The sequence below is a fragment of the Dyella acidiphila genome, from assembly GCF_014863405.1.
GTDB classification, from domain to species: Bacteria; Pseudomonadota; Gammaproteobacteria; order Xanthomonadales; family Rhodanobacteraceae; genus Dyella_B; species Dyella_B acidiphila.
Genome location: NZ_JACZZA010000016.1, coordinates 1 through 56,759 on the forward strand (window position 1 = coordinate 1; position 56,759 = coordinate 56,759).

At 64.3% G+C, this 56,759-nt stretch carries 51 protein-coding genes (1 of these 51 running past the window's edge); 26 read left to right on the forward strand and 25 right to left on the reverse strand.

The window, feature by feature from the left end:
• Positions 1–224 precede the first annotated feature (224 nt).
• The 4 genes from IGX34_RS20025 to IGX34_RS20040 all read right to left on the reverse strand — a co-directional run bounded on the left by IGX34_RS20025 (position 225) and on the right by IGX34_RS20040 (position 4,182).
• A complete protein-coding gene (locus tag IGX34_RS20025) occupies positions 225–533 on the reverse strand; it encodes an XAC0095 family protein (protein WP_192557525.1) in 309 nt (102 codons plus the stop codon).
• Between the two features lie 486 nt (positions 534–1,019).
• Entirely contained in the window at positions 1,020–2,345 is a 1,326-nt protein-coding gene (locus IGX34_RS20030) for a metal-dependent hydrolase family protein (RefSeq protein WP_225737648.1), read from the reverse strand.
• A gap of 71 nt (positions 2,346–2,416) precedes the next feature.
• The gene (locus IGX34_RS20035) at positions 2,417–3,115 is read right to left on the reverse strand and encodes an antibiotic biosynthesis monooxygenase family protein (protein WP_192557526.1); all 699 of its coding nucleotides are present in this window, start codon (positions 3,113–3,115) and stop codon (positions 2,417–2,419) included.
• 65 nt (positions 3,116–3,180) lie between these two features.
• On the reverse strand, positions 3,181–4,182 hold the full coding sequence (locus tag IGX34_RS20040; protein ID WP_192557527.1) for an alpha/beta hydrolase: 1,002 nt from the start codon (positions 4,180–4,182) through the stop codon (positions 3,181–3,183).
• A 164-nt stretch (positions 4,183–4,346) separates the two neighbouring features.
• On the opposite strand from IGX34_RS20040, the gene IGX34_RS20045 reads away from it, so the two are divergent.
• Complete coding sequence (locus IGX34_RS20045) at positions 4,347–4,757, forward strand: DUF302 domain-containing protein (protein ID WP_192557528.1); 411 nt, start codon at positions 4,347–4,349, stop codon at positions 4,755–4,757.
• A gap of 75 nt (positions 4,758–4,832) precedes the next feature.
• Here the strand turns inward: IGX34_RS20045 and IGX34_RS20050 are convergent, their stop codons facing one another.
• The 3 genes from IGX34_RS20050 to IGX34_RS20060 form a co-directional block, all read right to left on the reverse strand.
• Positions 4,833–5,753 carry a serine hydrolase gene (locus tag IGX34_RS20050; protein WP_192557529.1) on the reverse strand — a complete coding sequence of 307 codons (921 nt, stop codon included), beginning with the start codon at positions 5,751–5,753 and terminating at the stop codon, positions 4,833–4,835.
• An 88-nt stretch (positions 5,754–5,841) separates the two neighbouring features.
• Positions 5,842–6,726 carry an AraC family transcriptional regulator gene (locus IGX34_RS20055; protein ID WP_192557530.1) on the reverse strand — a complete coding sequence of 295 codons (885 nt, stop codon included), beginning with the start codon at positions 6,724–6,726 and terminating at the stop codon, positions 5,842–5,844.
• 74 nt (positions 6,727–6,800) lie between these two features.
• Positions 6,801–7,310 carry a YbhB/YbcL family Raf kinase inhibitor-like protein gene (locus IGX34_RS20060; protein ID WP_338015520.1) on the reverse strand — a complete coding sequence of 170 codons (510 nt, stop codon included), beginning with the start codon at positions 7,308–7,310 and terminating at the stop codon, positions 6,801–6,803.
• A gap of 121 nt (positions 7,311–7,431) precedes the next feature.
• Here IGX34_RS20060 and IGX34_RS20065 point away from each other — a divergent pair, with 121 nt between their 5' ends.
• Positions 7,432–8,265, forward strand: coding sequence for a metal-dependent hydrolase (locus tag IGX34_RS20065; protein ID WP_192557531.1), 834 nt, complete (start codon positions 7,432–7,434; stop codon positions 8,263–8,265).
• A 64-nt stretch (positions 8,266–8,329) separates the two neighbouring features.
• Here the strand turns inward: IGX34_RS20065 and IGX34_RS20070 are convergent, their stop codons facing one another.
• The 5 genes from IGX34_RS20070 to IGX34_RS20090 form a co-directional block, all read right to left on the reverse strand.
• Positions 8,330–9,538 (reverse strand): M48 family metallopeptidase, encoded by a 1,209-nt coding sequence (locus IGX34_RS20070; protein ID WP_192557532.1) that lies wholly within the window; start codon positions 9,536–9,538, stop codon positions 8,330–8,332.
• Positions 9,539–9,650: 112 nt separating this feature from the next.
• Positions 9,651–10,205, reverse strand: a complete 555-nt coding sequence (locus IGX34_RS20075; protein ID WP_192557533.1) for a hypothetical protein — start codon at positions 10,203–10,205, stop codon at positions 9,651–9,653.
• Positions 10,206–10,513: 308 nt separating this feature from the next.
• The gene (locus IGX34_RS20080; protein WP_192557534.1) at positions 10,514–11,911 is read right to left on the reverse strand and encodes a PepSY-associated TM helix domain-containing protein; all 1,398 of its coding nucleotides are present in this window, start codon (positions 11,909–11,911) and stop codon (positions 10,514–10,516) included.
• Complete coding sequence (locus tag IGX34_RS20085) at positions 11,883–14,195, reverse strand: TonB-dependent receptor (protein ID WP_192557535.1); 2,313 nt, start codon at positions 14,193–14,195, stop codon at positions 11,883–11,885. Before IGX34_RS20085 ends, IGX34_RS20080 begins: the two co-directional genes overlap by 29 nt.
• A gap of 161 nt (positions 14,196–14,356) precedes the next feature.
• Positions 14,357–14,746: a DUF2946 family protein gene (locus IGX34_RS20090; protein WP_192557536.1), complete on the reverse strand. Its 390-nt coding sequence runs from the start codon at positions 14,744–14,746 to the stop codon at positions 14,357–14,359.
• Positions 14,747–15,108: 362 nt separating this feature from the next.
• Between IGX34_RS20090 and panE the strand changes: the two genes are divergently transcribed.
• The 6 genes from panE to IGX34_RS20120 all read left to right on the forward strand — a co-directional run bounded on the left by panE (position 15,109) and on the right by IGX34_RS20120 (position 24,188).
• Positions 15,109–16,044, forward strand: a complete 936-nt coding sequence (gene panE / locus IGX34_RS20095) for a 2-dehydropantoate 2-reductase (RefSeq protein WP_192557537.1) — start codon at positions 15,109–15,111, stop codon at positions 16,042–16,044.
• 5 nt (positions 16,045–16,049) lie between these two features.
• The gene (locus IGX34_RS20100; RefSeq protein WP_192557538.1) at positions 16,050–16,301 is read left to right on the forward strand and encodes a prevent-host-death protein; all 252 of its coding nucleotides are present in this window, start codon (positions 16,050–16,052) and stop codon (positions 16,299–16,301) included.
• 166 nt (positions 16,302–16,467) lie between these two features.
• Entirely contained in the window at positions 16,468–18,282 is a 1,815-nt protein-coding gene (locus IGX34_RS20105) for an FAD-binding oxidoreductase (RefSeq protein ID WP_192557539.1), read from the forward strand.
• A 185-nt stretch (positions 18,283–18,467) separates the two neighbouring features.
• A complete protein-coding gene (locus IGX34_RS20110; RefSeq protein WP_192557540.1) occupies positions 18,468–20,147 on the forward strand; it encodes a hypothetical protein in 1,680 nt (559 codons plus the stop codon).
• Between the two features lie 388 nt (positions 20,148–20,535).
• Complete coding sequence (locus IGX34_RS20115; RefSeq protein ID WP_192557541.1) at positions 20,536–21,360, forward strand: iron-containing redox enzyme family protein; 825 nt, start codon at positions 20,536–20,538, stop codon at positions 21,358–21,360.
• Between the two features lie 128 nt (positions 21,361–21,488).
• Positions 21,489–24,188: a putative bifunctional diguanylate cyclase/phosphodiesterase gene (locus IGX34_RS20120; protein ID WP_192557542.1), complete on the forward strand. Its 2,700-nt coding sequence runs from the start codon at positions 21,489–21,491 to the stop codon at positions 24,186–24,188.
• Between the two features lie 192 nt (positions 24,189–24,380).
• Here the strand turns inward: IGX34_RS20120 and msrA are convergent, their stop codons facing one another.
• From msrA to IGX34_RS20140, 4 genes are all read right to left on the reverse strand, one after another.
• A complete protein-coding gene (gene msrA, locus IGX34_RS20125; RefSeq protein WP_192557543.1) occupies positions 24,381–25,064 on the reverse strand; it encodes a peptide-methionine (S)-S-oxide reductase MsrA in 684 nt (227 codons plus the stop codon).
• A 67-nt stretch (positions 25,065–25,131) separates the two neighbouring features.
• Positions 25,132–25,347: an RNA-binding S4 domain-containing protein gene (locus tag IGX34_RS20130; protein ID WP_192557544.1), complete on the reverse strand. Its 216-nt coding sequence runs from the start codon at positions 25,345–25,347 to the stop codon at positions 25,132–25,134.
• Positions 25,348–25,349: 2 nt separating this feature from the next.
• Entirely contained in the window at positions 25,350–25,787 is a 438-nt protein-coding gene (locus tag IGX34_RS20135) for a barstar family protein (RefSeq protein WP_192557545.1), read from the reverse strand.
• Complete coding sequence (locus IGX34_RS20140; protein WP_192557546.1) at positions 25,784–26,212, reverse strand: ribonuclease domain-containing protein; 429 nt, start codon at positions 26,210–26,212, stop codon at positions 25,784–25,786. The genes IGX34_RS20135 and IGX34_RS20140 overlap by 4 nt, the downstream gene beginning before the upstream one ends.
• Before the next feature lie 197 nt (positions 26,213–26,409).
• Between IGX34_RS20140 and IGX34_RS20145 the strand changes: the two genes are divergently transcribed.
• Both IGX34_RS20145 and IGX34_RS20150 read left to right on the forward strand, forming a co-directional pair.
• Entirely contained in the window at positions 26,410–28,080 is a 1,671-nt protein-coding gene (locus tag IGX34_RS20145; protein WP_192557547.1) for a serine hydrolase, read from the forward strand.
• A gap of 150 nt (positions 28,081–28,230) precedes the next feature.
• Entirely contained in the window at positions 28,231–29,871 is a 1,641-nt protein-coding gene (locus IGX34_RS20150) for an alpha/beta hydrolase (RefSeq protein ID WP_192557548.1), read from the forward strand.
• Positions 29,872–29,916: 45 nt separating this feature from the next.
• Here IGX34_RS20150 and IGX34_RS20155 read toward each other — a convergent pair whose 3' ends face one another.
• Positions 29,917–30,102: a hypothetical protein gene (locus IGX34_RS20155; RefSeq protein WP_192557634.1), complete on the reverse strand. Its 186-nt coding sequence runs from the start codon at positions 30,100–30,102 to the stop codon at positions 29,917–29,919.
• Between IGX34_RS20155 and IGX34_RS20160 the strand changes: the two genes are divergently transcribed.
• Positions 30,101–30,562: a hypothetical protein gene (locus tag IGX34_RS20160; RefSeq protein WP_225737650.1), complete on the forward strand. Its 462-nt coding sequence runs from the start codon at positions 30,101–30,103 to the stop codon at positions 30,560–30,562. The two genes, IGX34_RS20155 and IGX34_RS20160, sit on opposite strands and share 2 nt — an antisense overlap.
• A gap of 60 nt (positions 30,563–30,622) precedes the next feature.
• Here the strand turns inward: IGX34_RS20160 and IGX34_RS20165 are convergent, their stop codons facing one another.
• The 3 genes from IGX34_RS20165 to IGX34_RS20175 form a co-directional block, all read right to left on the reverse strand.
• Complete coding sequence (locus tag IGX34_RS20165; protein WP_192557550.1) at positions 30,623–31,048, reverse strand: VOC family protein; 426 nt, start codon at positions 31,046–31,048, stop codon at positions 30,623–30,625.
• Between the two features lie 79 nt (positions 31,049–31,127).
• Complete coding sequence (locus IGX34_RS20170) at positions 31,128–31,940, reverse strand: DUF6597 domain-containing transcriptional factor (protein ID WP_192557551.1); 813 nt, start codon at positions 31,938–31,940, stop codon at positions 31,128–31,130.
• Positions 31,941–31,942: 2 nt separating this feature from the next.
• Entirely contained in the window at positions 31,943–34,381 is a 2,439-nt protein-coding gene (locus IGX34_RS20175; protein WP_192557552.1) for a DUF3772 domain-containing protein, read from the reverse strand.
• 240 nt (positions 34,382–34,621) lie between these two features.
• Here IGX34_RS20175 and IGX34_RS20180 point away from each other — a divergent pair, with 240 nt between their 5' ends.
• Complete coding sequence (locus tag IGX34_RS20180; RefSeq protein ID WP_192557628.1) at positions 34,622–36,463, forward strand: ATP-binding cassette domain-containing protein; 1,842 nt, start codon at positions 34,622–34,624, stop codon at positions 36,461–36,463.
• 331 nt (positions 36,464–36,794) lie between these two features.
• On the opposite strand, the gene IGX34_RS20185 is transcribed toward IGX34_RS20180, so the two are convergent.
• Positions 36,795–38,564 carry a chloride channel protein gene (locus IGX34_RS20185; RefSeq protein ID WP_192557629.1) on the reverse strand — a complete coding sequence of 590 codons (1,770 nt, stop codon included), beginning with the start codon at positions 38,562–38,564 and terminating at the stop codon, positions 36,795–36,797.
• Between the two features lie 226 nt (positions 38,565–38,790).
• On the opposite strand from IGX34_RS20185, the gene IGX34_RS20190 reads away from it, so the two are divergent.
• The 8 genes from IGX34_RS20190 (at position 38,791) to IGX34_RS20225 (ending at position 47,455) form a co-directional block, all read left to right on the forward strand.
• Positions 38,791–39,216, forward strand: a complete 426-nt coding sequence (locus tag IGX34_RS20190) for a MerR family DNA-binding protein (protein WP_192557553.1) — start codon at positions 38,791–38,793, stop codon at positions 39,214–39,216.
• Positions 39,213–41,729, forward strand: a complete 2,517-nt coding sequence (locus tag IGX34_RS20195) for a heavy metal translocating P-type ATPase (RefSeq protein ID WP_192557554.1) — start codon at positions 39,213–39,215, stop codon at positions 41,727–41,729. Before IGX34_RS20190 ends, IGX34_RS20195 begins: the two co-directional genes overlap by 4 nt.
• A gap of 98 nt (positions 41,730–41,827) precedes the next feature.
• A complete protein-coding gene (locus tag IGX34_RS20200) occupies positions 41,828–41,989 on the forward strand; it encodes a hypothetical protein (RefSeq protein ID WP_192557555.1) in 162 nt (53 codons plus the stop codon).
• Positions 41,990–42,015: 26 nt separating this feature from the next.
• Entirely contained in the window at positions 42,016–43,326 is a 1,311-nt protein-coding gene (folC, locus tag IGX34_RS20205) for a bifunctional tetrahydrofolate synthase/dihydrofolate synthase (RefSeq protein ID WP_192557556.1), read from the forward strand.
• An 85-nt stretch (positions 43,327–43,411) separates the two neighbouring features.
• Positions 43,412–44,383 carry an SPOR domain-containing protein gene (locus IGX34_RS20210; RefSeq protein ID WP_192557557.1) on the forward strand — a complete coding sequence of 324 codons (972 nt, stop codon included), beginning with the start codon at positions 43,412–43,414 and terminating at the stop codon, positions 44,381–44,383.
• A 26-nt stretch (positions 44,384–44,409) separates the two neighbouring features.
• Positions 44,410–45,009: a CvpA family protein gene (locus IGX34_RS20215; RefSeq protein WP_192557558.1), complete on the forward strand. Its 600-nt coding sequence runs from the start codon at positions 44,410–44,412 to the stop codon at positions 45,007–45,009.
• A 20-nt stretch (positions 45,010–45,029) separates the two neighbouring features.
• The gene (purF, locus tag IGX34_RS20220) at positions 45,030–46,505 is read left to right on the forward strand and encodes an amidophosphoribosyltransferase (RefSeq protein ID WP_192557559.1); all 1,476 of its coding nucleotides are present in this window, start codon (positions 45,030–45,032) and stop codon (positions 46,503–46,505) included.
• 140 nt (positions 46,506–46,645) lie between these two features.
• Positions 46,646–47,455: a ferritin-like domain-containing protein gene (locus IGX34_RS20225; RefSeq protein WP_192557560.1), complete on the forward strand. Its 810-nt coding sequence runs from the start codon at positions 46,646–46,648 to the stop codon at positions 47,453–47,455.
• A gap of 181 nt (positions 47,456–47,636) precedes the next feature.
• Here the strand turns inward: IGX34_RS20225 and IGX34_RS20230 are convergent, their stop codons facing one another.
• The 3 genes from IGX34_RS20230 to IGX34_RS20240 all read right to left on the reverse strand — a co-directional run bounded on the left by IGX34_RS20230 (position 47,637) and on the right by IGX34_RS20240 (position 50,071).
• Positions 47,637–48,413 carry a class I SAM-dependent methyltransferase gene (locus IGX34_RS20230; RefSeq protein ID WP_192557561.1) on the reverse strand — a complete coding sequence of 259 codons (777 nt, stop codon included), beginning with the start codon at positions 48,411–48,413 and terminating at the stop codon, positions 47,637–47,639.
• 123 nt (positions 48,414–48,536) lie between these two features.
• A complete protein-coding gene (locus IGX34_RS20235) occupies positions 48,537–49,511 on the reverse strand; it encodes a transporter family protein (RefSeq protein ID WP_192557562.1) in 975 nt (324 codons plus the stop codon).
• Entirely contained in the window at positions 49,511–50,071 is a 561-nt protein-coding gene (locus tag IGX34_RS20240) for a hypothetical protein (RefSeq protein WP_192557563.1), read from the reverse strand. The genes IGX34_RS20235 and IGX34_RS20240 overlap by 1 nt, the downstream gene beginning before the upstream one ends.
• Positions 50,072–50,185: 114 nt before the next feature.
• Between IGX34_RS20240 and pdxR the strand changes: the two genes are divergently transcribed.
• Both pdxR and IGX34_RS20250 read left to right on the forward strand, forming a co-directional pair.
• On the forward strand, positions 50,186–51,658 hold the full coding sequence (gene pdxR, locus IGX34_RS20245; RefSeq protein ID WP_192557564.1) for a MocR-like pyridoxine biosynthesis transcription factor PdxR: 1,473 nt from the start codon (positions 50,186–50,188) through the stop codon (positions 51,656–51,658).
• 139 nt (positions 51,659–51,797) lie between these two features.
• Positions 51,798–52,583 (forward strand): DUF5672 family protein, encoded by a 786-nt coding sequence (locus IGX34_RS20250; RefSeq protein WP_192557565.1) that lies wholly within the window; start codon positions 51,798–51,800, stop codon positions 52,581–52,583.
• Between the two features lie 88 nt (positions 52,584–52,671).
• Here the strand turns inward: IGX34_RS20250 and IGX34_RS20255 are convergent, their stop codons facing one another.
• Positions 52,672–53,061 (reverse strand): hypothetical protein, encoded by a 390-nt coding sequence (locus IGX34_RS20255; protein ID WP_192557566.1) that lies wholly within the window; start codon positions 53,059–53,061, stop codon positions 52,672–52,674.
• Positions 53,062–53,554: 493 nt separating this feature from the next.
• On the opposite strand from IGX34_RS20255, the gene IGX34_RS20260 reads away from it, so the two are divergent.
• The 4 genes in view from IGX34_RS20260 to IGX34_RS20275 are tightly spaced (at most 3 nt apart) and all read left to right on the forward strand, a layout consistent with a single transcriptional unit that may run on beyond the window.
• Positions 53,555–54,682 carry a tetratricopeptide repeat protein gene (locus tag IGX34_RS20260; protein ID WP_192557567.1) on the forward strand — a complete coding sequence of 376 codons (1,128 nt, stop codon included), beginning with the start codon at positions 53,555–53,557 and terminating at the stop codon, positions 54,680–54,682.
• 2 nt (positions 54,683–54,684) lie between these two features.
• Positions 54,685–54,948, forward strand: coding sequence for a flagellar biosynthetic protein FliQ (locus tag IGX34_RS20265; protein ID WP_192557568.1), 264 nt, complete (start codon positions 54,685–54,687; stop codon positions 54,946–54,948).
• Between the two features lie 3 nt (positions 54,949–54,951).
• On the forward strand, positions 54,952–55,716 hold the full coding sequence (locus tag IGX34_RS20270) for a flagellar biosynthetic protein FliR (protein WP_338015522.1): 765 nt from the start codon (positions 54,952–54,954) through the stop codon (positions 55,714–55,716).
• Positions 55,716–56,759 carry the 5' portion of an EscU/YscU/HrcU family type III secretion system export apparatus switch protein gene (locus IGX34_RS20275; RefSeq protein WP_192557570.1) on the forward strand. Its footprint extends 30 nt past the window's final position, so 1,044 of the gene's 1,074 nt are visible here — the first part of the coding sequence; the start codon lies at positions 55,716–55,718; its stop codon lies beyond the right edge, outside the window. Before IGX34_RS20270 ends, IGX34_RS20275 begins: the two co-directional genes overlap by 1 nt.

Sequence of the window (56,759 nt, forward strand, 5' to 3'; positions counted from 1 at the left end):
TCTTGCGGTGATGGTGGTTCGAAGCGTGGCTTCGATGTTGGTTTATGGCGAGGGTGGCCCCTCACCTCGGTCCTCTCCCCGGAGGGGAGAGGAGGAAGAGCGGTGGCTCGTACAGCGGGTATGTTCGCGGCGCGCTCTGCTCCCTCTCCCCTGCGGGGAGAGGGTTGGGGTGAGGGGGACACTCTTGCGGTGATGGTGGTTCGAAGCGTGGCTTCGATGTTGGTTTATGGCGAGGTTGGCCCCTCACCTCGATCCTCTCCCCGCAGGGGAGAGGAGGAAGAGCGGTGGTTCGTGCGGGTGGCGTGTTCTACGGCGTGCAGGGCATCTTCGAGTTGCACGGCGGCCATTTCGAAACACGTGCCCAACACGGAACGCCGAATTTCCAGCGGTTTGTCTTCCTCTTCTTTCGTCACTGCGTAAGTCATTTGCGCCAATAGACCCAAGTGATCGCGCAATTGCGCCAGCTTGCTATGGGCCTGTTCCGGTAGTGCCAGGCAAACCCCGGCTGCCGCTGCATGTCGTGCATCGTTCATTATCTTTGCTCCATGTTGGTAAACACGCCGCACCTTGCGCACGGCGTGCAGGGCTTACAGGAAAAATCCTGCGGTCAATGCCGGAAAGCTGCGCTTCCGGTTCGACACAACGCCCTTAGGGGCTCGACATTGTCTGAGTTGGACAACGGTGAAGCAGTGGGGACGGGCACTGCGGAGGCACGGAGACATGCACGTGCCGTATGATCGAATGTAACCATAACTAATTTCCTATGTGGTTGGTTGTGGCCAGCGGATTGTGTGGGGTGGTGCCCATGCAATCCGCGTCTCTTCACATCGTGTCGGGCGCGCTGCTTGCTCCAAACAATGGTGGCGCGCCCGACAACCCGACTTTCCCATCTACCCATCCCGATGTCTGTCAGTGAAAACTGGCAGAACGCATTTCTTGTATTTGACCTAAAGAAAACGGCCGCCCTGGATAAAGGCGGCCGTTGGTCTAAGCGATGCGGATGTCGTAGGCGAGTACGTTCAATGCGGCTGCTTGTAGATCGCGCCGCCCTTCATCACGAACGGTACCTGCTCGATGGCGCTGATATCTGCAGTGGGATCGCCTTGCACGGCGATGATGTCGGCATCGAGGCCTGCTTTGAGCTGCCCGAACTGATCTTGCTGGCGCAGGATTTTTGCATCGACCGCGGTTGCGGCAAGTAACGCGCGGGTGGGTGACATGCCGTCGCGCACCATCCATTCCAGCTCTTTGTAATTGGTGCCGTGGGTGAATACGCCTACGTCGCTGCCGGAGCCGATGGTGACGCCGCTTTGCAGGGCGAGCTTGAAGGCGTTGGCCGCTTGTTGCATGTCCTCGGTGTAGGGCAGGCCGGGTTTCCAGCCGTGGAAGTATTCGGCGTAGGCCGCTTCCGCTTCCAGCGTGGGCATGTAGGCCACGTTGTGCTGTTTCATCAGCTCGAATACTTCGCGCGTGCCGCCGTAGGCATGTTCGATGGTATCGACGCCAGCCAGCACGGAGCGGCGCATGCCTTCGGGTGTGGTGGAGTGCACGGCCACGGGCAGGCCCATGCCGTGGGCGGTGGCGACGGCGGCATTCAATTCTTCTTGAGTGAAGGTGGGTACGGCGCCTTTGCTCTTGCCGCAGTGATAGTCGGCATACAGCTTGATCCAGTCGGCGCCGTGGCCGGCCTGGTCGCGCACGGCGTCGATCATCTGCGCGGTGCCGCTTACGGGGATGCCGCCTTGCGGCAGATCCAGGTCGGTGCGGAAGCCCATCGGGCCGGGACCGTAGCAGTGCGCGGCGATGGTGGCGCGGGTGGCGACGAACATGTGTGGGCCGGGAATCAGGCCGTTATTGATGGCGTGCTGAATGTCGACATCGGCATAGCCTGCGCCTTCGGTGCCGAGGTCGCGCAGTACGGTGAAGCCGGCCATCAAGGTGTCGTGGGCGTGCTGCACGGCTTCGATGGTGCGGTAGGGCAGCGATTCTTTCAGCACCTGATCGTCCCACAGCGTTTCGTTGTACGGGTGCAGGAATACGTGCGAGTGCGCGTCGATCAGCCCAGGCAGCAAGGTGGTGCCGGGCAGTTCGATGGTCTGTGTGCCGGGTGGTGCGCTGACTTGCGAGGGCGGCCCCACGGCGGCGATCTTGTCGCCTTGCACCAGCACCACCCAGCCGGCATGGGCTTGTTCGCTGCGTGCGTCGAATACGCGGTCGGCTTTGAGCAGCCAGGGATGATCGGCCGGCTTGGGCACGCTTTGCGCGGATAGCTGCATGCTGCCACCCAGCGACAGCGCGCCCACAAGCCATGCGGCCGCAATGCGCCGGAGTCGATGCCTGGTCATGTCGTTTCCCCGTGGAGTTTGGCGTCAGGCTTTGTAGCACTGAACGCGCACAGGGGGAACGGCGGGCCTCGTTAGCGCGGCGGGTAGAACTGCGGCGCTTCGCGGCGGTCGTGCAGGCCGTAGTCGCGGATGACGCGGATGGCGTAGATCTGCGCGTGTACATCGTTGTGTCGCATGGCCTGTTCGGCGAAGGTGTTGGCTTCTTGCTGGCTGCGCCAGCCGGCGAGCAGGGCGATGCGTCCGGGTGTGCTGAGGTGATCGAAGATATCCGAGCCGATTGCGCCATCGTGGTCCGCTGCTGCAGCGCTGGCGAATTTCCATAGGGCAGAGCCAGGCGGCACGACGCCATCGATGATGGTGAGCGCGGCAGCTTGTCCGATCTGGGTTGGGTCCTGGCGCATCCAGCCTACCGGGCGATCCGCATACGGGCCGGCTACGCGTGTCACTTCGCCGACACGGATGTGGTAGTCGTCGAGCACGCCTTGCCGGCCGTCGCTTTGCGCTTGATGGTGTTTTTCCACGCTGCGCCAGCGCACCAGGGCTTTTTCGTCGTCCCACAGCGATAGGGACAGCAGATAGCCGGCACGCGTGCGGCTGCGGAAGCGTTCGTTTTCGAGAAAGCCGGGCATCTGGGTGAGGATTGGCCGCAGGCCCTGGGCGATGCGCAGATAATCCGCGCCGCGTGCGGGGTCCGGTTTCACTTCGAACACCACGGCGAACAGCGAGCGTGTGTTGCTGGTGGATGTGTTGGTAGCTGGGGAGGCAGGCATGGCGATAACCGAGGTACAGGCGAGTGCCATGCAGGCGATGGCGCGCAGACACGTGTGGGCAGGTTTCATGGCGATTGCGCTTCCACCGCGTGGATAAAGGCATCGACGCTGGCGTAGAGCGAGCCGCGGTTGCGTTCCAGATGCAGCACATGCGTGCCGTTGTCGATGCGCAGTCGCCAGCGCAGCGGGCTGTGCGTGAATCCGGCGAGGAAGTGCGTGGCGCCCTGGTCGTCCACCACGGTGTCGTAGTTGCCGTAGACCACGAACACGGGCACCTGCACGTCGCTGGCGCGATAGGGGTAGCTGCCGGCGGCAACGGTGTCGATATCCGCCAGTGGACCGGAAGGAATGCGCAGCGCGTCATCCTTGTCGCCGGGGACATGCGGCACCGATGCGGCGAAGGCGGCGGCCCAGTTCCGGTCGACGGCAGGTTCGAGCAGATAGGTGTTGCGCGGCAGTTCGTCCTTGAAGCGCAATTGCTCCAGCCGCTGTTGTGCGGTGATGCTCCACCAGGCGCTATGCGCCGAGTCATCGCCGGCCGCGGTTTTGACCGGCACGATCGGACCGAACAAGGTGAGCGAGGTCAATGCGGCAGGATGTTGTGCGGCAAACAGCGCGGCCGGCACGGTGCCCCAGGAATGCGCCACCACGTGGATATGCTGCATACCTTGCGTGTTGCGCAGATAGGCGGCAGCGAGGGCGATTTCGACGGCGGCTTCGCGTGCCTCGGCAACCGGTGCCGCCTGCTTGGCCGGGCCGAGCATGGCCGGTGGCCGGCTGGAGCCGCCGAAGCCGAGAAAATCCAGCCCGCAGGCCAGATAGCCGTGGCGTGCCGCATCGTGCAGCCAGGAATCGCCGGGGCTGAACTGGAAACCCGCCGCCAGCAGGGTGGGGAAGCTGGCGCCGTGCACGAACAGCACGGCGGCGCGTGGCGGCTGCGCGGGATGCACGCAATGCAGGGCGAGGTGTTCGGCCGGGGCCTGCGGCAGGGGCAACGCGATGGTGTCGATCGGCGGATACGCGGCAGGTGCCGCAAGCGCGAGGGTCATGGCCAGCGATGCCAGCATGTGGAAGGGTCCGTGGGGAGCTGGACCCAGCTTAGGTTCGGGTGGCGCCGGCTTGCTTCGGGCTGGAGCTAAGTATCGGGTGCTGCCTGCGTGCTAGCGCGCTGCGCACGGTCATCCATTTCGATGCATCATGCGCGTTCGTATCCATGCATAGGTGGCGCACCATGGTCAGTGAGCAGAGCACGCAGGAGTCGGCCGGGCTGGTTACGCTGCCTAGTCGGTGGTCGTACGCGGATACGCTGCAACGCCTGCTGGCCGCGCTGGCCGAGCACGGCATCAAGGTGTTCACGACGATCGACCAGCAGGCCGAGGCGCAGGTCGTCGGCCTGGCGATGCCGCCGACTGCGCTGATCCTGTTCGGCAATCCCAAGGCCGGTACGCCGGTGATGCTGGCCAATGCTGCGGCGGGTATCGATCTGCCCTTGAAGCTGCTGGTGACCGAAACGGAGCCGGGCCGGGTGGAGGTGATCATGAATACCGCGGCCTACGTGCTCCGGCGGCATGCCTTGCCGGATGCGTTGCTGGCCAATCTCGCGCCGGCCGAACGCCTGATCGCCGCGGTGCTTGCCGGTTGAGCAAGCACTACTGCATTACGGCTTGGCCGGATGCAGGGCGGTGGTGACGGTTTTCGCCAGATCAACATAAAGTTGCTAGCGCTGTTCTTCGCTGGCATTCGACGCGCTGAGAAACGCGGCCACGATCACCGTATGCCCGTCAGGCCAGCTGAAGATGCCGATATCGTTGTACGCGGCCGTGCGGCCATCGATGGTGGGCGACGTGCCGCACTTGTCGGCCAGCCGCACGGCCGGTGGCAGACCGGCGCGCATGCGATTGGGTACCGTCTGCGCGTACATCAGGTCGAGCAGATAGGTGGTGGAGGCCGGCGACAGCAGCTCGCGCTGCCAGAGTTTGCGCAACAGCAGGGCGGCGGCATCCGGCGTGCTGCGGTTGCCCGGGTCGGCGAGAAAGCGTTGGTAGCCGCGCTGATAGCGCTGATCCTGCTGGGCATCGGTTTCGTTGGCAGGCGCCTGCTCGCCGGGAGCCAGCGCTTCGAACAGGCGCGTATTGCCCGCTTCGTTGCGATCGACATGCAGGCCGTCGATGCCGTGCGCGCGCAAATAGCTTTCCACCACGCCGGGACCGCCGATAAACCGGATCAGGCTATCGACCGCGGTGTTATCGCTTTTGCTTACGGCAAAGGCCAATAGCTGGCGCACGGTGAAGTCCATGTGCTCGCCGCGGAACTGCTGGCGGATCACGCCGCTCCCCAAATCTGCGCGCGTTACGCGCACCGTTTGCTCGAAGCTGTTCTGGCCATGCGCGATGCGGTCGAGCACCGCAGCCGCGACCGGCACCTTGAACACGCTCATCATCGGATAGGCCTGGCCGGCGTTGATATGCCAGCTGGCGCCGCTCTGCAGGTCGAGCACGGTCATGCCGAAGCTGCCGGGCTGTGCGCGTTGCGCCAAGGCTTCCAGTTTTGCCTGTAGGGTTGCGGGCGCGGCTGCGGCTGTTGTTGGTGCCAGACCAATCAGGGCGAGCGCAAGCAGCGAGTTCATCAAATAGTTCATCGGTGTCGTCCCTGGCAATGGTGTGAAACGCAACACGCTGGCATGCCGAAGTGGCAAAACCATGGCGTCCGGCTGATCGGCCGGCGACTTATTTCAGCGGCAGGAAAATATCCACCTCTGCCTCATGCTCGGGCACATCCGGGAAGAAGCGCAGGCGTTGCAGGTAGAGCGGGAAGTCGCGCGGTTCTTCGCCGCTTTGCGGCAGCCATTCGGCATACAGATAGTGCACGGATTGCCGCAGGGTGTCGTCCGAACCGGTATGACGCAGCACGGCGCAGCGGCCGGCCGGGAGGGTCTTGCGCACGATGCCGCTGCTGTCGCCGGCAAGCGCGAGGTCGGTGGCTACGCACAGGTCGAAGCGATAGTCGGCCGGATCGGTTTCCTGCGGGTCGTCGTAGAGGATATTGAAGGTGGCGTTGCGCTGAGGCGGCAGCTGATGCTGCTTGCGCCAGGCGATGAATGCGCGGATCGAATCGCCGAGCCGTTCGGGATCGCCGCGGTGTTCCAGCACGGCGATGGGAATCGCTTCGACCTCGATCACCCGCACGTGGTGGGCTTGCGGCAGGTTCGGCATGTGCTGGGTCCTCAGCGCGGCGAGCGGTTGGTAAATGGCGTGCCAGGCCGGCCATTGCGGCTGCCGGCGGAAGTCGCTGGGTGTCTGGCCCAGGTTTTTCTTGAAGGCGCGGGCGAACGATTCGGCGTTGTCGTAGCCGCTGTCCAGCGCAATCTCGGTGACCGATTGCGTGGGGCGGAAAGCGAGTTGTTGCGAGGCGCGTTTCAAGCGGCTGAGCTGGATGTAGCGATAGACGCCGAGGCCGAACAGTTCGGAGAACTGGCGCTGGAAATGATGTTTCGAGAATGCGGTGAGCGTGCTGAGCCGGTCCAGGCTCAGGTCCTCGTCGAGGTGGGCGTCGATATAGGCGAGTACGTGCTGAAAACGTGCGCGATAGGCGTCGCTGGACCGGGCGTTCAAGGGTATGTCTCCGTGATCGACATCACCTTACGCATCCGCCGCGCCGTTCGCCTGACAGAAATTGCGCAGTATCCCTAGTTGCTGCGTCCGTACAGCCCGGTGAGCTGCCCTTGCGCCAGCACATGTCCTTGCATGGCGGCGTCCAGGCGCTGTTCGTCCTGTCCGGACGGCAGGGCGGGATCGATGTCCAGCGCGTAGACGCGGAACACGTAGTGATGCGGCGCGCCCGGCGGCGGGCACGGGCCGCCGTAGCCGGCATGCCCGAAGCCGTTGCTGCCTTCGGCCGCACGCGCGAGCCGCTTGCCCGCACCGGCGGCGGCTTCCGGCAGGGCGTGGATATCGGCCGGGATGTTGTAGGCAAGCCAGTGCGTGAACGGCTGCGGCGCGTCGGGATCGTCGACCACGATGGCGTAGCTTTTGGCGCCGGCGATGGTGGTCCATTGCAGGGCCGGCGATACGTCGGGCCCGTCGCAGCTCAGCCGTTGTGGCATGCGTTGGCCGTCTGCAAAGCTGTGGCTGGATACCTGCAATGTCTGCGGCTGCTGCGCCGGTGCCGGATCTGCCGCGGCCAGTGCCAGCAGCACGGCGCCTGCTATACAGCAAGTTCGCGTCATCGATGCCATGATCAGTCCCCAAGCGATCCGGAGTGCAAGCTTAGCGCCAAGCTCCCGCCGCCGTCGTCAGTCCAACCTGCCTGGTGTTGCCATGACCTATGACCCTCGCATCGTCCGGCGTGATCTGCATTTCGATATGCAGGCGGATATACCGCGCTACTGGCTCAACGGCGATGCGCACCAGACGCGCTATTTCGATGCCTTGTCGCTGATGTTTCCGGATGGCGAGCGCTTCTTTATCGACAGCGTGCGCGCGTTTCGTCCCGACATCGCCGGCGATATGCAACTGGATGCGGCGGTGGGCGGTTTTATCGGGCAGGAGGCAATGCATAGCCGCGAGCATCTGCTCTACAACGAACGCCTGCAGCGTCAGGGTGTGGATGCGCAGGGGCTGATGCAGATCGTGAAGGATGTGCAGGATCAGCGCGCACGCACGCTGTCTGCAGCGGGACAACTGGCCTTGACCATCTGCCTGGAACACTTCACGGCGATGCTGGCCGATCACCTGCTGCGCCATCCGGCCGGCATGCGCAAGGCCGATCCGCGCATGGCGGCGATCTGGCGCTGGCATGCACTGGAGGAAACCGAGCACAAGGCGGTGGCCTTCGATGTGTATCAGCGTGTGGGCGGCACGCCCTTCATACGCTGGCGTCGCCGCTGCCGCGCGATGTTGTGGGTGACGATGCTGTTTACCTATCGCACCTGGCAATTCATGTGGCGGCTGTCGAAAACGGACGGCACTCAAAAGGATTGGCGCGGCTGGCTGCGCCTGCTCGGCTTTCTGTTCGTGTCGCCGGCGCCGATCACGCGCATCGGCGGGCAATGGCTACGCTGGTTTTTGCCGGGCTTTCATCCGTGGAAGCACGACAACCGCGTGCTGATGGAAGCGGCGCGCGTGGATGTGGAGCAGCGGATGCAGGCGTGAGTGCCTGCGTGCAATGCACTGCCAACGTCATGCCGGCCTTCGCCGGCATGACGTCGAACGGGTCTTATGGCTGTACCCGGCACTCCGCCGGCAAATCCGTGGCTGGCAGATCGCTGACGCACGCCCACTTGACGGTGTTGTTGCTGATATAGGGCTTCAACTGCAGCACATGGCTGCGCAGGTTGGCCTTGGCAAACGTGATGGTCAGCATGCCGTTTTGTTCCAGCTCGATGCCGGCTACCTGCTGATCGCCGGGGAACGAGCTGAGATCGAGTTGCCCCAGTGTTGTGGGCCATTGCTGCTGGCTGATGCCATATTGCGCAACGGCCTGCCGGTAGGGCGCGCTGTCATTCATGGCGGCGTTGATGGCGGCCCGGTCCAGATAGTTCTGGTAGGCCGGAATGGCGATGGCTGCGAGAATCGCGATATAGGCAATCACCACCACGCCGCCGGCGATGCCAAGGCCCGGTACGCGCGGTAGCAGCAAGCTGATCAGATAGGCGAAGGGATTGCGCGAGCCCAGCTGCGGCGAGCGCTTGTCCGCCAGCGCGCGCAGCCATGCATGGCGCTTGCTCAGCCACGGATAGTCGCCGACCAGTTCGTGCAGCGACATCCAGAAACCGGGCTTTACCGCCGCGCTTTTGCTGTATTCCTCCAGATCCACCGTGCGCCAGCGGCGCTTGCCGGCGGCCAGTGCGACCAGGCCGTATTGCGCATCTTCCGGATGTTCGCAGACGGCCAGTCCGTGCCGGTCGCAGGTGTATTCGCGCGAACGCGAATAGGCGGCGCCGAGCAGCGGCAGAAACAGCGCCGGGGCCAGGATCTTCGACCAGGTCAGGTGGTGCCGGCGCAGATGGCCAAGCTCGTGCCCGATGTAGAAATCCAGCGCGCCGGGACGATCTTCCATGCTGTCCACCACATCCGACAGCAGCACCACGAAGTTGCGGCCGAGGAAGCGGGTGGCAAAGGCATTGAGCACACCATTGCCGTTGACCAAGTAGGCTTCCGGCACCTGCTCCATGCCCAGTTTGCGGGTGCAGCGATAGATCCGCTGGCACAGGTCCGGCATCTGCTTGGGCGTGATGCGAATGGCGTTGCCGCGCAGGTGCGCGATCAAGGCCGAATGCGCCACCAGCGCGAACAGCGCGATCACCAGGATGTAGATCAGCAACGTGCCGTAGGTGCACAGCAGCAGGGCTGCCCAGATGATGATGGAGAAGGCCAGCGCGATGGCGCGCAAAGTCACCTCGTTGCGATAAACGAGTTCGTTCATTTCCGTATTTCCCCTTGTCCGGCGCATCCCCCGATGCGCGCGGCCAGTCTAGAGCAGGGGAGGTCCGGCATACCAGCAGCCGGCGCGCACGCCGGCCACCGGTAGCGCAGGGTCAGTTGGCGTCGGCCAGGCTGACAGTGACGAAGGTGCGGTGATAGAAGCGGGCGAGCAGGGTGCTGTCGTCCACTTGCACGGAGCTGACGGCCATCGGCGGCGTATTCGGATACAGCTCCGGCGTGGCAAAACTCAGCAGCGGGTCGACGATTTGCAGATACGTGGTGTGGTTGCGAGTCATCACCGGAATATCGGCCACACCGCCGAGGCGCTGCACCCAGAACGACACATGGCCGTCCTCGGGTACTACAAAGTTCTGGTTGGTACTGGCCACGTTGCGCCAATACGGCGTCAGCGAAATCGTCTTGACCAGATGCATGGCCGGGCAATCGCTGTTGCACATGGCGATCTGCAGAATCATCACCGGCTGCGCATTGAAGGAACTGATCTTGATGACATCGCCCTTCTTCAGCGCCGTGGCGCTCTGGAACATCATCGGTTTGCCGGCAGTGTCGTTGAGCAGCACCGAGAAGGCGGCAGGGTCGGCAGCCTGGGCCACCGACGCGGTGGCGAGACTGCAGCAGGCGATGGCTAGCATGCGGGACAGGAACATGGCGGCGGCTCCTTGCTGGGCGTCCTTGCATCGCTGCCCGGAGGGGAATGAGGGCAGGTCACTGTGCGTGGCGTGGCCGACGATACGCCGATTTCGCTGTCATGTCAGTTAGCTGCGGAGGCCATTTTTTAACCTGCAATCGACTTGGTCAGGCCTTCGTTCCGTCTCTTTTTTGCTTGGCGAAGGACGCTGTTTTGCAGTGATGCGGCAATTTCCCTCACCGTCATTCCGGCCTTCGCCGGAATGACGATGGAGGGTGAGGCCGATTTGTTGGTTTTATCGAACGCACTGAGCAACAAAACAGCGAATCACACCGACTCGGCCAGGCCGAGAAAGCGGCGAGTTCGTGCGATTCGGCGCAGGAAAATGCGTTCGATCAACCACACCAGCAACATCGAACCGCCCAGCAACGGCAGGAACACGCCGAGCACGATCAGCAAGGCCACCAGCGCGCCCGGATAGCACGCCCCGACCAGTACGGGCGGGGCACCGAGCGTGCCGCTGGGACGGCGGCGCCACCACATCACCACCGCGCTGGTGCACAGGGTCATCAGGCCGAGCGCCGTGAACACCCCGAGGATTTGATTGAGCGGCGGAAACAGCGCGCCTTCGTGGATGGCGATGCCGTAGCCGATGATGCGATCGAGCAGCGGTTTTTGCGCGAAGCTGCTGCGTTGCAGGATGCTGCCGTCGTCGGCCAGCACCAGGCTGCTGCGGCGCGGGCGGTCATCGGCGTCGGAGCGTGCCGTCCAATGCGTGGCGTGTTGCGACGGCGGTGCGATCAGTACGGGCGGTGCAAGCTGTTGTCGGGTAACTGCCGGTATCAGCCGGTCGATGGTGCTGTAGTCGCTCGGCGTGCTGGCCGACATATCGCCCATATCCATGCCCGGCATGCTCATGCCCATGGCGGCATGCTCGTTGGCCGCCTGGGTGTTTTCGGCCTTGATCTGCGCGCGTTCCGAAGCGCTGCCGGTGGTCCAGTCCTGCGCGTTGGCGCCGGCCGCCCAGCTTTGCCGCACCGTGTGCAACATGCCGCCCCAGGATTTGCTCCACGGCAGGCCCGACAGCAGCAACAGCAGCGCAAACGAGGAGATCCACAGGCCGGCCACCGCATGCAGGTCGCGCCAGAAAATGCGTCGTCCTTGGCGCAGGCGCGGATACAGCGTGCCGGCAATGCGGCCGTTGCGCGGCCACCATAGATACAGGCCGGTGATCAGCATCAGGATGGTCCACGACGCCGCCAGTTCCACCAGCATCGAGCCGCCGCTGCCAAGCAGCAGTTCGCCGTGCAGGTAGAAGATCACTTTCATGAAGCGATCGTTCTCGCGCACCACGCCCAGCACTTGCAGGTTGGCGGGATTGACGAACACGCGCACCAGTTCGGCGCCGTGCCCGACCAGCACGCGTGCGGCCGCTTGCGGCGAGGCCGGTAGTACGTACGCGTTGAGCACAGAGCCCGGCACCGCACGCAAGGCCGCCGCCACTTGTGCCGAAGCCGGCTGCGCCGCTGCATGGGTGACCTGTGCATAGCGCCGTTCCAGCAGCGGCTCCAACTGCGGCTTGAACAAATAGATCAGGCCGGTAGTGGCCAGCCACAACACGAAGGGCAGGCAGAACAGCCCGGCATAGAAATGCCAGCGCCAGATCAGGCGGTACGCATCGCGCCGCAGCGGGCGCTCAGAGACGGAATTTAAGACTGGCGACATAAGTGCGCTGCGGGAAGGGGTGATACAGGAAATATTTTTCGTTGCTGAGATTGTCGATGCCGAACGACGCGGACAGCTGCTGATTGATCTGGTAGTTCACATGCGCGTCGAACACCAGGAAGCGGTCGAAGGCACCGAACACGTTCGAGGTGTTATCGGTGTTGTCCAGCGTGGAGTACTGCTTGCCGCTATAGCGCCCGGCCAGGGTGAACGCCCAGGCGGCGCTGGGGCGATACGTGGCTACAGCAGTGGCACGCCAGCGCGGCACGTAGGGCACATGCTTGCCATTGGCGGTGGTGCCGGTGCTGCTGGCAAAGCTGGGGTCGGCCAGGATGGTGGAATCGACGAAGGTGACGCTGCCGGAAAGCTCCAGCCCCTGGATCAGCACATTGTTCTGCTGCGCCGCCAGTTCGATCCCGCGATTGCGTACCTCGCCCACATTCATGGTGTAGGTGACCGGCACGGCGTAGTTGGGCAGGGTCGAGGTTTGCGAGATCAGCGCATTGCGCGTGTTTTCCTGGAATAGCGACAACCGCAGCGAGCCATCGTCGATCGCATGGTCCAGCGCGAGTTCGCCGCTGCGGTCGCGCTCCGGCTGCAGGTTCGGATTGGGCGAGGTAAACGTGGCTCCGGTGGAAACCAGCTGATACAGCTCGCCGACGGTCGGGAAGCGCAGCGACTTGGCGAGCGAACCGGTAAGTCGCCAAGTAGGTGCGATGTCCCAGCGCAAGGTGGCCTTGGGCGAAAAGCCGGAGGCTTGTTCATTTGGCTGATATACCGCGGTCTTGCCGCTGAAGTTGAAACCGTCGCTGGCTTTCCAGCGCTCGTAGCGAGCGCCGAAAGTCGCCAGCAAATCCGGTGTGAGCTGCCATGCATCCTGCAGCCACAGCGCGTCGGTGCGGGTCTTGCCGCTGCCGGCGGAGTACAGGCCGGTGAGGCTGTCCGGATCCTGCCAAAGCTTGCTGCTGTAGGTGGGATTGGCCAGCGTGTAGGTGTCGGCATGCACACCGCCGGTGATTTCATGCGCGCCGCCATAGCCTTGCGGCCGCCAGGTGCCTTGCAGGTCGGCGGTGGACCAGTTGGTGCCGGCATAGCTGGCCAGCAGTCCGTTCGGCGTAAAGCTCATGCCGCTGCCGACGCCATACGGCGACCACTGATCATCCTTGATGAACTGATAGTGCGTAACGATCAGCGAGCCGTCGAAGGCGCCGCAGGTATTGGTCTTCAGCGATGCCGCCTGCATCAGGTGATGCTCGACGATGCCGTAGGTATTGCTGGCGAAGCCCGCAGCCTTGCCGTAGGAGGGAGCACCGGCGGCCGTGCTCAGATAGGTCTGCGTGCGCGATTGCCCGTCATTGCTCCAATAGCCGACCCAGTAGCCGGCCTGCAGCCACGGGGTGAGGTCGTAGGCGAACTTGCCGTCCAGATTGAGCATGCGTGTATGCAGCAGGCCACCGGCGCCGAGCACGTTGGCGGTCTGGCCTACTTTGTTGAGCGCCGGCACGGTGCCGCTGGTGCCGGCGGGCATCGATCCGCTGGTGATAAAACTCAGCGGCTGGCTGAAGCTGTTGGCGCTGTTGGCGCCGACGAACCAGGAGAATTTTCCGCTGCGCCCGCTGGCGGTGACGCTGGTCTTGCTGGTGGCGTAGTTGCCGTGCGTGCCATACAGGCTGAAGGTCTGCAGCGCTTCGGTCTGCTCGATGGTTACCTCGGGCTTGTCCGGCGTGCGTGTGGTGATGCGCAGTACGCCGCCCATCGCATTGCCGGGATAGGCTGCGGAGTAGGGGCCGTACAGCATGTCGACACGGTCGATCTCGTCCGGCGCCAGCATGCCCCAGCGCGGTGCGCCGATGGTGTTGTTGTTGGCGATCAGCGCGGAGATCGGAATGTCGTCGACATACACCAGGCTGCGCGCGCTGGAATTCACACCCCAGTCGCGCGTGGCCAGCACTGGCTGCGTATCGCCTTCGTTGCGCTTGCGCACAAACAGGCTGGGCAGGTACTTCACCGCATCTTCCACATCCACCGCGTTCACGCTGTCGTTGATCTGCGCGGCAGTGATGCTGACCTGGGTGGCGGCAAAGGCCGGCGTACTGGCCGGCGGCTGGTTCATGGGCGCGGTGACGCTGACGGCGGTCAGCGTGGTGGTTTTCCTGGTCTTGTCAGGGGCGGTGTCACCGGACGAGGCCGGTGGATTCTGACCGCCCTGGGCCAGCGCGATGGACGATGCCAGCACGGCCAAAGGCAACGCGACAAGCGCGTTGGTGCGAAGAGTTGTGCGCATTGAAAAACGATTCCAGTCGACCGCCCTGTCGCTCCGCAAAGAGGACAGAAACAACGGGGATCAACGCTTCGACAGCGACCCTTGCCATGCACGAGCAGGCATAAGGGCAGCGCAAGGCCGCAGACGTTGACAGGGATAACGGCGCCGCGAAGGGCTCCGGATCAGCCGTTGCGCGTGGCTGGCGGTCCGCGCGGACGCGCACTCAGCAGTAGCGTGCTGAAGCTGTTGCGCGGCAGCGTGGTGGAGGGGGCAAGCGTGGGCAGCGCGAGCGGTGCGACCCATATGGCGACACTGCTGCCGACCGTCGGCGTATGTGTCAGCAAGACGCAATAGCCGCAATGCGCGGTGGGGTCGTCCGGATGTTCGGGCATGCCCGGGTGGCCATGGCCGGCATGGCCCATGTCCATGCTGCCCATGCTCATGTCCATCGCGCCCATCATCGGGGCGTCGCTGGCCATGCTGCGCGAGAGCACCGGCATCAACACGACCAGGGCCATGGCGACCAGCGCCATCCATGCCACGAAGCGGTGTTGTGCGGCGCGTTTCGACACGCGAGGGCCCTTGCAGTCGTACAAGCCTGGAGCAGGCTCCAGACATGATGACATCAAAGTACGAAAACGTCATGTGGCGCGCTGTCGCGCGTGTGCGTCATGCGGCTTTATCGCGGCCGTTCGGAGTATTCCGCAATGCGCTTGCAGCGCTGTCGAACCCCCATCAAAGACATGCCTGGGCACGCTGTGCGTGCCCAGGCATGGTCCCCGTCCCCGATGGCAACGCACCTTACACAGGCGTGCGTTGGATGCGCGCGTGTTTGCCGTGAAGGGCGGGTGAGGAAAAAGTTCATGGCTTGCCTCTCACGGTGCCGCGGCGGCGATAATCCAGCGCTGCAATCCAGCCAAAGGCAAGCGCGGTCATGAAGATTCTGATGGTGGGCGCAGGGGCAACCGGCGGTTATTTCGGCGGCCGCCTGCTGGAAAGCGGGCAGGACGTGACCTTCCTGGTCCGCCCGCAGCGCGCACAGACCCTGGCGCGCGATGGCCTGCGCATCCGCAGCCCGATGGGCGATGTGACGCTGCCGTCGCCGCCCACGGTGCAGGCCGATGCACTGGATCGGCATTTCGACTTGATCATCGTCAGCTGCAAGGCCTATCACCTGCCGCAGGTGATCGAGGACCTGGCGCCGGCCGTGGGGCCGGACACGGCGATCCTGCCGATCCTCAATGGCATGCGCCATCTGGACCTGCTCGACCAGCGTTTCGGTGCTGCCCGCGTACTGGGCGGCTCATGCTTTATCGGCGCCACCCTGGATGGTGAGGGCGTGATCCGCCATCTGAACAAGCCGCACGGGCTTACCTATGGCGAGCGCGACGGCTCGCGTTCGCCGCGGGTCGAGCGCATCGAGCAGGCCATGGCCGCGGCGCGCTTCGATCCGCGCCTGAGCACCAGCATCCTGCAGGACATGTGGGACAAATGGGTGTTCCTGGCCTCGCTGGCCGGCATCACCTGCCTGATGCGCGCGCCGGTCGGCGCCATCGTGGCGGCACCCGGCGGAACCCAGGCCGCCCTGGGTCTGCTGGAAGACTGCCACCAGGTCGCCGCAGCCTGCGGCCACCCGCCCAGCGAGGCCTCCCTGCAACGCGCGCGTACCACGCTGACAGAAGCCGGCTCCAGCGTCAGCGCCTCGATGATGCGCGACCTGGAGCAGGGCGCCCAGATCGAAGCCGACCATATCGTGGGCGACATGCTGCAACGGGGTGAGGCTGCCGGCTTGGAACTGCGGGTGTTGCGGGTGGCCTATGCGCATCTGAAGGCTTACGAGGCGCGGCGAGCGAGCGCAACGGGGGGCTGAGCACTATGTCTCGCGTTCCCCGGACAGGCAGCGCACTCAGCATTATCGAACTCGAGCGCGCCCCTGTTGCCGTGATTGAGGCTGCAGGCGGCAAATCGGTGGCTGTGCTTGATCAGTACAACGAGCCGGTTGCTTGCCTCGTTCCGGTGGCGGTCTACAGGCGCTTATTGGAACGCCTGGATGACCTCGGTCTAGCCGAACAGGTCTATGCGCGCGTTGATGAGCGCAAGGTCAGGATTTCCCTGGATGAGCTATAGCCGAACAGCAACACTGCAGATCGGGTCGGAACTAGCCCCGTAGATTCATCCCGCACCACCGCCATTCATCCCCAATTCGCATCCAGCCGTCCCCTCGAACTGGTCTAACCCTTTCGCACGACAGACAGTTGCGTCCATCAAGCCGACGCGAGTGGAGAGGGAAACGATGAACAGGCGCGAGTTGTTAAAGGCGGCACTGGCGATGCCCTTGCTGACCGGCGGCATGGCCGGGAACGTGGTGTCTGCCCTGGCGGGCAGCGGTGCCAAGCTGGCCGGCGGCGTTCGTACCAGGGTGCGGCCGGGCGATCCGGGCTGGCCCTCGCCGGCGCAGTGGGATGGGCTGAAGGTGGCGGTGGGCGGCCGGCTGCTGAAGCTGGAGTCGCCGTTTGCCGATCGCTCCAGTGCGGCCTACGCCGAGGCGATGAAGCATCTGCAGAACCCGTTCTTCATCGGCGACCAGCCGGCGCTGACCCAGACCAGCGGCTGGGCCAAGGCCTGGACCTCGCGGCCCAGCGCCTATGCGGTCGCGGCCGAAAGCGCGGCCGATGTGGCGGCGGCGGTGGCGTTCGCCCGCCAGCATCATCTGCGGCTGGTAGTGAAAGGCGGCGGCCACAGCTACCAGGGCACGTCGGATGCGCCCGATTCGCTGCTGGTGTGGACGCGGCATATGAACCGGGTGACCTTGCACGATGCCTTCGTGGCGCAGGGTGGCGCCGGCATCCAGGCGCCGCAGCCGGCGGTGTCGCTGCAGTCGGGCGCGATGTGGATCGATGCCTACGACGCGGTGACCACGCATGGCGGACGTTATGTGCAAGGCGGCGGCTGCGCCACGGTCGGTGTCGCCGGCCTGATCCAGAGCGGCGGCTTCGGCAGTTTTTCCAAGAACTTCGGCACCGCCTCGGCCGCCCTGCTGGAAGCGGAAGTGGTGACGGCCGACGGCGTAGTGCGCATCGCCAATGCCTATACCCATGCCGATCTGTTCTGGGGCTTGAAGGGCGGTGGCGGCGGCAGCCTGGGCGTGGTCACGCGGATCACCTTGCGCACGCGCGAATTGCCGACGTTCTTTGGTGCGGTGTTCGGTGAAATCAAAGCCTCATCCGACCAGGCGTATCGCGCACTGATCGCCAAGGCGATCGATTTTTACCAACGTGCACTGTGCAATCCGCACTGGGGCGAGCAGATGAAGTTCAGGCCGGACAATGGCCTGCAGTTGTCGATGGTGTTCCAGGGTTTGACCCAGGAACAAGCGAGTGCGGTGTGGGCGCCGTTCCTGGATTGGGTGCGTGCGCGCCAGGAGTACACATTCTCGCGGCCGGTGCAGATACTGGCGCTGCCTGCACAGCATTTCTGGGACGCGGATTTTTTCCGGCAGCATATGCCGAGCGCGATCGTGGAGGACGATCGCCCGAACGCGCCGCGCAAGCATATGTTGTGGGCGGGCGATCACGATCAGGTCGCCTGGTTTATCCACGCGTTCCAATCCGCATGGCTGCCGGCATCGCTGCTGCAGCCGCAGCGTCAGGCCGAGCTGACGGAAGCGATTTTCGCCAGCAGCCGCCATCACTCGATGGAATTTCATTTCAACAAGGGCCTGGCCGGTGCGCCGGCCGAGGCGATTGCCGCGGCGCGCGATACCGCGATGAATCCGCAAGTGCTCGATGCATTTGCGCTGGTCATTATCGCGGACGCGGGCGCCCCGGCCTTTCCCGGCATGTCGGCACCCGACATGGTGCAGGCGCGCAGCAATGCCGAGCATGTCGGCGCGGCGATGGACACGCTGCTGCAGCTTGCGCCGGGCGCCGGTGCCTATGTATCGGAGAGCGATTATTTCCAGCGCGATTGGCAAGCCGCCTTCTGGGGTGCGAATTATCCGCGGCTGGCGGCGGTGAAACGCAAATACGATCCGGACGGCTTGTTCTTCGTGCGTCACGGCGTGGGCAGCGAAGCATGGAGCGAAGACGGGTTTACGCGTCTGGCGTAAGCGGCGGGCGCATAGCATGCAAGGCTTAGCAAAGGCTTAGCTGGAGCGGTTTTTTAGCTGGGATAGTGATTATTTTCACGCGCGGATACGCGCGTGAAAACCTGTAAGAAAAGCTTCATTCATCGTGATTACCGTGGCCGGGTTGTGCCCTGTAGCTCCGTTCACACACTCACCCGGAGATCACAATGAAAAAGAATCTGTCTCGCCGTTTTCGCCGTCGGCATGTAGCGGTTGCGCTTGCCCTCACCACGCTTGCTGCCGGTGTTGCCGCTTACGCCGACGATTTCTCGCACGATCGCAACTTCCATTTCTGGCCAGGCAACCTGGTGGTCAGTCGCAGCGTGTACGACAACAACGCCAGCAATGTGCAGGTGGGCCAGGTGCTGCCGCCCAATTGCCCGAGCGCGAGCGGTGCCTGCGGCGGCGCCAGCGGTGCGCCGTATGACGGCACCTATCCGTATGTATGGAACGACGTGCTTTACGATGCATCCTTCGGCATCACCGCGCGCATTTATCTGGATCAGATCACGCCGGACGGCTGGCTGATCAACACGCTGGAAGTGCCCAATAGCGAGCGCCCGAGTGCGCGCGAAGGCGAGCTGGTGACGAGCTTCAGCTCCAAGTCGGAGCTGGGCCTGCATCTGTCGCTGGATGGACGCTATCTGTCGTTCATGGGCTACGTGGCGCCGGTCAACAAGATCGACGTTTCCAATTCCAATACGCCGCTGGCGATCGATCCGACCAATCCGGATGGGCAGTCGTTCTATCGCGGCGTGGCATTGGTGGATGGCGCCGGGCATTTCCGCTTCACCGAAACCAATACCTATAGCGGCAATAACGGCCGCTCGGCGATCTACAACAACGTAGATGGCGCGAATGTGTTCTACACCGCGGGCAACGCCGGCAATGGCAGCAATCCGCAGCCGGTCGGCGTGATCCAGGGCACCGGCGCGCAGTGGATCGTGCCTTCCGAACTGCCCGAAGCCCTGCAGAACCCCGGCGCCACCACGCCGCAGGCCAGCTTCTCGGTAACTGCGCTGGGCGACAAGGCCGACAAGATCGGCAAGGACGACAACTTCCGCGGCATGACGGTCTACAACAACGTCGTGTATTACACCAAGGGCAGCGGCAGCAACGGCGTCAACACGGTGTACTTCGTGGACACCACCGGCACGGCCTGTCCGAAAGGCGTGGGCGTTCCGGTTGCCGGTGCGCGCTTGCCGTCGGCGCCGCTGTCGTTCAACGCCGCCACGCTGCAACAGGATGGCTTGCCGACCAATATGTGCATCCTTGCCGGCTTGCCGGCGGTGCCGGCCAAGACGGCGACCACCGTGTCCTATCCGTTCGGCATCTGGTTCGCCGACGCCAACACGCTGTATGTGGCCGATGAAGGCGATGGCTATACGGGCGGCACCGACCTGTACACGCACGCCGCGGCGCAGACCACCGCCGGCCTGCAGAAGTGGGTGTTCAACGCGGCCAGCAAGAGTTGGAGCCTGGCCTATACGCTGCAGACCGGACTGAATCTCGGCCAGCCGTATACGGTGCGCAACTATCCGGCCGGCAGCAATCCCGCCACCCAGCTGCCCTGGTCGCCGGCAACCGATGGTTTGCGCCAGCTCACCGGGCGTGTCGACGAGGATGGCAAGGTGACCCTGTGGGCGGTGACGTCCACCATCAGCGGCGGCGGCGATACCGGCGCCGATCCGGACAAGCTGGTGGCGATCCGTGACGAGCTGTCCAACACCAGTGCGGCCAGGGCGGCCGATGAGCACTTCGTCACGCTGCGCACGGCGAAGTTCGGCGAGGTGCTGCGCGGGGTGTCGTTCACGCCGGGCACGGATACGCGTTCAAGCTGGCATTGATTGCTTTGGAAAACCGGCCCTCTCCGTAACCGGGGAGGGTCGGGGCGATGGCTGCATGGCCGAACGCGCGCAATGCTTTTCGAATAACGCCAACGTTTCCCCCCACCGTCATCCCGGCCTGCGCCGGGATGACGGTGGGAGGGCAAATGGGAGCGATTCCCGCAGCCCCGGCCGGCACCTTTGCGCAGCTTCCACATAGCTGAATTCCGCCTGTCGATCAGGCGCTTAAACCCGCACAGGGAGCACCCCCGCCACCAGGAAAAAGTGAAAGTCGCAACCCTTCTCCCGGGCGCCCACTATGGAGGGGCCGGGGCCATCCGAACGAGCTCCGGTGCCGGCTGCATCCGCAGCCGGGATGACCTGATTTACCCCTAAGTGGAGAAGACACATGCACGCACATTTCGAACGCACCGGCCCGCTCACCGAACTCACCAGCTATCCGACCTGGGCCCAGGACCTGGTAGAAGCCTGCGCGGCCACCAAGCAAAGCGTGATTGATCATGAGGTGTGGACGCTGATGCGCGAAGCGCGCCTGGATGCGGCGGGCACGCGCGATTTCATGGTCGGCGTATGGCCGGTGATCGAGCGTTTCCCCGGCTACATGGCGCTGAACCTGCTCAAGACCCGTTACGGCCGCAGCAAGGGCGAGAACATGGCCCGCCGCTGGCTGGTACGCAATATCCGGGTGGAGCAGAATCACGCCGAATACTGGCTCAACTGGGCCGAAGGGGCCGGCGTGGCCGAGGACGAAGTGCTGAATGGGGCCACCCCCTACGGCGCCGATGCCCTGGCCAGCTGGTGCGAGGAGATCAGCCGCAGCGGTCCGCTGGCGGCCGGCATGCTCGCCACCAACTACGCCGTGGAAGGGGCTACCGGAGAATGGTCGCAAAAGGTCTACGAAAGCGTGGCCTATGCCGAAAGCTTCCCCAAGGAGGTAAGGGCGCACAGCTTGCGTTGGCTCCAGCTTCACGCGGCCTATGACGATACTCACCCGTGGGAGGCTCTGGAGATCGTCTGCAGTCTGGTAGGTACTTCGCCCCGTGCGGACGAGGTGGCCTACCTGCAAGAATGCGTCAAACGGAGTTACGTAAGCATGAGGATCACCCTGGATCGGTGCCTGGATGTGCGTCGTGACCCTTGGCAGCTCGCTACCCCTGCGCTGGACGAACCCGCTTTCGACGGGCGCGCCGTGGCCAGCGAGGCGGCTGCTTAAGAAAAGGATGCGGTAGGGCGATACACATCAGCAGCATCTTCATGCAGAGTGGGGGCTGATTGCGGTTTCAAAGAGGCAAGATGCGTATCGCCCGGAATGTCCAGCAACGACCGCTGTTGCGGCGCCTTATGCCCCTGGCATACGGCCTGGCGGCGGTCGTTGGCCTGGTTTTATGCCTGACCTGGGGGGCGCTCCAGGTCCAGGTAACCTTGGCCGGCTTCTTGAACGGCGAAAGCCTGTGGTCGAAGGCCCAGAAACAGACCGTCATCGATCTGTACGCCTACGCCCATAGCGGCGATCCGGCCCGGCTGGCCAGCTTCAAGCGCAACTACGAGGTGGTCCGCACCGACCGCTGGGCGCGCGACCAGATCGCCACCGGCCACTACGACCACCACGCGGTGGGCGAGGCATTCCGGCGTGGCGGGGTGATTCCCGCGGCGATCCCGGGAATGGTCTTCATCCTCGATCATTTCTCCCAGGCGCCGTACATGGCGCAGGCGATTGCCGACTGGCGCTCGGTGGACGGCTCGATCGAAGAGCTCAACACCATTGCCGGCGAACTGCAGCAGGCCTACCAGAACGGCAAGCCGTCGGAAGACCTGCTGGCGGAGCAGGCGATCCGCATCGATCATCTCAATGACTATATCCAGCCGCGCAGCGACGAGTTTTCGCTGGATATCGCGCTGGGCGCCGCCTGGCTGGGCGGCGTGCTGTTCGTGGCGGTGCTGGTCAGTGCGCTGCTGGCGAGCCTGCTGTGGTTCCGCATGGCCAAGCGCATCATGGTCAGCATCCGCGGCACCGAAGAAAAATACCGGCTGCTGTTCGACAGCGCCGCCGACGCGATCGTGATGGTGGACGAAACGCATGGCCGGATCCTGGGCGTGAACCGTACCGCCAGCGTGTGGACCGGGCTCGATCCGCAGGAACTGGTCGGCAAGAACTTCCTGGGCCTGTTCGTGGAAGGCAGCATCCGTGCGGCCGGTTCGTCGACCATCGGCCTGCTGCGTGCGGAAAACGGCGTGGTGCGCACGGTGGAAACGCACAGCAGCCTCAGCACCTGGGGCAACTTGCCGGTGCGCCAGGCGATCATGCGCGACATCTCCGACCGGGTGGCGATGGAGCAGGAGCGCCGCATCGCCTCCGAGGCCATGGCCAGCGTAGCCGAGGGCATCATCATTGCCGATGCCGAGCGGCGCGTGACCACGGTCAACGCCGCCCATACGCGCATCACCGGCTACACCCTGCAATACCTGCAGCACCACCGCTTCGACGAATTGCGCCGCATGCCGGACGGCTCGCCGCTGCCGGCCTCGATCTGGGACATGGTGGCCGAAGGCGGCAACTGGGTGGGCGAGGTGCAGAGCTGGCGCTCGGACGGTTCCTCTTATCCGGAGCTGCTCAGCGTCAGCGCGATCCGCAACAGCGACGGCCGCGTGCAGCACTACGTGGCGGTGGTTACCGACATTACGCGCAGCAAGGCCGACCGCCAGCGGCTGGAATACATGGTGGCGCACGATCCGCTCACCGGCCTGGCCAACCGCAGCGAATTCCAGCGCCATTGCGCACATGCGATCGAGGCGGCGGCGCGCATGAACGGCGCGGCTGCGGTGTTGTTCGTCGACCTGGATGCGTTCAAGGCGGTCAACGACAGCTACAGCCATGCCATTGGCGACCGCCTGCTGGTGAAAGTGGCCCAGCGCATCCGCCGCGAACTGGGCGAGAACGATGTGGCCAGCCGCATCGGCGGCGACGAATTCACCGTGCTGCTGGGCGGCCTGCGCACGCGCGAGCAGGCGGCGCAGTTTGCCAGCCGCCTGTTGCAGAGCCTGTCCGAGCCGATGCTGATCGGCGACTACGAGATCGTGATGAGCGCCAGTATCGGTATTGCCGGCTATCCGCTGGACGGCAGCGATCCGGTGGTGTTGATCGCCAATGCCGACGCGGCGATGTATGCCGCGAAGACGCAGGAACGCAACACCTTCCGTTTCTATACGCCGCTGATGCACGCCGATGCGCGCATGCGCCTGATGCTGGGCGCGGACTTGCGCCAGGCGCTGATGCGCGATGAATTCCACCTGGTGTTCCAGCCCTGCGTGGAACTGCGCACCGGCCGCATCGTGGCGGTGGAGGCGCTGTTGCGCTGGCGTCATCCGGAGCGCGGCGAGCTGATGCCGGATGAATTCATTCCGCTGGCCGAAAGCCTCGGCCTGATCCGCCGTATCGATGCCTGGACCATGCGCGCGGCGTGTGCGCAGATCCGCCAGTGGGACCAGGCCAAGCTGCCCCCGATCCGGGTGGCGCTGAATGCCTCCGCCGCCACCTTCGGCCACCCCGGCTTTATCGAGAGCGTGAAGCAGGCCTTGCTGTCCAGCCAGATCTCGCCCAAGCGGCTGATGTTCGAAATTACCGAAAGCGCGATCCTGCGCCTGGGCGATGCCACCGAACAGACCATGCATGCGTTGCATGCGCTGGGCACCGGCATCGCCATCGACGACTTCGGCACCGGGTATTCGTCGCTGGCCTATCTGAAGATGTCGGGCATCGACTATCTGAAGATCGATCGTTCCTTCGTGATGGATCTGCCGGACAGTGCCAACGACGTCGCCATCGTGGAAGCGATGCTGGCGATTGCCCGCAGCCTGGGCATCTGCACGATCGCCGAAGGCATCGAAACGGCCGCGCAGCATGAATTCCTGATGCATGCCGGCTGCGTGGAAGGGCAGGGGTATTACTACGCGCGCGGTTTGCCGGCTTCGGAAATCGAGCGGATGCTGTCGCCGAATCCGCGGCATGAGACGTCGCGGTTGCGGCTGGTGCCGCCGAAGTAGTCATTGCGCCGGGATGTGTGCTTAACGGCCGTCATTCCCGCGAAAGCGGGAATCCATGTTGCCCTGGAGCATAAAGTCAAAATGGATTCCCGCTTTCGCGGGAATGACGGCAGTGGGGGCGGGGCGATAAGGCGACAGTGCGGTAAGGCGACAACGCGACGAGGCAGCAACACGCCGTCCGCAGCACAACACTTACAGATTCACCTCAACCACCTGCTGCTCCGGCTGATACACCGCCGGGTACAGCCGCTTCAGCCGCGCCACCTTCGGCGCATCGTTGATCACGATATACGCATCGTCCGGATGATTGCGCGCGTAGTCCTGGTGGTAGGACTCGGCCGGATAGAAGCCCCGCAGCGGCTGCACCAGCGTGACAATCGAGGCATCGAACACCTTGGCCGTATCGAGCTGGGCGATATATGCCTGGGCGACTTTCTGCTGCTGCGCATCGGCGTAGAAAATTTCGGAGCGATATTGCGTACCGGCGTCCGGACCTTGCCGGTTGAGCTGGGTGGGATCGTGCGCCACCGCGAAGTAGATCTTCAGCAGCTGGCCGTAGCTGATCACCGCCGGATCGAACACGATCTTCACCGACTCGGCGTGGCCGGTATTGCCCTCGCTGACATCGTCGTAGTGCGCCGTGTCGGCATCGCCGCCGCTGTAGCCGGCCCACACTTGGCGCACGCCGCGCACATGCTCGAATACTTCCTGCATGCCCCAGAAACAGCCGCCGGCCAGCACCGCGGTTTCGCTGCCGTGCGCGGCCGCCTTGGGGGCGTCGACACCCGGATCGGGGAGATTGGCGTTGCCTGCCACCGCGGTGCAGGCGGTGAGGCTGGCGAGGGCAAATGCATAGACCAGGCGGGACGGTTTCATGGAGCCTCCGTAAGCATGCTGATGCCTGCTATTCGCCGGGGTGCAAGCGGAAGTTACGGCCGCCGCATCAGCCGAGTACGCGAATCGCCACGTCGTCCAACTGCACGGTCTGGCCTGCGTGGATCTTGCAGGTTTTGCGCAGCTCCTGCTGGCCGTCCACATAGACCGCGCCGCTGGCCACAATCTGCTTGCCCTGGCCGCCGCTGTCACACAGGCCCACCAGTTTCAGCAACTGGTTGAGTTCGACGTAGTCGCCTTCAAGTTCGAAATCGATCTGTTCCATATCTAACGGTGTGTGGGCAGGGAAATGGGATGTTCGGGCAGGCTCAGGAAAGCGAAGAACGGACGGTTCTGGTCGATCGCGAAGCTGGCCGACTCGTGCAGGATGCCGAGCAGGGTGTCGAAATCTTTGGCGGCGGCCTGGCGCAGGTCGCTGGCATGGTCGAGCAGCAAGGCATGGCCGATGCCGTGCAGCCAGCCCAGGTCGCGCAGGCTGTCCACCAGCGCATCCCAGTTGTGGCCGAAGCCGGCAGGCAGCTTCAGCGCCATGGCCATGCGCCGCAGCAGGTCGCTTTTATCGTGGCAGCCGGCCAGGTCGGCGCGGCAGACATACAGATTGCCTTCTTCCGCCGCGGCGGCGAGCGCGTCGAAATCGGCCGCGTCGACGAAGTACACGCCGCCGTCGTGCGCCTGGGTAAGATCGAGTGCACCTTCCGCGCTCATCGATACACCTGGAACGCCTGGAAGCTGTGGTAGTGATCGCCGGTGTAATAGAACACCGCCGGCGGCGTGCCGCCGGTAATGATGCGGCGCGTGCCGCGATTGCCCGCATCCGGCGTATCGACCGTGTATTCGTGATAGAAGCCGTGCGGCTGCTGCGGCAGCAAGCCTTCGTAATTGCCGAATACGGCGCCGTCCTGGCTATACGGGAAGGGGCCGTGGTGCAGGATGCGCACCAGGGTGTCGCAGGCCTGCGGCGGCATGAACGCCGGCAGGTTCGCGTTGACGGCGGGGCAGTTGTCCTTGGGCAGGCTGACATTGCCCTGCGACACCATCGCCGGCGCACGGGCCGGATGGTTGTTCAAATAAACCAGTACGCCGATCAGGGCGAACAGCAATAGCAAGGGGATGAGGCGTGACCTCGACATCGCGAACTCCATGCGAGCGGCAACGCGCAGTGTAGTGCGTTCCGCGCTGCTATTCGCGCGGCGCATGCATGGCACGCGGCCGTCGGGGCAGCGCGTGGTTCTGGTGTTGCAGTGCGAGGTTGCATCCGTGACTTCCGGCGAGCTTGTCGCAAGGGCTGGGCAAGCTAGACTGCCGCTTTGCCCTGCCCGGAGTCCTCATGGCCCTCTCTTCTTTGTCCCTGCGTCTGGCCGGATGCGGCGCCCTGCTGGTGTTTGCGTCGGCGACGCCGGCCTGGTCGATGGCGGATGCTCCCGCGCCGGATGCGGCGACCGTGCAGCCGGCACCGGACGCGCTGCCGCCGATGCTGCAGGACTTCGATGCGTACATGGACAACGTATGCAAGACCTTCAAGGTGCCGGGCATTGCCGTGGCGATCGTGAAGGACGGCAAAGTAGTACTGGAAAAGGGTTATGGCCTGCGCGAAGCCGGCAAGCCCGATCCGGTCGACGCGCATACGCTGTTCGCAATTGCCTCCAATACCAAGGCCTTCACCGCCGCCGCGCTGCAGATGCTGGCCGAGCAGGGCAAGGTGGATATGGATGCGCGCGTGACGGACTATCTGCCGTGGTTCCAGATGTCCGATCCCTATGTGACGCATGAGATGCGCGTGCGCGACCTGCTGGCGCACCGCAGCGGCCTCAGCCTGGGCGCGGGCGATCTGCTGTACTGGCCGCCGACCAGCTACACCACCAAGGACGTGGTCGAGCGCCTGGCCAAGGTGCCGCTCGCCAATGGTTTCCGCAGCCACTACGCCTACGACAACATCCTGTTCGCAGTGGCCACGCTGGTGATCGAGAAAGTCTCCGGCCAGAGCTATGCCGATTACGTGCGCCAGCATATTTTCCAGCCGGTAGGCATGGACGAATCGCTGATCGACATGACCTATCTGAAGCCGGGCATGGACTACGCGATGGGCCATGCACTGTTCGATTTCAAGGATCTGAAGCCGGTGCCGCCGATGGCCTGGCTCAACGACCCGGGTGCCGGCGGCATCTATGCCAGCGTGCACGACCTGGCCAAATGGATGAACGTGCAGCTGGCCGGCGGCGTATTGCCCGGCAACGACGCCAGCGGCAAGCCGCGCCGCCTGTTCTCGCAGGACAGCCAGAACCAGATGTGGACGGTGCTGACCCCGATCCCGGTCAGCAAGCCGCCGATTCCGGAACTGCAGCCGCTGATGCCGAATTTCTCCGGCTATGGCGAGGGCTGGTTTCTCAGCGATTACCACGGCCAGAAACTGGTCTGGCATACCGGCGGCTGGCCGGGCATGGTCTCGCGCCTGACCCTGGTGCCTGGGCAGAACCTTGGTGTGGTGGTGCTGACCAACCAGGAATCCGGCGCCGCCTTCAATGCGGTGACCTACCGGGTGCTCGATGCCTACCTCAACGCCGCCAACAAGACTGACTGGACGGCGGTGTACGAGAAGGCCACGCAGCACGCGCATGGCGATGCCGACGACAGCTGGAAAAAGCATGAAGCCGAGCGCAATGCAGGCAGCAAGCCTTCGCTGCCGCTGGCCGGTTATGCCGGCACCTACCGCGACCCGTGGTACGGCGACATCGTGATCAGCGACGAAGGCGGCAAGCTGCGACTGCGCTTCAGCAAGACCAGGCAGTTGATCGGCACCATGGAGCCGTGGCAGCACGATGTGTTTATCGTGCGCTGGGACGACCGCGCCTTGAACGCCGATGCCTTCGTCAATTTCGCGCTCGACGACGATGGCCATGTGCGCGAGGTGCGCATGCAGCCGATTTCGCCGCTGACCGATTTCAGCTTCGACTTCCAGGATCTGCGCCTGGTGCCGCTGAAAGAGGCGAAGGCCGATTGAGATTGAACAGCCGGTCATGCGCGGGGCCGCCGTAATGTTTGGCCCCGTCACCCCGGCGCAGGCCGGGATGACGGGATGGGGCAGGTCGGCGGGTAGGGCATGACGGGTTCGATCGGACTGGACATTCACGCAAGTTCATAGGGGATATTCATGCGTCAACGTCAATTTGTCTTGGCTGCGTTGCTTGGCGCCGGCCTGCTGGCCGGCATGTGCGGATGGGCGCGACAGGATGTGCCGAGCGTTCCCACGCACCGCTTCTTCCACGTGCAGCTTGGCGCGCATGAAACGCAGCCAGTGTCGGGACGCCTGCTGCTGTTCGCCATGGATGCGACGGCGGCCAAGGCGCAATCCAAGGGCGGTCCGGTGACGGACATCGATGCCGACCCGTTCCATCCCAACGGAACGGCGATTGCCGCGGAGGATATCGATCGCCTGGTGCCGGGGCAGATGGTCGATATCGATGCCGACCGGCTGGCGTTCCCCAGCGCGTGGTCGAAACTGCCGCCCGGCGACTATGCCGTGCAGGCAGTGCTGGACGTGCATCACGATTACAACTATTCCGGGCGCAGCGCGGGCGATCTGGTCAGCAGCGTGGTGAACGTGCACCTGCCGTCCAGCGAGATTCCCAGCCTTAGCCTCGACCAGACGGTGCCGGCGCGGGATCCGTGGCAATTGCCGGCGTCCATGCCGCAGCAGCTGCGCGACGGCGCCGCCGCAGCGCGCGAACATTCGCAGCTGGTGGATTTTGTCAGCCCGTCGCTGTCGGCATTCTGGGGGCGTCCCATCCATATGCTGGGCCGGGTGCTGTTGCCGCCCGGCTACGATGCTGCAGGCGCCGCGCACTATCCCACCGTGTATTACACGCATGGTTTCACCGGCAACATCGATCGTTTTGCACGCGTCATGGCCTATGTCGAAAACGGCATGGCCAGCAAAGCGATGCCGCCGATGATCTGGGTGTTTCTGGATGAGTCCAGCGCCACCGGCACGCACGAGTTCGCCGACTCGGTCAATAACGGACCTTGGGGCCAGGCGCTTACCACCGAACTGATTCCGTATCTGGAAGCGCATTACAAAATGGACGGCGGTGCGAACGGCCGCTTCCTCAACGGCCATTCCTCCGGCGGCTGGGCCACGCTGTGGTTGCAGACGCGTTATCCCGCGGTGTTCGGCGGTACCTGGTCCACCTCGCCCGATCCCAGCGATTTCCACGACTTCACCGGACCGGATCTGTACGCGCCGCATGCCAACGTCTATCGCAAGCCGGACGGCACGCCGTGGCCGCTGGTGCGCGACCAGGGCAAGGTGCTGGGAACCTTCGAGCAGTTCGCCAAGATCGAGCGCGTGCTCGGCCCTTACGGCGGCCAGATGGCCTCGTTCGAATGGGTGTTCTCGCCGCGCGGCAAAGATGGCCGCCCGCAGCCGATGTTTGATCGCGATACCGGCGATGTCGATCCGGCGGTGGTGGCGTACTGGCACGATCACTACGACATCGCGCACCGTCTGCAGGAAAACTGGCCGGCGCTGAAGCCGGACCTGGATGGCAAGATCCATCTTTACGTAGGCACCGCCGATACCTTCTACCTGGACGGTGCCGCGCACCGGCTGCAGGCCGTGCTGGACGGTCTCCACGCCCATGCCGAATTCCGCTTCGTGCCGGGCCGCACCCATTTCGATCTGTATAAGGAAGGTGACGATTCCTTTGCATTGCTGCGGCAGATCAGCTGGGCCATGTACGGTGTGGCCCGCCCGGGTGCCAGGCAGCCGGCGTCCGCCAGCCAGTCCCCGTGACTGGCTAGGCACTTTCGTACGTCGGCGTATTGATAAATCTGATTTTCAGGCATAGTTACCGCCGCAAACGTCGTCGGTGACTGGCGTTTGGGGGTGTCGTTTCTGCCGAGGCGGCACGGCGGGAACGCCGTTCATCATGGGCGGCGCGCTTCCTGCATCGGGGCATTTCAAGCTGGAGGGAATCACGATGAAATCATTTGGGTTGATCGCAGTATTGGCGGCCGCGTTCATGGCTGCCCCGGGAGTCTATGCACAGTCAGCCGCACCGGCCGCCGGTAGCACCACCACCGTAACCTGCAAGGACGGCACGACGCAGTCGGTCACCACCACCAAGGGTGCCTGCCACGGGCACAAGGGCATCGACAAGTCGGCCACCAGTGCGGCCGGCTCCAGTTCGGGCAGCAGCAGCGCCGGCAGCAGCAGCGCGAGCAGCAACAGCTCGGCGTCCAGCGCCGCCGCCGCGCCTGCCGCCGCCAGCAAGTCGACGGCAGCATCGAAGTCCGCACCGGCCGCCACGCCGGCTGCCGGCGGTGGTCCTGGCCAGGTATGGGTGAACACCGGATCCAAGACCAAGGCGTATCACTGCCAGGGCAGCAAGTGGTATGGCACCACCAAGCAGGGCAAGTACATGAGCACGTCGGATGCGCAAGCTGCCGGCTACCACGCCGCCAAGGGTGAAAAGTGTTCCTGATGTAATGCAAGCACGGGTCATTTCGACAGCGGGCCGGTTTATGCCGGCCCGTTTTTTTATCTACGGCGTGCGCCACGGATCGTAGCTGCCGAACCACCACATATGGCCTTCCAGGTCGCGGCAGCCATAGCCGGCGCCGCCGTAATCCTTTTCCGCATACTCGTCGATGATCACGGCGCCCGCGGCCTTTGCCCGCTCGTAATGCGCCTTGCAGTCGCGCACGGTGACCGCCGCGCATTGCGTTTCGCGGCCCTGGATTTCATCCGGCTGCGCCATATGCTGGCCGAAGCCGTCGGGGCTGGCATCGCTGAGCATCACCATGCCGGCACCGAAAGTCAGCTGCGCATGCATCACGCGGCCGTGCTCGTCTTCGTGGACAGCATGCTTTTCGAAGCCGAACGCCTTGCACAGCCAATCGATCGCCGCATGGGCGTTGCGGTAGCGCAGGCAGGGAATGATGGTGCTGCCGTGGATGGGCTGGGTCATGGCATGGCCTCTTGCTGGAAGGTTGCCCAAGCCTAAGCCGGCGGCGCGGCGCCGTCTTGTAGATTTTTTTGCGCGCGGGTCAGAGCGGCAGGTGGTTGAGATAAGGGCCGCGCAGCGCCGCAAATTCAGAGGGTGTGATGCCGGCAAAGCGGCGGAATTCGTGGGCCAGGTGTGCCTGATCGCAATAACCGCCTGCGGCGGCCATGCGCGCCCAGTCGATCCGTGCGGCCGGCTGCGCCAGGTCGACCACGGCGCGGAAGCGCATCAATCGCGCGTATTGCTTGGCGGTCATGCCGACATGGCGTCGAAACAGCAGGCCGAAGCGGTGCGCCGAATAGCCGCTGTCGCGCTGCAGCTGCGCGATGGAAGGTACATCCGGCATGCGCCCCAGCGCGGCTACCGCATGCAGGATGGCCGCATCGCACGACGGTTCGGGCGTCAACTGGCGCAGCCATTGTTCCAGCACGGCCACGCGTTGCGACGGGAGTCTGGTTTCCAGCAGCCGCTCGCGCAGCCGGCGTGCCGTTGCGCCGAACAGGTCCTGCAGATTGATATCGCAGCGGGCGAGTTCTTCGGCATTCAAGCCGATCAGCGCATGGGCTCCGCCGGGGCGAAAATTGACGCCCATCACGCGCACTTGCTCGGCCGTATCGATAAGCCAGCTTTGCCGGTAAGGGCCGCCAATCACGCTGCCGGAAGCACGCTCGCAGTAACGGGTATGGTCGTCGCGATAGACCCGGGTCTCGTCTTCCAGCAGGTTGATGATCAGGCCGGTGCAGGGATCGGGCAGGATGCGCTCGTAGCGGAAGGCGCCTGCCGGCATCTCCCAGTCCCAGATGGCTTCGATAAGCGAAGCCAGCGGCGGGGCCGGGACGATGCGCAGCATGCCCATGGCTATTGTCCGGGTGCGGCGGGACTGTCGTCGCCCAACGGGCCCAGGTTGCGCACGATCATGCTCTGCGGCGTCGACAGCGGCAGCTGCGCTTTTTCCAGGCGCGACAGCATGTCGAACAGCAGGTCGCTCTTCACCGCCGAGGCATCGCGCGGGCTGTGCACATAAGCCACGCCGCTGAAGCTCATGGCGCTGCTGGTGACATCGTCCAGCCGCACGTACGGCGCGGGCGTTTCCAGCGTGGCCTGATTCTCGTTCAGCGCATCCATCATGATCTGGCGCATCTTCGCCGCATCCGTGCCCAGCGGCATCGGCAAGGTGATTTTCACCCGGCCCAGCGCATTGCCATGGGTCACATTGCGCAGGTTCTGGGTGATGAACTGCGAGTTGGGCACGATCATGGTGGAGCGGTCCCACAGCTGGATCTCGGTGGCGCGCACATTGATGCGCTTCACGTCGCCTTCCACGCCGGACATGCTGACCCAGTCGCCCACCTTCACCGGCTGCTCGGCCAGCAGGATCAGGCCGGAAATAAAGTTCGACACGATCGCCTGCAGGCCGAAGCCGATACCCACCGACAAGGCGCTGGCGATCCAGGTGAGGCTTTCGAGGCTGACGTCGGCGGTTTTCAGCGCCAGCGCAAACACGATCACCACCGCCACATAGTTGAGCAAGGTGACGATCGACATCTGCATGCCGAGGTCGAACTTGGTCTTGGGCAGCAGCTGTTCCGACAGCCAGCGCTTGATCACGCGCGTTACCAGCAAGCCGGCGATGAATACGATCAGCGCATTGAAAATCGCTCCCGGCTTGATCGTCAGCTGGCCCACCTTGAGGCCGACGAACACATTGCCGATATGCGAGAACAGATCGTTCGGGCCGCCGCCGAACGGCATCAACAAGGTGCCCACCGCCACCAGCAGCAAGAGCACGCGGCAGACCGCCGACAGCACGGTGGAGGATTGCTCCAGCGTGCCCGGCGAAATATTGAAGGCCGATTGCAGTTTCTGCCCACTGCGCCCCTTGGGCGTGAGCAGGGTTTCGAACAGGTCGTGCTGCAGATGGGTGAGGATGTAGAGCGAGCCGACAATCATGCCGATCCACAGCATCTGCCAGGAGATAAAGAAGGCAAAGGCGATGTAGCCGCTGAATACCGCCAGCCACGCGACCACTACCGCCAGCGTGGCCAGGCCGGCCAGCGCGCCGACCCACAGCGGATGCTTGGCCTGCTGGTGCCCGTGCTCATGGCTGCGCTTGATGCGCTTCACGCGCAACAGCGCGGCGCCGACCAGGCCGCTGATCAGCAACGCCAGCACGGCGCGTGTGCACACCGCCGCGGCGAGGCTGCTGCCGGCAGTGCTGTTCAAATGTTCGAGCACACCCAGCAGCAGGAACGCGCCGCCCAGCAGCCACGGAAACCAGCGCAAGGCATGCGCGGTGGCATCCATCAGGTTGGGCAGCCGCCAGGACGGATGCCGGAACGAAATCAGCGCGCGCCCAAGACCCGCCACGAAGGCCGAGAAGAAGGCCGAGCGCACGATCGACTGCGCCAGGCCGTCGATATCCTCATCCAGCGTGTCGTTCCAGTTAAGGCCCTGGTGCAGCAGCCAGAAGGCCAGCCCGATCGACAGCGTGACAGTGAGGGTGAAGATCACCGCCAGGGCGCTGCGCCGGAAATGTCCTTCCGGCATGAAGCGGCTGGCCAGCACGAAGGCAATGCGCTCGGCCAGCCAGCGTCCCGGCACGATCAACAGCAGCGCACCGACCAGGCACAGCAGGAACGGCGCGCGATTGTCCGGCAGCCAGGCGTTGCCGACGCCCTCGGCAAACAGTGCGCCGAGTTCTTTCACGTGCGCCTGGTCATCGGGGAACGACTTGGCCAGGTCCGACCAGAAATGGATGCTCAGCGGTGAATCGGCGCGCTGGGCGAGTTGCGTCTGGAATTGCACATTGCGCGTTTCGGCAATTTCGGTGGTGAGCTTGGCGGCATCCTGGCTCAGCAACTGCGCTTGCTTGATCTGGCTGTCCAGCTTGCTCTTGTCGCGTTCGAGCTGGCGGCGCTGCTGGCTGACGGCGGCGGTTTCCGGCGGTGAACCGGCTGCCGGCGGCGGCCCGAGCACGGTCAGGCGCGACTGCACGCTATCCATCTGCGGGGTCAGCGTTTCCACCCATTGGCCAGCTTGCTGCTGCAGTACACCCGTCTGCTTGCGCAGATCGGCCAGGGCGGTGTTGTCCACCGATTTATTGCTCAGCGTGGTCTTGATCGCATCCAGCTGCTTGTTCAGTCCGCTCAGCGCCTGCGCCGGGTCTTGCGTGGAACTGGCGCTGGCCGGTGCGGTATTGGCCGAGGCGGGGCTTTGCGCGCGGGCATGCGAGCCGCCGAGGGCCAGGCCCAGTGCGAGCGAAAGGATCAGAAACGGACGAATAAGGGTATGTGGCATGGCCGGCATGATCCGAATGACGTGCCGGACGGTCAATTGCCCTGACCCATATTGGCGGTGCGGGGGCAGTCGGCGTTCAGGCGGATGTGCTAGGGACGGTTCGCATGTGACACCGGCAACAATGCGCGAACGAGCCCCATGCGAAGGAAGCGTGATAAATCGTAAGCGCTTGTACAGCGCTGTTATAGTGCCGGATCGATGCTCCATAGCCGATGGCCCTCATACGGACAGGACGCCATGATCTTTCGCTGGTTCGAATCCCTGATCGACGCCTTCAAGGAACCGGTCGACAGCATGCCGCCCAAGTCCGTGTGGCGGTTCTATGTGTTTTACCTGCGCCAGGTCTGGCCGGTGTTTGCCGCGGCCACCGTGATCGGCTTGGGCGTGGCGCTGGTGGAAGTGTCGCTGTTCGGGTTTATCGGCCGCATTGTGGACATGGCCAAGGGCGTGCCCGGCCCGAACTTTTTCCAGGTGCATGGGCACGAGCTGCTGTGGATGGGCTTCGTGGCGCTGGTATTGCGCCCGGTGTTCATCGGCCTGCACGACCTGCTGATCAACCAGGCGGTGGTGCCCAATCTCACCAACCGCATCCGCTGGCAGAACCACCGCTATGTGATCCGCCAGAGCCTGGGTTTCTTCCAGAACGACTACGCCGGCCGTATCGCCAACCGCATCATGCAGACCGGCGCCTCGCTGCGCGAATCGGCCGTGCAGATCGTGGATGCGATCTGGTACGTGGCGATCTATACCGGCAGCGCCATCGTGATGTTCGCGCAGGCGGATGTGTGGCTGGCGGTGCCGCTGATCGTGTGGCTGTTTTTCTATGTCGGCTCGCTGTACCTCTTCATTCCGCGCACGCGCCAGCGTTCGTGGCTGGCCTCCGAGGCGCGCTCCAAGACCATGGGCCGCATTGTGGACGGCTACAGCAACGTGCTGACGCTCAAGCTGTTTGCGCACACCCAGCGCGAAGAAGCGTATGTGGCCGAGGCGCTGGAAGAGCAGACCCAGAAGCTGCGCGGCATGACCCGCCTGACCACCGCGATGGATGCCACCATCACCACGCTCAACGGTTTCCTGATTGTCGGTACCTCGGCGCTGGCGGTGTGGCTGTGGAGCGAAGGCAAGGTCAGCGTGGGGGCGATTGCGCTGTCCACCGGCCTGGTGATTCGCATCAACAATATGTCCGGCTGGATCATGTGGGTGGTCAACGGCATTTTCGAAAATGTCGGCACCGTGCAGGACGGCATCACCACCATTTCCCAGCCGCGCGCCGTGCAGGACCGCGAAGGCGCCATGCCGCTGGAAGTGGTGGCCGGTGAAGTGCGCTTCGAAGACATCCATTTCCATTACGGCAAGCAGGGCGGCGTGATTGCCGGCCTGAACCTGCAGGTGCAGCCGGGCGAGAAGATCGGCCTGGTCGGTCCTTCCGGTGCGGGCAAGTCCACCCTGGTGAACGTGATGCTGCGCCTGTACGACCTGGAAGGCGGCCGCATCCGCATCGACGGCACCGATATCTCGCACGTGGCGCAGGACAGCCTGCGCGCGCAGATCGGCGTGGTCACGCAGGACACCTCGCTCTTGCATCGCTCGGTGCGCGACAACCTGTTGTACGGCCGCCCTGACGCCAGCGAAACCCAGTTGTGGGAAGCGGTCCGCAAGGCGCGCGCGGATGAGTTCATTCCCACCTTGATCGACGGGGAAAATCGCCACGGCCTGGACGCGCATGTCGGCGAGCGCGGCGTGAAACTCTCCGGCGGCCAGCGCCAGCGCATCGCCATTGCGCGCGTGCTGTTGAAGGACGCGCCGATCCTGGTGCTGGACGAAGCCACCTCCGCATTGGATTCGGAAGTGGAAGCCGCGATCCAGGAAAGTCTGGAAGTGCTGATGGAAGGCAAGACGGTGATCGCAATTGCGCACCGCCTGTCGACCATCGCGCGAATGGACCGGCTGGTGGTGATGGACAAGGGGCTGGTGGTGGAAACCGGCACGCATGCGGAGTTGATCGCGCATGGCGGCTTGTATGCCAGGCTGTGGCAGCGGCAGACCGGCGGTTTTGTCGCAGCGGACGACGCGCTGGTTTAGTTCGCGCGTGCTGTCGGCCCCGGTATTCCGGTAACGCCCGAGGCATCGAGCCCGTGGTTCCAGCGGTCGTGATGCCGGCAATCTCCCGATGCCTCATCGCCGTCATTCCCGCGAAAGCGGGAATCCGTGTTGACGTTATGCCTCAGCGCAAAATGGATTCCTCGCGCCACAAGGCCGAGTACTTTCGTTCTCGCAGGAATGACTGTCTTGCGGCAGCGTGGGCATGGGGATGCCAGCGCAACGCCTTCTCTCCGGGTCATGCCGCATAAAAAATGCGAGAGCGCGAACGCTCTCGCATAGCCGGGCAGGCTTGCCCCAAAACGTATGTGGATTACGAGGCAGCCGGCTTGCGCCCGCCAAGATGACGCGAAGTTTCGCGCGCTTCCTTCAGGCGCTTGGCATGTGCCGCCAGCAGGTCGCCGCGCGTAATGATGCCCACCATGCGATGCGGCGCCTTCCGGCCGACCACGATCAGGCGCCCGACTTGCGACTCCACCATATGGTCGGCCGCTTCGCGCAGCGTATGGTCTTCGCGTACCACCAGCGGCGCGCGGGCGACCAGCGCCTGCACGAGGGTGTCGTCGGACTGGGCTACGTCGTAGAGCTGGCGGCGGGTGATCACGCCCACCACATTGCCTTCGCCGCCGATCACCGGGAAACCCTGGTGCTTGCTCTTGGCGCCTTCCGCCGCCAGCCACGCGCGCACATCGCCGATGCGTTGTTCCGCCTTCAAACTCACCACTTCCTTGCTGCACGCATCGCGCACGTAGATCTGGTCGAGGTAGTCGGCGGCGTAGTCGGACGGCACGCGCACACCGCGGCGCACGATCTTCTCGGTCATGATGGTGTTGCGCATCAGCAGACCGGAAATCAGGTAGGCCGCGGCGCAGGCGCCGAGCAGCGGCAGCAGGCCGTGCGGCTGCTGGGTGGTTTCAAAGGCAAACACCACCGAAGTGAGGAACGCGCGCGAAGCGCCGGCAAAAATCGCCGCCATGCAGACCAGCGCGGCCATGCGCGAATCGATCTGCAGCCACGGCGCAACGTGGGTCAACGTCAGCCCGAGCACGCCGCCCAGGGCGCCGCCAATGGTGAACAACGGCGCCAGCGTACCGCCCGAGGTGCCGCTGCCCAGCGCGATCGACCACGACACCAGCTTGAGCAGGCACAGCGCGAGCATGGTGCCCAGGCCGAATTGCCCGGCCAGCACGTAGGCGATATTGGTGTAGCCCACGCCCAGCGTCAGCGGCATGAAATAGCCGACCACGCCCACCACGATGCCGCCCAGCGCCGGCCACCACATCCAGTGGATGGGCAGCTTTTCGAAACCGTCTTCGATGGCGTAGGTGAGCTTGGTGACGCCCACGCTGACCACGCCGACCAACAGCCCAAGCAGGATATAAGTGACCAGCGCGGGCAGGGTGGCCGTGGCCATCGCCGGCATCGGAAACATCGGCTGGTTGCCTTCCAGGATGAAGCGGATGCCGGTGCCCACCGTGGCGGCCAGCGCCACCGGAATCAGCGAGCGCGCGCGGCGTTCGAACAACAACAGTTCCACCGCCAGCAGCACCGAGGAAATCGGCGCCGAGAACACCGCCGCCATACCGGCCGCGGCGCCGGCGGCGAGCAGGGTTTTGCGCTCATCGGCGGTCACGTGCATCAGCTGTGCAATCAGCGAGCCGAGCGCGCCGCCGGTGGCGATGATCGGGCCTTCCGCGCCGAACGGGCCGCCGGTGCCGATCGCCACCGCCGAGGACACGGGCTTGAGCCAGGTGATGCGCGGCGGAATCCGGCTCTCATTGAGTAGCACCTGTTCCATCGCCTCGGGAATGCCGTGGCCACGGATCGCACGCGAACCCCAGCGCGCCATCACGCCGACGATCAGGCCGCCGATCACCGGCACCACGATCACCCACAGGCCCAGGTGGTTGCCGGCCGGGCTGGAGAATTCGGTGCTCCAGCGGCCGTAGAACGACAGGTTGGTGACCATGCCGATCAGCGCGGTCAGCAGCTTCGCCACGCCCGCCACGCAGGCGCCCAGCAACATGGCTACGAAACTGATCCACAGCACGCGGCGATCGAGCGGGCGGAATTGCCGCGGCATATGCGCGGCGGCCAGGGTAGGGTCCAGCGAGGGCGCCAGCGGAAGCGAGGCGCGCGTATGTAGCTCTGTATCGGTGTGCATGAGGGTCCGCCCTGAGGGAGGCGCAAGGTTACCGGGATGCTCGCAGCGTAGCTGGCTGGAAAATGAACGGCGTAACAGCGTGATTTTCCGGCGGAACGCCGATCCGCTTGACCCTTGACCTAGATCAAGGCTCTAGACTTTGCACATGAACACACCAAGCCACAGCCTGACCATCGGTGCCGTCGCCAAGCGCGCCGGCGTACAGATCGACACCATCCGCTACTACGAGCGCGAGGGCCTGCTGCCGGAGCCGCTGCGGCGGGCCTCCGGCTATCGCAGCTACAACGAGTCGGTGATCGGCCGGCTGCGCTTTATCCGCCGCGCCAAGGAACTGGGTTTCACGCTGGAGGAAATCCGCGATCTGCTGGGTCTGTCGGCGGATCGCCATCGCGGCGTGAAAGAAGTGAAGCAGCGCGCCGAGCAACGCCTGGCCAGCATCGATGCGCGCATCGCCGAACTCACGCGCATTCGCCAGGGGCTGGAACAACTGATCGAGGCCTGCCCGGGACGCGGCGATCCGGAGCAGTGCCCGATCCTGCGCGCACTGGCGGGCGAGGAGCCGCAGGCATGAGCGCGCAGGGATCGTGCTGCCACGCCCAGGCCGAGCAGGCGCGTGACCCGATCTGCGGCATGAGCGTGGCGATCGCCAGCGCCACGCATCGCAGCGACTACCACGGACAAGCCTTTTATTTCTGCTGTGCCGGCTGCAAGGCCAAGTTCGATGCCGAGCCTGCGCGCTACGCGGCAGCTACCCCCGCTGCGTTGGCGATATCCATGCCAGCACACGCGCATCATGCCGGGCAGGCGACGGCGAAGGATCCGGTCTGCGGCATGACGGTGGATCCGTCCACCACGCCGCATCACGCTGAGCACGAGGGTCATGTGCATCACTTCTGCGCCGCCGGCTGCAAGCAGAAGTTCATCGCCAATCCTTCCTTGTATCTGCAGCCACGCGCGCCTGCGCCGATCGTGCCCGGTGCGATCTATACCTGTCCGATGCATCCGGAAGTGCAGCAGCAAGGTCCGGGCGATTGCCCGAAATGCGGCATGGCGCTGGAACCGATGATGCCCAGCCTGGATGAAGACGACCGCGCGGAGGTGCGCAGCATGCAGGCGCGGCTATGGGCGCTGCTGGCGTTGACCTTGCCGGTGTTCGTGCTGGCCATGCTGCCGCACCTGGGCATGTCGTTGCCGATCGCCTGGACTGGTGCCGCGGGCTGGCTGGAAGCCGCGCTGGCCAGTGTGGTCGTGCTATGGGGCGGTGCTCCGTTTTTTGCACGCGGCTGGCGTTCGCTGCGTCCCTGGCAGCCAAACATGTACACGCTGATCGCCATCGGCACCGGCGTCGCCTGGCTTTACAGCATGGCGGCATTTGCGGCGCCATCGATCTTTCCCGCCGGCTTTCGCGATATGCACGGCCGCGTCGCGGTGTATTTCGAATCGGCGGCGGTGATCGTCACGCTGGTGACGCTGGGCGATTTTCTCGAATGGCGTGCACGCCGCCGCACCGGCGCCGCACTCAAGGCCTTGCTGGGACTGGCCCCCAAAACGGCGCGGCGCATCGTGGGCCACGAAGAACACGATGTGGCGCTGGCAGAAGTGGCGGCAGGCGATGTGCTGCGCGTACGCCCCGGCGAAAAAGTGCCGCTGGACGGCGTGGTGCTGAGCGGCCGCAGCCAGGTGGACGAATCCATGCTCACCGGCGAGCCGATGCCGGTGGCAAAGGAAGCCGGCGATGCACTCACCGGCGGTACCGTCAACCACGATGGCGCGCTGACCATGCGCGTGGAGAAAGTCGGCGCCGCCACCGTGCTGGCGCAGATCGTGGCGCAGGTCGCGCAGGCACAACGCAGCAAGGCGCCGCTGCAGCGCATGGCCGACCGCGTTGCCGCGTGGTTCGTGCCGCTGGTGATTGCGGTGGCGATCCTGGCATTTGCCGGCTGGGTGGGGTTCGGCCCGGATCCGCGCCTGGCGCATGGCCTGATCGCGGCGGTGTCGGTGCTGATCATCGCCTGTCCCTGCGCGCTGGGTCTGGCCACGCCGATTTCGATCATGGTGGCGAGCGGCCGCGCTGCGCAGCACGGCTTGCTGTTCAAAGATGCGGCGGCGATCGAGATGCTGCGCAAGGTCGATACGCTGGTGCTGGATAAAACCGGCACGCTTACCGAAGGCAAACCCGCACTGACGCGGATTGTGGCGCTGGGCGACTACCGCGACAGCGACTTGCTGGCCTGGGCGGCAAGCCTGGAACGTGCCAGCGAACATCCGCTGGCCAAGGCCGTGCTGGCCGCTGCGAAAGAGCAGGGTGTGCCGTTTGCCGAGGTCGTCGATTTTCGCGTGCATGCCGGCAGCGGGGTCAGCGGACAGCTAGCAGGCCGCACACTTGCGTTCGGCAACCTCGCACTGATGACGCAACTCGGCATCGCCGTGGATGAGCCGGCTAGTGCCAGTGCCGACGCCCTGCGCGGCGAAGCTGCCACGGTGATGCTGCTGGCCGTCGACGGCAGACTCGCCGGCCTGTTTGCGGTAAGCGATCGCATCAAGCCGGATACGCCTGCTGCACTCGCCGCATTGAAGGCTTCCGGCCTGCGGATCGTGATGCTCACCGGCGACCATGCCGTCACCGCCAATCGGGTGGCGCAGGCGTTGGGCATCGATGAGGTGCATGCCGGCAGTACGCCGTCCGGCAAGGCCGCGCTCGTCGCCGCGTTGCGCCAGCAGGGACGCTGCGTGGCCATGGCCGGCGATGGCATCAACGACGCACCGGCATTGGCGGCGGCGGATATCGGCATTGCCATGGGGCAGGGTACCGATGTGGCGATGGAGAGCGCGCAGCTCACGCTGGTGAAAGGGCGGCTCGGCGGCATCGTGCAGGCGCGCGGCTTGTCGCAGGCAACGGTGCGCAATATCCGCCAGAACCTGTTCTTCGCCTTCATCTATAACGCGCTGGGCGTGCCGCTGGCAGCCGGCGTGCTGTATCCGCTGTTCGGCATCGTGCTGTCGCCGATGCTCGCCGCGCTGGCGATGAGCCTGTCCTCGGTATCGGTGGTGAGCAACGCCCTGCGCTTGCGCCAGGCTGCGTGACGTCTGTCAGATGCGATGGATGACGCCTGCGCCTGCTTGCGCAGGCAGTGAAAGCCGATGATTCTTCCCGCACCAATCAGGTGCGGGAGGGAACAGCCATGAACGTCGTCAACGACACCCGCAGCACCTTCGATAAATACCTGCCGCTGCTGGTCGGCCTGCTGGTCGCCTTCCTCGCCGGCAAAGCCTTGAAGCGCAGTTTCTGGAGCTTGCTCGGCATGTACTGGGCGCTGCGCGCCGCCGGCATCCATCTGTTCTGAAGCACGAGGATTGTGCGCGGGGCGCGATGCCCTTATGGTGCGCGGGCCTGCGCCCGGAGCCCCGCGTGAAACCACGAACCCTTGCCGACTGGCTGGACTATCAGCAACGCATCCACGCCGTGGGTGTCGACCTGGGACTGGATCGCGTGCGGGCCGTGTGGGAACGCATGGGCGCACCCGCCCTGGCGCACCGCGTGATCACCGTCGGCGGCACCAATGGCAAGGGGTCCACCGTAGCGTTTCTGGAAGCGATGTTGACCGCCGCGGGGCAGCACGTGGGCTGCTACACCTCACCGCATCTGCTGCGCTACAACGAGCGCATCCGCATCGCCGGCAGCGACGCCGAGGATGCGGCGCTGGTGGAAAGCTTCGAGCGCATCGAGCGCGCCCGCGGGGAGATTCCGCTGACTTATTTCGAATTCGGCACACTGGCCGCATTCGATCTGTTCGCCCGTGCCGGGCTGGATGTCGCGGTGCTGGAAGTGGGGCTTGGCGGTCGCCTCGACGCGGTGAACGTGATCGATGCCGATGCGGTCGTGATCACCACCGTCGATCTGGACCACGTGGAGTGGCTGGGGCCGGATCGCGACAGCATCGGCCGCGAGAAGGCGGGCATCGCCCGCCGCCAGCGGCCGGCGATCGTCGGCGAACTCGATCCGCCGGACGGCCTGCTGCAGGCGCTGGCCGCCTGCGGTGCGCGCGTCGAGCGGGCTGGGCAGGATTTCCGCGTCGAGCGTTCCCCGCATCGCTGGGAATGGCTGCACCGGGACGGCACCCGTCTGAGCCTGCCCGATCCCGAACTGGCCGCACCGGTGCAATACGCCAACGCGGCGGCGGCGATCGGCGCCCTGCATGCGCTGGAGGCAGTGCGTGCGGACGAACTGGAACGGATCGCCGCGGCCGGCATGCATCTGCCCCGGGCGCCGGCGCGCCTGCAGTCGCTGGGCGGCGATCCGCTGCTGATCGTCGACGTGGGGCACAACCCCCAGGCCGCCCGCGCCCTGGCCGCATGGCTGGACACGCAGGCGGGCGGACGAGTGCATGCGGTCTACGGTGCGCTATCGGATAAAGATGTGGGCGGCGTGATGAGCGCGCTGGGTGCGCGCATTGCGCACTGGCATCTGGCCGGGCTCGAACAAGACACACCGCGCGGGCTGCCGGCCGAAGTGCTGGCCGGCGTGCTGCACCAGGTACTGCCGCGCGCGGCCGGCGATGTGTATCCGGATGTGCGCCAGGCCCTGGCTGCCGCAAGAACGCAGGCCCGCCGCGGCGAGCGCATTCTCGCTTTCGGTTCGTTTTTTGTTGCCGCCGCCGTGCTGGAAAGCGCGGCCGGCTGAACCCGGCGTGCCTTGCCGTCATGCTGGGCGACGGGGCCGGGTATAATCGCCGCGGTCATTACAAGCTGGTTGTCTGGAGTCCATCTTGAACACACGCCTGTTGGGAGCTGCCGTCCTCGTTGCTCTGGCCATTTTGTTTGTACCGATGATGTTCTCGAGCAAGTCGCCATCTACCAGCAGCTCCGATCAGTCGGTCAGCCTGGCCATCCCCGCGGTCCCCGACCGCGACCTGCAGACCAAGACCATGAGTCTCACCGGCCAGCCGGCCGCTTCTGCCAGCGTGGCGCCGGCCACCACCGCGGCACCGAACGCCAGCGGCATGTCCACCGTCGCCACCCAGCCGGCCCCCAGCGCGTCCGCCCCGGCGATCGCCACGCCCGTGCCGCAGCAGGCCGCCGCGCAGCCGCCGCAACCCGCCATTGCCACGCCGCTGCCCAAGACGACGGTCGCCAGCAACCGCCCGGCCATCGCGCCGCCGGCTGCCATCGCCCCGCCGCCCGCCACCCCGGCCTTGCCGCCGGCCACCGCCGGGCGCGGCATCTATAGCGTCAACCTCAGCGCCTACGCGCCGGACGGCGCCAATCGCCTGATGACCCGCGTACGCGGCATGGGCTATCCGGTGCGCAGCGAACCCATCCAGCGCGCGGGCAAGACCCTCACCCTGGTCAGCGCCGGTCCGTTCGAAACCCGCGCCGCGGCCGAGGCCGCGCGCCTGAAGATCGCGCAGACCGTGCCCGGCATTCCCGCCCGCCTGGAAAGCGGCGCCACCACGCCGCAAGGCGATGTCCCGGCGCCCGCCGCTGGCAGCACGCCGGCTCGCGCCGGTGCCTGGGCGGTGCAGGTGGCGGCGATGGGCAGCCAGGCCGATGCGATGGCCCTGCGCGATAAACTGCGCGCCAGCGGCTTCGACGGCTTCGTGGATTCGGTCAATGCTGGCGGCAAGCAGCTGTGGCGCGTGCGCGCCGGTCCGCAGACCCAGCGCAGCGATGCGATGAGCCTGCGCGACCAGATCAAGGCCAAGCTCGGGCTCGACGGCAACGTCGTCCGCGCCAACTGAACAGCTGACCCAGCGGAAGCCGGCACATGAACGCGGTCGACCTCATCATCATCGCGGTACTGGGGCTTTCGGTCCTTGTAGGGCTGTGGCGCGGCCTTATATCCGAGGTGCTGGCGCTGGTGACGTGGATTGCCGCGTTCTGGGTGGCATGGACGTACGGCCCGGCGGTATCGGCGCATTTCGACCACAGCATCCAATCGCCGATGGTGCGGCTGCTGGTGGGTTATGGCCTGTGCTTCATCGCGGTGCTGATCCTGGGTGCGCTGGCGCGGTTCGTGTTGCATCAGCTGGTGGACAGCACCGGCCTGGGCGGCACGGATCGTTTGCTCGGCATGATTTTCGGCTTTGCGCGCGGCGTGTTGCTGGTGACGCTGATTGTGTTCCTGGTCGACCAGACCTCGTTCGCGCATGAAGCGATGTGGCAGCAGTCGACCTTGCTGCCGCAGTTCAAAGGCATGGCCGGCTGGCTCGAACACGAACTGCCGCCGGACGTGCGCCAACATCTGCATCCGGAACGTATTCCGGAGCATCTGCAAGACCTCAAGAACGTGTTGCCGGCCGGATTGCCGTCGCACGCATCCAGTTCTCCGGCTGCAGCTTCGAGCGCGGCCGACGCAACGCATTAACAGTAACGGGTAGCCTCACCATGTGCGGAATCATCGGTATCGTCGGTACCACTGAAGTGGCATCGGCGCTTTATGACGGCCTTACCGTCCTGCAGCATCGCGGGCAGGATGCTGCGGGCATCGCCACCGTGGACGGGGCGCGCCTGCGCCTGCACAAGGACAACGGCCTGGTGCGCGACGTATTCAACCAGGCATCGATGAGCCGCCTGCGCGGCCGCATCGGCATCGGCCATTGCCGCTATCCCACCGCCGGCTCGGAAGGCTCTTCCGAATCGCAGCCGTTCTACGTGAATTCGCCCTATGGCATCGCCATTGCGCACAACGGCAACCTGGTGAACACCGAAACCCTGCGGCGCGAGATGTTCGAAGACGATCGCCGCCACATCAACACCGATTCCGATTCCGAAGTGCTGCTCAACGTGCTGGCGCACGAGCTGCAGATCCAGGATCGCATGGCGCTTACGCCGGACCAGATCTTCAAGGCCGTAGCCGGCGTGCACGCGCGTGCACGCGGCGGCTACGCCTGCCTCGCGCTGCTGCTGGGCTACGGCCTGCTGGCGTTCCGCGATCCGAACGGCATCCGTCCGCTGGTGCTGGGCGAGCGCGTCACGGCAGAAGGCCGTGAATACGCGGTGACCTCCGAATCGGTGGCGCTGGATATCCTGGGCTTCAAGCGTCTGCGCGACGTGGCGCCGGGCGAAGCGGTGTTCATTACCAACGACGGCCAGCTGCATACGCGCCTGTGCGCCGACGGCGCCGTGCATGCGCCGTGCATCTTCGAATACGTGTATCTGGCCCGTCCCGATTCGATGATCGAGAACGTGTCGGTGTACAAGGCGCGCCTGCGCATGGGCCAGAAGCTGGCCGAGAAAATCCTGCGCGAACGCCCCGATCATGGCATCGATGCCGTAATCCCGATTCCCGATACCGCCCGCACCGCCGCCAGCGCGTTGGCCGAGGCGCTGGGCGTGCCGTTCCGCGAAGGCTTCGTCAAGAACCGCTACATCGGCCGCACCTTCATCATGCCGGGGCAGGGCGAGCGCGTGAAATCGGTGCGCCGCAAGCTCAATCCGGTGGAACTGGAATTCCGCAAGAAGAACGTGCTGCTGGTCGACGACTCCATCGTGCGTGGTACCACTTCGCGCCAGATCATCCAGATGGCGCGCGACGCCGGCGCCAAGAACGTGTACTTCGCTTCCGCCGCGCCGCCGGTGCGCTATCCGAATGTCTACGGCATCGATATGCCGGCTGCGTCCGAACTGGTGGCCGCCGGTCACAGCAATGGCGAAGTGGAAAAGATGCTCGGTGCCGACTGGCTGATCTACCAGGATCTGCAGGACCTGATCTGGGCGGTGCAGGATGGCAACGAAAACCTCAAGCACTTCGACACGTCCTGCTTCAGCGGCGAATACGTCACCGGCCTGGACCAGCAGTATCTGCAGCAGATCGAAATGCTGCGTTCGGACGATGCGAAGGCGGCACGCCGTAGCGCGTGATGGGCGCGCGGCAGTATCCGTGCGGATGAATGCCTTGAGCGTTACCCGTGCAGTGCCATCATTCCCGCTTTCGCAGGAATGATGGCGACGCGGGGATGTGCTTTCTCGCGCATCTGCACCTATAGGCGCAAAAACTGCCCATGACCGACCTCCACGCCGCCGCCAAACGCTGCCTCGACGCCAGCGACCCCAGCGAAAAGCTGCGCCTCACGCATGCCACATGGGCCGCACTGCAGGCAGGCCAGCTGCAGGCGGAAAGCACGTCCCCCGCGCCCACGCCGATCGGCACACCCGGCCGCCCCGAACGCCCCAGCCTCGTCCCGCAGCGCCAGGTACCTCACCGCGGCCTGGGCACACCCGAAGGCCGCGCCGCGCTGGTCCATGCCGTGGCGCATATCGAATTCAACGCCATCAACCTCGCCTGGGATGCGGTGTACCGCTATCGCGGCATGCCGGTCGAGTACTACCGCGACTGGGCCAGTTGCGCGCACGACGAAGCGCGGCATTTCGCCTTGCTATCCGATCGCCTGATCGAACTCGGCCATGGCTACGGCGATTTCGACGCGCATAACGGCCTCTGGGAAATGGCCGAAAAAACCGCGCATCACGACACCGCCCGCATGGCCCTGGTGCCGCGCGTGCTGGAAGCGCGCGGCCTGGACGTCACCCCCGGCATGATCGAACGCCTGCGCGCTGTCGGCGACGAACGCACCATTGCGATCCTGGAAATCATCCTGCGTGAAGAAGTGGCGCATGTCGCCGCAGGCTCCCGCTGGTTCCGCTGGTGCTGCGAGCGCGACGGCGTGGATCCACGCGAAACCTTTCTCGACCTGCTGCGCGACTACATGGGACGCAATCTGCGCGGGCCGTTCAACCGGCCGGCACGCCTGGAAGCGGGTTTCGATGATGAAGAGCTGGATCAGCTCACCGCGTTAGCCGTCGCTTCATAGCGCTACGCTTTATAGCGCTGCTCAGCATCCCTCACCGTCATCCACCACTTCACCGTCATCCCGGCGAAAGCCGGGACCCAGTGACTTTCCGCATGCAGGGCCAATACGCTGGATCCCGGCTTTCGCCGGGATGACGGTGAGGTACATCCATGCTCCGTCACAGACCTCACCACCGCCACGATCAAATCAACGGCTTGCGAAACTTCAAAATAAACTTGTCCGTCTTGCCCTTGATCGTCTTGTCGAACACCGGCAGCGTGTGATCGTCGGCCGGATTGCTCAGCACATCGCTTTCGCCCACATACTCGAAACCGGCCGCCGTCACCTCCGCCTTCACCGCCGCCGGATCGATGCGATGCAGATCGTTGGTCTTGGCGATGCCCGTGCCGGCTGCGGCCGTATGATCGAGCACGATATAAGTACCGCCCGGCTTCAGCGCGTCATAGATCGCCTTGTTGATGCGCGCGATATCCGGCGAGCCCATAAAGGGATCGTGCAGGTCGTGATAGTTCTGCGAGGTCCACACCAGATCCACGCCCTTGGGCAGATCCAGATTGGCCACCGGCGGCACCTGCACCGTCACATTGGCATAGGCCGGTGTGCCGGCAAAGCTGCGCAGCGCGGGCAGATCCTTGGTGGCCACCTTGTCCATTTCCGCCGGCAGCACGGCATAGACGCTGCCGTTGGTGCCGACGACCTTGCTGAACAAGCGCGTGTAGTAGCCGGTGCCGGGCATCAGGTCGATCACTTTCTCGCCGCGCCGCAGATCGGCAAATTGCAGCGTTTCGATCGGCTTGCGTTCGGCATCCTGCGCACGCTGGTCCGCGGGGCGATTGGGATCGGCCACCGCCAGGGCCAGCATCGAAGGCAGCGCGGGGCGGGGCGGGGCCGCCAGCACGGGAATACCGGCCAGCACCAGGAACGCAAGGGCGGCAGCAAAAAGCGGGGCGAGCTTCATCGACGATCTCCTTCAACGGTGGCATGCCATGGGGCGCATCTCGATAGCGGGCCAGTGTACTCCCGCGTTGCGCCGCGCCAGCAAGGCTGACCACGCATAAGGATGAGAGTTCGATCCCGGCGATCAATACACGTAGTTGATCGCAATGGCTGGCGTCACCGTATTCACAGCGTTGTGACCGCCGAACGTCACGCGCGTACCCAGCAATACGCCGATGGCGGACGACCAGTTGTATTCGATCGCCGGTGCCAGCCCAAAGGCCACGCTGCTGCCCGAATTGATGCGCACGTTCTGCACATAGGGGAGATTGCCGGGATCGAGCGGGTCTTCACCCACCACGCGAGTATTGTCGTTGTGGCTGTAGGTGGCATCCAGCGCCAGCACCCAGCGCTGGGTGAGGCTGTATTCGAATGCCAGATCGGCAAAGAAGCCGTTGCCCGGTTTCACGTTGCCGCGAAAGGCCGGTCCAGTGCCGTACACGCTCACGCCGCGCACATTGGCATTGCGCGATAGCGCCTCCGAAAGATTGAAGCGCATGCGCAACAGGCGTCCGTTCGGCAGCCAGAAATACCTCTGCGAATTGAGCGCAAGCGTGGTGGTGTACGCGCCAGCGCCAAGGCCATCGCTAGGGCGATTGCCCAACTGGTCGTACTTGCCGGTCGGCAGCGTTTCTTCCAGCAGGATCGCCGTGGTCGGCATCCATTGCCCCGGCTGAAATTCCGTCAATCGATATTGCGCTTGCAGCGTGATATCGCCGACGCCAACGCCATTACTGCTCGGCCCACTGCGCATGCGGTTGTAGCCGAACACCGGAATGATCCCGACCGACAGCCGATTCGCCAGGCCATACAGGATGTAGCTGCGCGAACCGAAGCTGTCGCTGGTGGAACTGTGGATGTCATACAGATAAGGCTCGAACAGAAAATGCCCAGGCGGCAGCGTTTCGGCGGAATTGGCCAGCATCGGCCCCGTCCACCACGCATCGCTCATCGATTCCTGCGCCGCCGGCGCCGTTTGTGCGCAGGCGGGCAGCGATCGTATCAACCCGCCGCACACACACAGCAGCACAAGCAGGCCGATGCGCTGTTTTGTTCGCATCACTGGATCCGGCTCAGGTCGGCCACGAAATTCGGCTGCCAGGTGCGGCCGTTATCGGTGGAAAACGAGATCTCGAAGTGATGCGAGTTGGGCTGGATCTCCGACCACTGGTTGCGCACCAGCACCATCCGGCCCTGATACGACTCCTGGTCGATCAACTCGCCGTGTCCGTCCTTGAAGCCGCCGATGGCCGGTGTTTCCAGGATGCCGTCGCTGGTGCTGGCAAAGGTCTGGCTCCACTGGTGCGACTGCGGGTTGTAGAGAAACAGTGTCATCCCCTCCAGATGCTGGCCGGGGCCGCGCGCGTCGATTTCTTCCATCGAGGCCTTGCCGCCCCAGATCTTGCGCACCGTCACCGTGCCGTTCAGTTCGGTCCAGGTCTTGGCATCGGTAAGCGTGCGGATATGGGTGCGCCAGGTGCCGATATTGAAGTCGAAATCGTGCGAGCCATCGCGTTGCGCTGTGTCGGCGGCGTTTTGCGCTTGCGCATGGGGCGCGAGGCCGCCGACGCCCAGCATGGTTAGCGCACCCAGCAACAAGATCTTCTGCAAGCTGTTCATGGCAGACCTCCCGGCGCGGCCGATTGCCGCCTGGGAGCGAAAATTAGGCCGGTCAGTGGTTCGCTAAAATAGCCACTTGGGTATGATTCCATATAACCACTTGAGGGTTGCCGCATGAAACGGATCGCCACGGGATTCCTGCCGTCGGTTGCACTCGACGCCTCGGGCGCCACGCCCATGTACGACCAGCTTTCCGAATGGTTCCGCCGGGCCATCCTCGAAGGACGGCTGCGGCCGGGGCAGCGCGTACCCTCCACGCGCAGCCTGGCCAAGGAGCTGCGCATCTCGCGCGTGCCCGTGCTCAGCGCCTACGAGCAGCTGTATGCGGAGGGCTATCTGGAAACCTTCGTCGGCGCCGGCACCTGCGTAGCACGCGCCATTCCCGGGCAAATGGCGAAAACGCAGGCTGCCAACGACCAGCGCGCCGTAAGACCCACGCAGGCGCCGCGCCAAGTGGCGCAGCGTGTAAGCAGCCTGCGCACGCCGCCGCAAACCTGGGCCAGCACCCAGGGAGCATTCCGGGTCGGCCTGCCGGCAATCGATCATTTTCCGATCACGACCTGGTCGAAGCTGGTGAACCAGCACGTACGCCGGCCGCCCATCGAGCAGATGGTGTACGGCGATGCGATGGGTTATCTGCCGCTGCGCGAAGCGATTGCCGAATACCTCGGCACCGTGCGCACGGTGCGTTGCGATGCCTCGCAGATCCTGATCACCACCGGCTCGCAGCAAGGCCTGCAGATTTCCATGCATGCCTTGTTGAATGCCGGCGAGCCGGTGTGGATCGAAGATCCCAGTTATCCCGGCGCAAAACAGGCGCTGCGCACCATCGGTGCCGAAATCGTTCCGGTGCCGGTCGATGACGAAGGCCTGGATGTGGATGCCGGCAAGCGCGTGGCTCCGCATGCACGCGCGGTCTATATCTCGCCCTCGCACCAGTTTCCGCTCGGCGTCACCATGAGCGCGGCGCGGCGCATGCAACTGCTGAGCTGGGCTTCGCACAGCGGCGCCTGGATCATCGAAGACGACTATGACAGCGAATACCGCTTCGGCGGACGCCCGCTCGCCTCACTGCAAGGCATGGATACCGAAGACCGCGTCATCTATGTCGGCACCTTCAGCAAGGTGATGTTTCCCGCGCTGCGCGTGGGTTATGTAGTTGTGCCCAAAGATGTGGTGTCTGCCTTCGCCACCGTGCGCGATGCGTTCGATACTTTCTCTTCGATGCTCTATCAAGTCGCGCTGGCCGACTTTATCCGCGAAGGCCATTTCGCGCGGCATATCCGCCGCATGCGCGCGCTTTATCTGGAGCGTCGCAATGCCGTATTGGAAGCGATCGATACCTATATGGCCGACCGCCTGGAAGTGATCGGCACCCAGGCCGGCATGCAGCTGGCCGCACTGCTGCCGGAGGGCATCGACGATGTGGAAGTATCGATTCGCGCGGCCAGGCTCGGCATTGCCGCCCGGCCACTGTCGATCTGCTATGCCCAACCGCCGGCGCGGGGCGGCTTGATCCTGGGTTATTCCGGGGCGAATGCGCATGAGCTGCGCGAAGGTGTGCGGAAATTGAAGACCTGCCTTTGATTCGCCGAGGGCCCAGCGCGGCCGTGTATTGCCCCTTCAATACCCTGTACGATGCACGGCCGCACTGGCTGAATCTGCCGCCGAAACCCTGTGGGCCCCGCTGGGCCGGCCCAGTGCCAGGAGAGCCTGAAGGTCCGCCATGAAGCACGCCGTTGTCGTCATTCCCGTCTACAAAACCGAGCTCAACGACGCTGAGCTGCTGTCGCTGCAGCGCTCGCTGCGGGTACTGGCGCAGCATCCTTTTGCCATTGCATGTCCGGAAGGACTCGACCTGCAGCCGCTGCTGCCGTTGCTGCAATCGGTGAATTACCAGGTAAAACGCTTCGACCCAGCCTATTTCAAAGGCCTGTCCGGCTATAACCAGCTGATGCTCTCCGAGGTGTTTTACCAAGCCTTCGAAGACTGCACCTACATGCTTATTTGCCAGATGGACGTGTTCGTGTTCGAAGACCGGCTCGATGCCTGGTGCGCACAAGGCTACGACTACGTCGGCGCACCGTGGATGGCATCCCGCCAAACCGCGCTGACGCGCTTTTTCTTGCGCATCAATAATGCGTTCAAGCAAAAGAAGAAGAGCGCAGAGCATTACTTCAAGGTAGGCAATGGCGGTTTTTCGCTACGCAAAACCGAAACCATGCTGCGGGCAGTGCGTTGCCGGAAAGAGGGCATCGAGCGTGGCTTGCCGGCCTTGGCCACATGCAGCCCAGCCAATGTGCATGTCGAAGATCTGTATTTTTCGCTAGTCGCACCCACGCTGACCGAGATGCGCATTCCCGACTACGTGCAGGCAGTGGACTTCTGCATCGACCGCAAGCCGCAGCTGGCGTTGAAGTTGAACCAGGGCCGGCTGCCGTTCGCCTGTCATCGTTTCTACGATCCGAAAGTCCGCGCGTTCTGGCAGCCGATCATTGCCAAATGTCAGTGAGCGCTTGGGTTCGAGCGATGAGCATTTCGCCGAATAGCAGGTTGCCGCGCGAGTCCGGCAGGCATCCGGTTCGCTGTTGCTAGCAATCTCAGGATTTGCGCAGATCGGCGATCAGGTCGGCAAAGCGCTGTTGAAGCGCAGGGTCGGCATCGAAGGTCTTGCCGATGCTGTCGATCATCGGCAGGAATTGCGGGTCGTTGCGGAAATCGCTGCCGAATTCCCATAACAGAATTTCCCGCAGCAGATGGTTTCTGGTTTGCTGCAGGGCTTGTGCGTCGCTCAGATCGGTGCCGTCAGCCAACTCGCGCAATCGTTGCCGCAAAACCTGTACGTCGTGCTGGGCGGTGACCTGGTGCCGCTGCGCAGTTGTGGTGTTGCCTGCCGATTTGCCGCCTTGCACATCCTGCGCGCGCGAGCGTGCAAGCGTGCGCAATGTTTCGAGCAACGACGAGGATGGCGTGATGCGATTGCTGCTCATTACGGAGGAGTCCGGAGTGGCCTAAGCAATGAAGTTTAGCGGGGTTCTTCGTTTCGTCACGCTTTCTTCACATTGGTGAATGAGTGTGCCGGGGAGTCAGTAGAGTCGTCATGATTCAAGTAATTTCAATAACTTCCATCATCGGCTTTTGCTCAAGAACTTGCGATTTTGGCGTGTATTTATGCTGCGTTCGATAACGTGGACGATTTGTGAGAAGTTTGTTGACAGTAAGTGAAACTCGCTCATAGATTAGCCGCCATGTTTGTGAGCTGCGTCATTAATTGGGGCGACGCAAGGCAGCAGATGACGGACCAGACGACAGCTTGCATCGTCGAAAGGACGCAACAGGGATAAGGAACAGGGGGCGCTCGGACCTGAAAGTCCGTGCGCAGGGAGCAGTAACAGTGCAGTGGGCAGTATCGGTAGCGGAAGCCATTCTGGCTTGCGCACTCTGTGTTATCTGGGGATTTCGGCAAAAGTTTAGGGGTGCGCCATGAATCGCGCGTCCCAGCTTGCTGTATTTGCGGACAGCGATCCGCAAAATCCCGATCGGTTGTGCGATTTGCTCGACGAATGGCTGGTTGCCGGAAACATCGAGCAAGCGCTGGCGCGCATCCATGCGGCGCCGTCTTCGCTGCAGCAATTGCCGGGCGTGCGCTTCCGGCAGGCGCGCTGTGCTTTAGTGCGCGGCGATCGCAAAGAGGCGATCGAACTGCTGCAAGCTTTGCTTGCCGGTGGCGAAGCCTCCTTCGGCGTGGTGCACGATCTGGCCTACGCGCAATTTGCCGACGGCACACTGGACACCGCCCTGCAGACCCTGGCGCACGTATCGGCGCACGGTGAGGACGCAAGCGTGCTGGCGCTGCTGAAAGCACGCATTCTGCATCGCCAGCAGCGGTTTGAAGCGGCAATCGAGGCTTTGGCGCCGGTCCAAGCGGGCGCGCGCCTGCCGGAAGCACAGGGCCTGCGTGCCCTACTGTGGCTCGATCTTGGCGACACCGAACGCGCCTCGGCAGAAGCCGAGCGTGCCTTGGGTGTGGATCCCGACCAGCATGAAGCAGGCATCGTGCGCGGCACGGTAGCGCTGTGGTCGCAGCGCGGGGAAGCATCGACCGAAGCCTTCGAGCACGTGCTCGCCACGCATCCGGATTCCGGCCGCGCATGGCTGGGCCTGGGGCAGGATGCGATGTTGCGCGGCGATGTCGCGCGTGCACGCAGCCTGCTTGAGCGCGCATCGGTACAGATGCCCGAGCACCTCGGTACCTGGCATGCGCTGGCCTGGTGCCAGCTGCTGCAGGGTGATTTGTCCGGTGCCCGGCGCAGCTTCGACAAGGCGTTTGCGCTGGACCGCACCTTCGGCGAAACCCATGGCGGTTTCGCCCTGGTGCACGCCTTGCGCGGCGAACGCCAGGAGGCGCAGGAGTCAGTCAAGCGCGCCACGCGCCTGGATCCGCAGGGGCGTTCCGCGCGCTATGCGCAAAGCGTGCTGCTGCTGGACGAAGGCCGTGTCGAAGAGGCGCGCGCCGTGATCGACAACATCGTTGCACGCACACCCGGCGTGGGCGTACTGCCGGCGGATTTCGTTTTCAGGCTGCGTGATCTGGTACGACCCCGGAGTTAGTCATGGATGGCGATACCGCAATGCACTTGCTGTCAGAGACCTTGCTGACCGCAGCGAAAGTTTCCGCGCCGATTCTGTTGGCGACGCTGGTGATCGGCGTGGTGATCTCCATTCTGCAGGTGGTCACGCAGATCCAGGAGATGACGCTCACCTTCATTCCCAAGCTGATCACCGTGGTGGCGATGTTTCTGGTGACCGGCGCCTGGATGATGGCGGTGGTGGTGGCGTTCTCCAAGCATTTGTTCGCACTTATTGCAGGGATGTAGCAGGTGGGAGCCGTCGATCCTCTAATCGGTGCATTTCTGCTCGCCATGGCGAGATTCGTGCCTTTGCTCATGGTGCCGGCGTTTACGCCGTTCAACTGGGCACCGGCGACGATCCGCATGTGCGTGCTGCTGGCGCTGACCATGCTGGCGGTCGGCGTCAGCCCTGCACCTGCGCAGGCGCTTGATCCGGATCACCCGCTGCCGCTGCTGCTGGCGATGGGCGGTGAGTGCGTGCTCGGTTTCACGCTGAGCCTGGCAGTGTTTTTGCCGATCGCGGCGCTGGGTTTTTCCGCACGCGTGCTGGATATGCAGTCGGGCGTGGCTGCGGCCAGCCTGCTCAACCCCGCTACACATGCTTCGGAAGCATTGGCCGGCACCGTGGTGCAGTGGGCCGGCTTGCTGGTGTTTTTTTCGTTGGGCCTGCATCTGCTGTTGCTGCAGGGCATGGTGGCCTCGGTGGCGCTGGTGCCGCTGGGCAGCGGCGGGTTGCTGGTCGGGCCGCAAGTGCTGCTGTCCAAGCTTTCTTCGCAGTTTCTGCTTGGCCTGATGGTGTCGGCGCCGACCATGCTGGGCCTGTTCGCCATCGATCTGGCGGTGGCTTACGCCAGCCGTTCCATGCCGCAGGCGAATATGTATTTCGTGGCCTTGCCGATCAAGGTGATGGCGGGCTTCGTGCTGCTGGCAGGATCGGTGCGCTACGCGCCGCCGCTGATCGAGCGCATGTACCGCGATGCGTTTACGGTGTTCTCGCCGTTGGGAGTGCATTGATGGCTGCCGACGACCAGTCCAAGACCGAACAGCCCACGCCGTTCCGTTTGCAGGAAGCGCGCGAAAAAGGACAGGTGCCGCGCAGCGCCGATGTAAGCGGCATCCTGGTGCTGATCGTTTTCAGCGTGGCGCTGGCGGCGGCGTCCTACAACATTGCCGCGGCGTTCGCGCGCTCGTTTACCCGTACGCTGTTGATGGCCGGCAATGCGCCGGAACCGTCGGCCAGCCTGTGGTATTGGCTGGAACGCAGCTTCCAGCCGGCGTGGCAGGCGCTGCTGCCGGTAGTGATGTCGGTGCTGATCGCCGCAATGGTCGGCAATCTGCTGCAGACCGGGCCGGTGTTCAGCACTGAACCGCTGAAACCGGATTTCAACCGGCTCAATCCGGTGCAGGGCGCCCAGCGCATTTTTTCGCTGCGCCTGCTATGGGAATTGTTCAAGCTCACGCTGAAACTGGGCGTGCTCGGCGGCCTGGGCTGGCTGCTGGCCGGCAGCATCGGCCACAAGGTGCAGGCCGCGGCATTTGCCGCACCGTCCAGCATCGGCATGCTGCTGCGTGCCACCTATGTGCAAGTCACCACCTGGCTGCTGGTGCTGCTGGGTGTCATTGCGCTGGCCGATTTGCTGTTCACCCGCCGCGAATACATCCGCAAGCTGCGCATGAGCCGGCGCGATATCAAGGACGAACACAAACGCCGCGAAGGGGATCCGGATATCCGCCAGAAGCGCCGCCGCCTGATGAGCGAGCTGCTCAAGCATTCGCGCTCGGTCCGGCGCGTACCGGAGGCGGACGTGTTGCTGACCAATCCCACCCATCTGGCGATTGCGCTGAAGTACCGGCCCAAGAGCATGCGCTCGCCGGTAGTGCTGTCCAAGGGCAGTGACGCGGTGGCGGCGCGCATGCGCATGCTGGCGGCGCAATCGGGCGTGCCGTGCCTGCGCTCGCCGGAGCTGGCGCGTGCGCTGTACCGCGAATGCAAGATCGACCAAGCGGTGCCGGCCGATTTGTATAAACCGCTGGCGCCGATCTATCGCTGGTTGATG

What these genes read in the sequence shown, in the direction of transcription:
- pdxR (WP_192557564.1), top strand. Translation starts at nt 50,186, where the DNA reads ATGAAACGGATCGCCACGGGATTCCTGCCGTCGGTTGCACTCGACGCC.
- IGX34_RS20160 (WP_225737650.1), top strand. Translation starts at nt 30,101, where the DNA reads ATGGCTGCCCCGGGAGTCTATGCACAGTCAGCCGCACCGGCCGCCGGT.
- IGX34_RS20240 (WP_192557563.1), bottom strand. Translation starts at nt 50,071, where the DNA reads ATGAACAGCTTGCAGAAGATCTTGTTGCTGGGTGCGCTAACCATGCTG.
- IGX34_RS20030 (WP_225737648.1), bottom strand. Translation starts at nt 2,345, where the DNA reads ATGACCAGGCATCGACTCCGGCGCATTGCGGCCGCATGGCTTGTGGGC.
- IGX34_RS20195 (WP_192557554.1), top strand. Translation starts at nt 39,213, where the DNA reads ATGAGCGCGCAGGGATCGTGCTGCCACGCCCAGGCCGAGCAGGCGCGT.
- IGX34_RS20140 (WP_192557546.1), bottom strand. Translation starts at nt 26,212, where the DNA reads ATGTCGAGGTCACGCCTCATCCCCTTGCTATTGCTGTTCGCCCTGATC.
- folC (WP_192557556.1), top strand. Translation starts at nt 42,016, where the DNA reads ATGCCCTTATGGTGCGCGGGCCTGCGCCCGGAGCCCCGCGTGAAACCA.
- IGX34_RS20260 (WP_192557567.1), top strand. Translation starts at nt 53,555, where the DNA reads ATGAATCGCGCGTCCCAGCTTGCTGTATTTGCGGACAGCGATCCGCAA.
- IGX34_RS20110 (WP_192557540.1), top strand. Translation starts at nt 18,468, where the DNA reads ATGAAAAAGAATCTGTCTCGCCGTTTTCGCCGTCGGCATGTAGCGGTT.
- IGX34_RS20025 (WP_192557525.1), bottom strand. Translation starts at nt 533, where the DNA reads ATGAACGATGCACGACATGCAGCGGCAGCCGGGGTTTGCCTGGCACTA.
- IGX34_RS20135 (WP_192557545.1), bottom strand. Translation starts at nt 25,787, where the DNA reads ATGAGCGCGGAAGGTGCACTCGATCTTACCCAGGCGCACGACGGCGGC.
- IGX34_RS20085 (WP_192557535.1), bottom strand. Translation starts at nt 14,195, where the DNA reads ATGCGCACAACTCTTCGCACCAACGCGCTTGTCGCGTTGCCTTTGGCC.
- IGX34_RS20065 (WP_192557531.1), top strand. Translation starts at nt 7,432, where the DNA reads ATGACCTATGACCCTCGCATCGTCCGGCGTGATCTGCATTTCGATATG.
- msrA (WP_192557543.1), bottom strand. Translation starts at nt 25,064, where the DNA reads ATGAAACCGTCCCGCCTGGTCTATGCATTTGCCCTCGCCAGCCTCACC.
- IGX34_RS20070 (WP_192557532.1), bottom strand. Translation starts at nt 9,538, where the DNA reads ATGAACGAACTCGTTTATCGCAACGAGGTGACTTTGCGCGCCATCGCG.
- IGX34_RS20155 (WP_192557634.1), bottom strand. Translation starts at nt 30,102, where the DNA reads ATGAACGCGGCCGCCAATACTGCGATCAACCCAAATGATTTCATCGTG.
- IGX34_RS20255 (WP_192557566.1), bottom strand. Translation starts at nt 53,061, where the DNA reads ATGAGCAGCAATCGCATCACGCCATCCTCGTCGTTGCTCGAAACATTG.
- IGX34_RS20235 (WP_192557562.1), bottom strand. Translation starts at nt 49,511, where the DNA reads ATGCGAACAAAACAGCGCATCGGCCTGCTTGTGCTGCTGTGTGTGTGC.
- IGX34_RS20040 (WP_192557527.1), bottom strand. Translation starts at nt 4,182, where the DNA reads ATGCTGGCATCGCTGGCCATGACCCTCGCGCTTGCGGCACCTGCCGCG.
- IGX34_RS20185 (WP_192557629.1), bottom strand. Translation starts at nt 38,564, where the DNA reads ATGCCGCGGCAATTCCGCCCGCTCGATCGCCGCGTGCTGTGGATCAGT.
- IGX34_RS20265 (WP_192557568.1), top strand. Translation starts at nt 54,685, where the DNA reads ATGGATGGCGATACCGCAATGCACTTGCTGTCAGAGACCTTGCTGACC.
- IGX34_RS20100 (WP_192557538.1), top strand. Translation starts at nt 16,050, where the DNA reads ATGTCTCGCGTTCCCCGGACAGGCAGCGCACTCAGCATTATCGAACTC.
- IGX34_RS20200 (WP_192557555.1), top strand. Translation starts at nt 41,828, where the DNA reads ATGAACGTCGTCAACGACACCCGCAGCACCTTCGATAAATACCTGCCG.
- IGX34_RS20075 (WP_192557533.1), bottom strand. Translation starts at nt 10,205, where the DNA reads ATGTTCCTGTCCCGCATGCTAGCCATCGCCTGCTGCAGTCTCGCCACC.
- IGX34_RS20230 (WP_192557561.1), bottom strand. Translation starts at nt 48,413, where the DNA reads ATGAAGCTCGCCCCGCTTTTTGCTGCCGCCCTTGCGTTCCTGGTGCTG.
- IGX34_RS20035 (WP_192557526.1), bottom strand. Translation starts at nt 3,115, where the DNA reads ATGCCTGCCTCCCCAGCTACCAACACATCCACCAGCAACACACGCTCG.
- IGX34_RS20175 (WP_192557552.1), bottom strand. Translation starts at nt 34,381, where the DNA reads ATGCCACATACCCTTATTCGTCCGTTTCTGATCCTTTCGCTCGCACTG.
- IGX34_RS20120 (WP_192557542.1), top strand. Translation starts at nt 21,489, where the DNA reads ATGCCCCTGGCATACGGCCTGGCGGCGGTCGTTGGCCTGGTTTTATGC.
- IGX34_RS20170 (WP_192557551.1), bottom strand. Translation starts at nt 31,940, where the DNA reads ATGGGCATGCTGCGCATCGTCCCGGCCCCGCCGCTGGCTTCGCTTATC.
- IGX34_RS20050 (WP_192557529.1), bottom strand. Translation starts at nt 5,753, where the DNA reads ATGAACTATTTGATGAACTCGCTGCTTGCGCTCGCCCTGATTGGTCTG.
- IGX34_RS20190 (WP_192557553.1), top strand. Translation starts at nt 38,791, where the DNA reads ATGAACACACCAAGCCACAGCCTGACCATCGGTGCCGTCGCCAAGCGC.
- IGX34_RS20115 (WP_192557541.1), top strand. Translation starts at nt 20,536, where the DNA reads ATGCACGCACATTTCGAACGCACCGGCCCGCTCACCGAACTCACCAGC.
- IGX34_RS20250 (WP_192557565.1), top strand. Translation starts at nt 51,798, where the DNA reads ATGAAGCACGCCGTTGTCGTCATTCCCGTCTACAAAACCGAGCTCAAC.
- IGX34_RS20105 (WP_192557539.1), top strand. Translation starts at nt 16,468, where the DNA reads ATGAACAGGCGCGAGTTGTTAAAGGCGGCACTGGCGATGCCCTTGCTG.
- IGX34_RS20080 (WP_192557534.1), bottom strand. Translation starts at nt 11,911, where the DNA reads ATGTCGCCAGTCTTAAATTCCGTCTCTGAGCGCCCGCTGCGGCGCGAT.
- IGX34_RS20150 (WP_192557548.1), top strand. Translation starts at nt 28,231, where the DNA reads ATGCGTCAACGTCAATTTGTCTTGGCTGCGTTGCTTGGCGCCGGCCTG.
- purF (WP_192557559.1), top strand. Translation starts at nt 45,030, where the DNA reads ATGTGCGGAATCATCGGTATCGTCGGTACCACTGAAGTGGCATCGGCG.
- panE (WP_192557537.1), top strand. Translation starts at nt 15,109, where the DNA reads ATGAAGATTCTGATGGTGGGCGCAGGGGCAACCGGCGGTTATTTCGGC.
- IGX34_RS20225 (WP_192557560.1), top strand. Translation starts at nt 46,646, where the DNA reads ATGACCGACCTCCACGCCGCCGCCAAACGCTGCCTCGACGCCAGCGAC.
- IGX34_RS20145 (WP_192557547.1), top strand. Translation starts at nt 26,410, where the DNA reads ATGGCCCTCTCTTCTTTGTCCCTGCGTCTGGCCGGATGCGGCGCCCTG.
- IGX34_RS20045 (WP_192557528.1), top strand. Translation starts at nt 4,347, where the DNA reads ATGGTCAGTGAGCAGAGCACGCAGGAGTCGGCCGGGCTGGTTACGCTG.
- IGX34_RS20165 (WP_192557550.1), bottom strand. Translation starts at nt 31,048, where the DNA reads ATGACCCAGCCCATCCACGGCAGCACCATCATTCCCTGCCTGCGCTAC.
- IGX34_RS20215 (WP_192557558.1), top strand. Translation starts at nt 44,410, where the DNA reads ATGAACGCGGTCGACCTCATCATCATCGCGGTACTGGGGCTTTCGGTC.
- IGX34_RS20130 (WP_192557544.1), bottom strand. Translation starts at nt 25,347, where the DNA reads ATGGAACAGATCGATTTCGAACTTGAAGGCGACTACGTCGAACTCAAC.